The organism is Micromonospora fulviviridis (assembly GCF_014648395.1).
GTDB lineage: Bacteria > Actinomycetota > Actinomycetes > Mycobacteriales > Micromonosporaceae > Micromonospora > Micromonospora fulviviridis.
On the sequence record NZ_BMRA01000005.1, the window covers coordinates 314,011 to 369,007 of the forward strand.

Below are 54,997 nucleotides of genomic sequence, written 5' to 3' on the forward strand. Positions count from 1 at the left end.
GGGTCAGGGTTTGCAGGAGGGATTGGCGGGTGGTCGCTGCCTGGGGTGGGTTCTCCTCGTGGGCGTAGGCGAGGGTGGGGTCGAGCAGTTGGAGGGTGTGGACCAGGAGATCGCCCGTCACCAGGAGGCGGTCGGTGCCGTCGTCGACCAGCACGGACTGGTGGCCGGGGGTGTGGCCGGGCGTGCTCAGCACGCGTACCCCGGGGGTGAGGTCGGTGTCGCCGTCGACCACCCGGAGCTGGCCGGCGGCGCGCAACGGCCCCAGGAGCCGGGCCGGCAGCTCGGGGTGGAACAGCTCCAGCGCGGCCAGCTCGGCGCGCTGCACCAGGTGGTCCGCGTTCGGGAAGAGCGGGCCCGCCCAGCCGACGTGGTCGGTGTGCAGGTGGGTGAGCACCACGGTGCGGACGTCCGCCGGGTCGATGCCGGCGGCGGCGAGCTCGGCCGGCAGTCGGCCGGGCACCGGCGCCCAGCTCGCGGCGAGCGCGTCGGCCGGGCCGATCCCGGCGTCGACCAGGGTGACCGGCCCGTCCCCGGTACGCAGCGCGAACGCGCGGAACGGCAGCCACCAGCGGCCGTCCGGGGTGACGCTGTCCGGGTCCCGCCGGTCGGCCTCGCGCCACTGCTCGGCGGTGGCGTCCGGGAACGCCTCGACGCGCGGTTGAAAGAAGGGACCCATCCCGTCCAGCAGGGCGGTGACCGTGATAGACCCGACCGTGTGAGTCAGCGGCATCCGGGAAGGATGTCACCGCGGCCCGTCCCGGGCGACCCCGTTTTCCCGCGGGGTGAGGCCGGCTGGGGAGCCCCGGGCACTTTCCAGTACGCTCGTACTGCTTGAGCACGTGTCCCCCGAGAGGAGCGCCGGCCGATGGCGAAGATCAAGGTAAACAACCCGGTCGTGGAAATCGACGGCGACGAGATGACCCGGATCATCTGGAAGCAGATCCGGGAGCAGCTGATCCTGCCCTACCTCGACGTCGACCTGCACTACTACGACCTGTCGATCGAGAACCGCGACGCGACCGACGACCAGGTCACCGTCGACGCCGCCAACGCCATCAAGGAGCACGGCGTCGGCGTCAAGTGCGCGACCATCACCCCCGACGAGGCCCGGGTCGAGGAGTTCGGCCTGAAGAAGATGTGGCGGTCGCCGAACGGCACCATCCGCAACATCCTGGGCGGCGTCGTGTTCCGCGAGCCGATCATCATGTCCAACGTGCCGCGGCTGGTCCCCGGCTGGACCAAGCCGATCGTCATCGGTCGGCACGCGCACGGTGACCAGTACAAGGCCACCGACTTCGTCGTCCCCGGCCCGGGCAAGGTGACCATCACCTACACCCCGGCCGACGGCGGCGCCCCGATGGAGATGGAGGTCGCCAACTTCCCCGGCGGCGGCATCGCCATGGGCATGTACAACTACGACGAGTCGATCCGGGACTTCGCCCGCGCCTCGTTCCGGTACGGCCTGGACCGCAAGTACCCGGTCTACCTGTCGACCAAGAACACCATCCTCAAGGCGTACGACGGCCGGTTCAAGGACCTGTTCGCCGAGGTCTTCGAGAACGAGTTCAAGGCCGAGTTCGACGCCGCCGGCATCACCTACGAGCACCGGCTGATCGACGACATGGTCGCCGCCGCGCTCAAGTGGGAGGGCGGCTACGTCTGGGCCTGCAAGAACTACGACGGTGACGTGCAGTCCGACACCGTCGCGCAGGGCTTCGGCTCGCTCGGCCTGATGACCTCCGTCCTGCTCTCCCCGGACGGCCGTACCGTCGAGGCGGAGGCCGCGCACGGCACCGTCACCCGGCACTACCGGCAGTGGCAGAAGGGCGAGAAGACCTCGACCAACCCGATCGCCTCGATCTACGCCTGGACCCGGGGCCTGGCCCACCGGGGCAAGCTGGACAACACCCCGGCGGTCACCGAGTTCGCCAACACCCTGGAGCAGGTCATCGTGGAGACCGTCGAGGGCGGCCAGATGACCAAGGACCTCGCGCTGCTCATCTCGCGGGACGCCCCGTGGCTGACCACCGACGAGTTCATGAACGCGCTCGACGAGAACCTGGCCCGCAAGCTGTCGGCCTGACCGTCACCGTTCGCACCGGAGCCCGCCGGCATCGCCGGCGGGCTCCGTCGTGTCCGCGGGTGGCGTCACCCGGGACGGGCGCGCCTCGTTGAGCAGGGTGGACGTGATGCCAGTCCCGTCCAGGAAGGTTGACCACGGTCGCCTCGCGCCTTGAGCGCCGATCAACCAACCTTCCCCGGCTGTCGCGCACAGCCAGCCGTCCCTTCCCTCGCGGGGGGCCCTGTCCCGGGCCCCCCGCGCCCTGTTGTGGGGCGGGAGGTCAGGCGGCCCGCAGCAGCTCCGCGGCCCGCTCGGGGGCGATGTCGTTGATGAACACGCCCATCCCCGACTCGGAGCCGGCCAGGTACTTCAGCTTGTCCTTCGCCCGCCGGATGCTGAACAGCTGCAGGTGCAGGTGCCCCAACTCCCGGTCGACGTGCACCGGCGCCTGGTGCCAGGCGGCGATGTACGGCATCGGCATGTCGAACAGCCCGTCGAAGCGGCGCAGCACGTCCAGGTAGAGCGGCCCGAAGGCGTCCCGCTCGGCGTCGTCCAGGGCCGGGATGTCCGGCACCGGGCGGTGCGGCGCCACGTGCACCTCGAACGGCCAGCGGGCAGCCGCCGGCACGTACGCCGTCCAGTGCTCGTTGCTCGCCACCACCCGGTCGCCGGCGGCGCGTTCCGCGGCGAGCACGTCGGCGTAGAGGTTGCCCCCGGTCCGCTCGAAGTGCCGGCGGGCGGCGGCCAGCATGGTGCGGGTCCGCGGCGTGACGAACGGGTACGCGTAGATCTGGCCGTGCGGGTGGTGCAGGGTCACCCCGATCTCCACGCCCCGGTTCTCGAACGGGAAGACCTGCTCGACCCCGGGCAGCTCGCTGAGCGCGGTGGTGCGGTCGGCCAGCGCGTCGAGCACGGTCCGCACCCGCGCGGGGGGAAGGCTGGCGAACGAGGCGTTGTGGTCGTCGGTGAAGCAGACCACCTCGCACTTGCCGCGCCCGGGGCGTACCGGGGTGAACGGGGTGATCTCGGCGGGCTCCTCGGCGACCCGCTGGCTCAGCGACGGGAAGCGGTTCTCGAAGACGACCACGTCGTAGTCGGGGGCGGGGATCTCGCTGAGCCGGTCGCCCCGGGAGGGGCAGAGCGGGCACTGGTCGGCCGGGGGGAGGAAGGTCCGGGTCTGCCGGTGCACCGCGACCGCCACCCACTCGTCGGTCAGCGGGTCGTACCGGAGCTGCGAGGCATGTGGCGGCGGGGGCAGCTCCCGCCGGTCCGGCTGGTCGCGGACCGCGTCGTCCCGCTCGTCGAAGTAGATCAACTCGCGGCCGTCGGCCAGCTCGATCTGCGTACGCTTCACTCCGCACCCTCCGTGCCCGCCACGATCACCAGCTCGCCCACCCTGTCGTCGAGTACCCGTCGCGCATCCGCTGCCAACCGGTCGTCGGTGACCAGCACGTCCGCCGCCTCCAGGCCGACGATCGAGGAGATGCCGACCGTGCCCCACTTGGTGTGGTCGGCGAGCACCACGAGCCGGTCGGCGGCCGCCACCAGGGCCCGGTCCGTGTCCGCCTCCATCAGGTTGGGGGTGGTGAAGCCGGCGCGCTCACTGATCCCGTGCACGCCGAGGAAGAGCAGGTCCAGGTGGAGCGCGCCGATCGCGGCCACGGCCAGCGGGCCGACCAGCGCGTCCGAGGGGGTACGCACCCCGCCGGTGAGCACCACGGTCTGGTCCGGCCGGCCGCCGACGTGCAGGATCTCGGCCACCGGCAGGGAGTTCGTCACCACAGTCAGGCCCGGCACGTCGGTCAGGCGGCGGGCCAGCTCGGCGGTGGTGGTGCCGGCGGAGAGCGCGATGGCCGCGCCGGGGCGCACCAGCTGCGCGGCCCGCTCGGCGATGGCCGCCTTCTCCCCGGCCTGCCGGACCGACTTGGCCCGGAAGCCGGGCTCGTCGGTCGAGCCGGGCCCGGCCAGCGTCGCCCCGCCGTGCACCTTGGCGAGCAGGCCCTGCTCATGCAGCGTCTCCAGGTCGCGCCGGATCGTCATGTCCGAGACGCCGAACTCGGTGGCAAGCTCGGTGACCCGGACGCCTCCAGCGGCGCGGACCCGTTCCAGGATGACCGCCTGCCGCTGCCGTGCCAGCACCCGCCGTCACCTCCCGACTCCCGACCCCGTCTCCACGCGGTCGAACGCGTTCCAACAAAGGCGAACACTACCGCGCAGCAGAGGACAACGGAAGCGAACGCGGAACCGCCGCCGTCCCGGGAGCGGGGCGGCGGCGGCCGGTGGTCGGAGGTGCGGGATCAGGCGGGCTGGAGGCGGGGCTCCACCCAGCCGGTCTCGGTGAGGTGCTCCATCACCCGCTGGACCGCCTCCTCGACGGTCATGTCCGTGGTGTCCACCACCAGGTCGGCGTCGGTCGGCTCCTCGTACGGGTCGTCGATCCCGGTCATCCCCGTGATGAGGCCGGCCCGGGCACGCGCGTACAGGCCCTTGCGGTCGCGCTGCTCGCAGACCTCCAGCGGGGTGGCCACGTGGATCAGCAGGAAGCCGGCCCCGGCGGCGTGCGCCATCTCCCGGGCGGTGGCCCGGGCGGCCGCGTACGGTGCGATCGGGCAGCAGATGCCGACGCCCCGGTGCCGGGCGATCTCGGCGGCCACCCAGCCGATCCGGCGTACGTTGAGGTCCCGGTCGGCCTTGCTGAAGCCCAGCCCGGCCGAGAGCTCCCGGCGCACCACGTCGCCGTCGAGCAGCGTGATGGTGCGGTCGCCACCCTCGCGCAGCACATCGGCCAGGCCCCGGGCGATGGTCGACTTGCCGGAGCCGGACAGACCGGTCAGGAAGACCACGAGACCCCGGTGCCGGCGCGGCGGGCGGGCCCGGGCCAACTCCTTGGCCACCGCCGGCGGCGTGTGCCACTCGGGCAGCGGGAAGCCGCGGTCCAGCAGGTCGTCGATCTCCTCCTGGCTGAGCGCCAGCCGCCGGTTGCGCGGCGGGATGTCCTCCCGCCAGCGCCACTGCCCGTCCCGGTTGTCGTAGGCCAGCTCGCGGGGCACCAGCACCCGCAGGCCGGCACCGGAGAGCATGCCCTCGGTGGAGAGCAGGTGGGTCACCCCGTACGCGGCGGCGACCCGCGCCCGCAGCAGCGCGTCGCTGATCTCGTCGCGCCGCTTCGCCAGCGGCACCGCCACCAGCGTGGCCGGGGGCATCCGGTCGCGGGCGGCGAACACGCTGCGCACCAGCGCCTCGGCCGGCAGCCCGCCGATCGCCTCCTCGCCGGCCGGGATCAGCACCAGCAGGTGCGCGCCGAGCGTCCGGGCGGCGTGCGCGATCTGCGCGATCTGCGGCCGGTGCAGCGGGCGGTCGGCGAAGACACCCAGCACCCGCCCCGGGGGCAGCAGCCCCCGCACCTCGTCCGGGCTGCGCCGCAGCCGCTGGAACGGCGCGTGGCCGCCGTCGCCCAGCCGGCGTACCGCCCCGCCCACCCCGGCCGTGCCCTCACGGACCGGCCAGACGTCGGTCACGTCCATGGCGGCCACCGGGGCGCCCTCGCCGTCGGTGAGCACCAGTGCCCGCCGCAGCGGGTCGTCCAGCACCAGCCCGTCGGCGAGCGCGGCCGGCACCTGGAGCGTCACCGGCACCGGCCACGGCGTGCCGTCGGCCAGCCGGCCGCGCCGGCTCAGCGAGGCCAGGTCGGCCCGGGTCATGAAGCCCGTCAGCGGGGCGTACGCCCCGGTCAGCAGCAACTCCAGATCGGCCAGCTCAGCGGGCCTTGGCGCGTACGCCGGCGCGTCCCGCAAAACGTCCTCGGGCAGCACCCACCCGTTGCTCATGAAACCCCCAACTCACCGGCCGGCACACAGTTTCTCAGCCCACCGCCGATCGGTCGAGAGCGCCACTCCACCTCCCGGTCACCGGCCGGCAAACCGACCGTCGCGGGGCGGCCTCAGCCGGCGGCGGTGAGCGGGGCCGCGCCGAACGAGACGGCGAACCGCTCGCACCAGATCGCGACGCTGGTCAGCCCGCTGAAATCGGTCCCGGCCGGGATCTCGTACGCCTGGTCGCCACGGTTGCCCTTGAGCGGGCCGAGCGCCACGTGCCGGCCGTCGTCGAAGACGTGCCACCCGGACGGACCGGTCCGAACGGGCTGGTCGGTCAGCCAGACCTGAAGATCCGGACCGTTCGAGGTGTCCAGCCCGACCAGTTCCAGCCGGTGCCGGCCGTCGGCGGTGCGGACGATCCGGGCACCACCAACGGTCTCGTGCTCGTGGCTGACGAAGTCGCCCCGGCTGACCAGCACCGGCCCGGTGGACGCCGGGGCGGCGGCCGGAGTGGCGGTCGCGGACGGGGCCACCGACGCGCCGGAGACCGCCGTGAGCTCCTCGTGCACCTCGGTGTCGGTGACCAGCTTCCACGGCTGGAACCAGTACAGGCCGGCGGCCGCGCCGGCGGCGAGGACGGCCACCGCGACCCAGGTCAGCGGCGCGCGTAGCAGGCGGATCGACATGCGTCGAGTCTCCCGTCGCGGCGGCCCGCGGTCACCGGTCCGGCCGCTTACGGAAGCCTTACCGACCCGTCCGGGCGGAATCAGGGGCAACCCCGAGCGTTTCCCTATACCCGGAGGGGCCCGCCCTTCCTACGCTGGGCGTCGTGACACTGCTCGCGACCGAGTCGCTGACCAAGACGTACGGAGGCCGGGTCACCGCGTTGGCCGACCTCACGGTGTCGGTCGAGCCGGGGATCATCGGACTGGTGGGCGCGAACGGCGCCGGCAAGTCCACCCTGATCAAGATCCTCCTGGGCCTGCTCGCCCCGACCAGCGGTCGGGTCTCCGTGCTCGGCCTCGACCCCACCACCGAACCCGCGGCCGTCCGTGCCCGGGTCGGCTACATGCCCGAGCACGACGCCCTCCCGCCCGACCTGTCCGCCGCCGAACTGGTCACCCACCTCGGCCGGATCAGCGGGCTGCCCCGCACGGTGGCCCGGGAGCGGGCCTCCGAGGCGCTGCGCCACGTCGGCCTGCACGAGGAACGGCACCGGGCCGTCGGTGGCTACTCCACCGGCATGAAACAGCGGGTGAAGCTCGCCCAGGCTCTGGTGCACGACCCGGACCTGCTGCTGCTCGACGAGCCGACCAACGGCCTCGACCCGGCCGGCCGGGACGCCATGCTCGCCCTGATCAACCGGATCGGCACCGAGTTCGGCATCTCGGTGGTGGTCTGCTCGCACCTGCTCGGGGAGGTGGAGCGGATCTGCGACACCCTGGTCGCCATCGACGGCGGCCGGCTGCTGCGCGCCGACCGCATCTCCGCCATGACCACCGCCACCGACGTGCTCGCCGTCGAGGTGAGCGAGGGCACGGACGAACTGGCCGCCCGGCTCGCGGCGCTCGACCTGCCGGTGTCCCGGGAGGGGCGGCTGCTGCTCGTCCCGCTCGCCGACGACGCCACCTACGACCTGATCATCGGCGCGGTCGCCGAGCTGGACCTGCCGCTGCACCGGCTCGACCAGCGGCGGCACCGGGTGGCCGAACTCTTCGCCACGAGGGAGCCCAGCCATGTCTGAGCCGACCGGCGTCATCCACGACATCGGCTACCAGCGCTACACCGGCCCGCGGCTCGGCCGTCGGCACGTCTTCGGGGCGCTCTACCTGCACGGCCTGCGCACCGCGTTCGGCCTGGGCCGCTCCGCGAAGGCGAAGATCTTCCCCTGGCTGGTGATGGGCATCGTGCTGATCGTCGCCGCCGGGCTGACCGCGGTACGCACCCAGACCGGCCAGGTCGTCATGACGTACGCCCAGTTCGCCGACGCGATGAGCTGGCTCGTCATCTTCTTCGTCGCGGTGGTCGGGCCGGAGCTGGTCTCCCGCGACCTGCACAGCGGCGTGCTGCCGCTCTACTTCTCCCGCCCGCTGCCGCGCGGCGACTACGCGCTGGCCAAGCTCGGGTCGCTGGCCACCGCGCTCTGGCTGCTGCTCGGGGCACCGCAGCTGGTGATGTTCCTGGGCGCCGCGTTCACCACCAAGGACGGGCTGGGCGGGGTCTGGGACGAGCTGCTCGACCTGCTGCCCGGCCTGCTCTACGCGGCGCTCTGGGCGGTGGTCTTCGCCTCGGTCGGGCTGCTCATCGCCTCGCTCACCGGCAAGCGGGCCTTCGCGGCCGGCGGCATCGTGGCGGTGTTCCTGATGACCGCCCCGATCGTCGGCATCCTGTCGATCATGCCGTCCCGCACGGTCAACGAGCTGGCGATGCTCGGCTCGCCCACCGCCCTGATCCATGCCGTCGGCCAGTACACCCTCGGCGACCTGCTGGTACCCGGTGGGCAGACCGAAGATCAGATCGGCGGCTTCGGGCCGCTCTACGTGGCCGTCGCCGCGCTGCTGGTGGCCGGCTGCGTCGCCCTGCTGCTGCTGCGATACCGGAAGGTGGCCGCCCGATGACCACGATCAGCGCGGAGCCGGCGGCCCCGGCCACCCCCGCCTCCACCCTCGACCTCGCCGGCGTCTCCCGCTGGTACGGCAACGTGGTGGCGGTCAACGACGTCACCATGCGGCTCGGCCCCGGCGTGACCGGCCTGCTCGGCCCGAACGGCGCCGGCAAGACCACCCTGCTGCACATGATGGCCGGCTTCCTCGCCCCGTCCCGCGGCGTGGTCACCCTCGACGGCGCGCCGACCTGGCGCAACCCCGACGTCTACCGGCGACTCGGCTTGGTCAGCGAGCGGGAGGCGGTGCACAGCTTCCTCAGCGCGTACGAGTTCGTGCTGGCCAGCGCCAAGCTGCACCGGCTGCCCGACCCGGAGGCGGCGGCCCGTCGGGCCATCGCGCTGGTCGAGATGGAGTCCGCGCAGGACCGGAAGATCGGCACGTACTCCAAGGGCATGCGGCAGCGCACCCGGGTGGCCGCCGCCCTGGTGCACGACCCGCAGGTGCTGCTGCTCGACGAGCCGTTCAACGGGATGGACCCGCGGCAGCGGCTGCACATGATGGCGCTGCTGCACCGGCTCGGCGACGCCGGCCGGACCATCCTGTTCAGCTCGCACATCCTGGAGGAGGTCGAGCAGGTCTCCGGCACCGTGCAGGTGATGGTCGCCGGCCGGCTGGCCGCCTCCGGCGACTACCGCACCATCCGCCGGCTGATGACCAACCGGCCGCACGTCTTCCTGGTCCGCTCTACCGACGACCGGGCGCTCGCGGTCGCGTTGATGGCCGAGGAGTCGGTGACCGGCGTGGAACTGGGCCGGGACGGGCTGACCGTGCGGGCCGGCGACTACGGCGCCTTCACCCGGGCGCTGCCGAAGATCGCGCTGGCCCGGAGCCTCCGGGTCCGGTCGCTGACGCCCGAGGACGAATCGCTGGAGAGCGTCTTCTCCTACCTGGTGGGGAGCTGAACGATGTCGACCGTTTCCTGGATCACCGCGCGGGGCCTGTTCGGCCGGCGCCGGTTCCTGCTGCTCCTCCCGCTGCCCGGGCTGCTGCTGGCGCTGGCCATCCTCTCCCGCTCGCTCGGCGTCGACCCGGGCGAGTGGGGGCCCGCAGTGCTGGTCGGGCTCGGCCTGGCCGTGGTGCTGCCGGTCGTCGCGCTGATCGTCGGCACCGGCGTGCTCGGCGCGGAGATCGACGACGGCACCGTGGTGCACATCCTCACCAAGCCGCTGCCGCGCTGGCAGATCATCCTGCCGAAGCTGGCCGTGGCCGCCGGCGTCACGGCGGTCACCGTCGCCGTGCCGCTCTACGTCGCGGGCGTGCTCGCCCATTCGGTACGCCTCGGCCTGGCGCTCGCCGTCGCCGCGTCGATCGGGGCGCTGGCGTACTGCGCGTTCTTCGTCGCGCTCAGCCTGGTCACCCGGCGGCCGGTGCTGCTCGGCCTCGTCTACGTGCTGATCTGGGAGGGGCTGCTCGGCAACTTCGTCAGCGGCACGAAGGTGCTCTCCATCCAGCAGTACGTGATCGCGCTCGCCGACCGGATCGCGCCGACCGAGCTGCTCGCCACGGACGTGTCGGTGCCGGTCGCCGCGGTGATGAGCGCGCTGATCGCGGTGGGCTTCACCGTCCTCGCGATCGACCGTCTCCGCTCGTTCAGCGTGGCCGGCGAGACCAGCTGACCCACGGCACGGGGGCCCCGCCCGACGCGACCGGCCGCGGTTGGTCGAGCGGGGCCACCGCGTGGCCGCTCAGAAGGCGCAGGCCACGACGAGTTCGGTGGTGCGGTCGGGCAGCAGGTCGAGCTTGGCGATCCGGCCCGCCGCCCGGACGTCGTCGGCCACCAGGGTGAGCCGGTCGAGCAGGGCGGCCGGCCCGAGGGCCTCGGCCAGCGGCACCTCCGCTTTCATCGACAGCTTCCGCTCCGACTTGGCCCGGCGCACCTGGCCCAGGGCGTCGGCGGCCAGCTGCAGCAGCTCCGGGTCGCCCGGCCCCTGCACCGCCCGGCCCACCTCGTACGTGGTCGGCCAGGTCGCCCGGTGCACCGAGCCGTACCGCCACCACGACCAGACCTCCTCGGTGACGAAGGGCAGCACCGGGGCGAAGAGCCGCAACTGCACCGAGAGCGCGGTGGCCAGCGCCGCCCGGGCCGAGTCGGCCCCCGGCCCGGTGCCGTAGGCGCGTTCCTTCACCAGCTCGATGTAGTCGTCGCAGAACCGCCAGAAGAACGCCTCCGTGGCCATCAGCGCGGCCGTGTGGTCGTACCCGTCGAAGGCGGTGGTCGCGGTGGTGACCACGCCGGACAGTTCGGCGAGCATGGCGGCGTCCAGCGGCGCGGTCGCCGGGGCGCGCAGCGCGTCGGCCGCGCCCAGCCCGAGGGCGAACTTCGACGCGTTGAGCAGCTTCGTGGCGAGCCGGCGACCCACCTTGATCTGCGCCGGGTCGAAGGCCAGGTCCATGCCGGGCTTGCCGCTGGCGGCCCAGTAGCGGACCGCGTCCGAACCGTGCTGCTCCAGCAGGCCCATCGGGGTGACCACGTTCCCCTTGGACTTGGACATCTTCTTCCGGTCGGGATCGAGGATCCAGCCGGAGAGCACCGTGTCCCGCCAGGGGAGCACACCCTGCTCCAGGTGCGCCCGGACCACCGAGGCGAAGAGCCAGGTCCGGATGATCTCCTGCCCCTGGGGGCGCAGGTCCATGGGGAAGACCCGCCGGAACAGGTCCTCGTCGTTCTGCCAGCCGCCGGCGATCTGCGGGGTCAGCGACGAGGTGGCCCAGGTGTCCAGCACGTCCGGGTCGCCCACGAAGCCGCCCGGCACCCCGCGCTGGGCCTCCTCGTAGCCCGGCGGCGGCTCGCTCGACGGGTCGATCGGGAGCATCGACTCGTCCGGCGTGAGAGGCTGGGACCAGTCCGGCTCGCCAGCGTCGTCGAGCCGGTACCACACCGGCACCGGCACGCCGAAGAACCGCTGCCGACTGACCAGCCAGTCACCGGTCAGGCCGCCCACCCAGTGCTCGTAGCGGTGCCGCATGTGCTCCGGCACCCAGCGCAGCTCGCGTCCCCGGGCCAGCAGGTCCTCGCGCAGGTCGAGATCCCGGCCCCCGTTGCGCAGGTACCACTGGCGGGTGGACACGATCTCCAGCGGCCGGTCGCCGCGCTCGTAGAACTTCACCGGGTGGGTGATCGGGCGCGGCTCGCCGACCAGATCGCCCGCGTCGCCCAGCAGCTCGACGATCGTGCGCCGGGCGCCGTTCACGGTCTGCCCGGCCAGGGCCGCGTAGGGCTCGGCGGGCACGCCGGCCGGCGGCTCCGGCAGCAGCCGCCCGTCCCGGCCGATCACCACCCGGGTGTCCAGCCGCAGCTCCCGCCACCAGGTCACGTCGGTCAGGTCGCCGAAGGTGCAGACCATGGCGATGCCCGTGCCCTTGGCCGGATCCGCCAGCGGATGCGCCCGCACCGGCACCTCGACCCCGAAGACCGGGCTGCGCACCGACGCGCCGACCAGGTCCGCGTAGCGTTCGTCGTCCGGGTGGCAGACCAGCGCCACGCAGGCCGGCAGCAACTCCGGCCGGGTGGTGTCGATCAGCACCTCGCGCCCGTCCGGGCCGTGGAAGCGCAGCCGGTGGTAGGCGCCCGGCCGCTCCCGGTCCTCCAGCTCGGCCTGGGCCACCGCGGTGGCGAAGCCGACGTCCCAGAGCGTTGGCGCCTCGGCCTGGTACGCCTCGCCCCGGGCCAGGTTGCGCAGGAACGCCCGCTGGCTGGCCGCCCGGGCCACCCGCCCGATCGTCGTGTAGGTCAGCGACCAGTCCACCGACAGCCCGAGCCGTCGCCACAGCGCCTCGAAGACCTTCTCGTCCTCCGCGGTGAGCACCTCGCACAGCTCGATGAAGTTGCGCCGGGAGATCGCCACCGGGTCCTTCCGGGCGGCCTCGCTCACCGGCGCGGCCGGCGGCTGCCAGGACGGGTCGTAGGGCAGCGCCGGGTCGGGGCGCACCCCGTAGACGTTCTGCACCCGCCGCTCGGTGGGCAGGCCGTTGTCGTCCCAGCCCATCGGGTAGAAGACCGTGCGGCCGCGCATCCGCTGGAACCGGGCCACCGTGTCGGTGTGCGTGTAGGAGAAAACGTGCCCCATGTGCAGCTCGCCCGATACGGTCGGCGGCGGGGTGTCGATCGCGTATACGTCCTGCCGCTCCTTCGAGCGGTCGAACGCGTACGTCCCGTCCTCCTGCCAGCGGCGCGCCCAGGTCTCCTCGATGCCGTCCAGGGTCGGACGCTCGGGGACGCCGGCGCGGGCCGTCCTCGCCGTATTGGTCATCAGCCGATCGTAGGCAGCCGACCCGGGCGGCTCCATGACTTTCGGTCCCGTGGCGGCACCACCATCGACACGCGTCTCCCGGCGGCCGGGGCGGAGGTGGTTGCTCAGATGAGGGAGTCGCGCCACTGGCGGTGCAGGGCGGCGTACCGGCCGCCGGCGGCGGCCAGCTCGGCCGGAGACCCGTCCTCCACGATCCGGCCTGCGTCGAGGACCAGCACCCGGTCGGCGATCTCCACGGTGGAGAGGCGGTGCGCGATCACCAGGGCGGTGCGGTCCCGCAGGACGCTGTGCAGCGCCCGTTGCACCAGGCGCTCGGTCGGCACGTCCAGCGACGAGGTGGCCTCGTCGAGGACCAGCACCCGGGGGTCGGCCAGGAACGCCCGGGCGAACGCGACGAGCTGCCGCTGCCCGGCGGAGAGCCGGCCGCCGCGCCGGTGCACGTCGGTGGCGTACCCGTCGGGGAGCGCGGCGATGAAGTCGTGCGCGCCGATGGCCCGGGCGGCGGCCTCCACGGCGGCGTCGTCGGCGTCCGGTCGGCCGAACCGGATGTTCTCCGCGACCGAGCCGCTGAACAGGTGGTTCTCCTGGGTCACCAGCACCACGGCCCGGCGCAGCTCGGCGTCGGCCAGGTGCCGCAGGTCCACCCCGTCCAGGCTGATCGTGCCGGACGCCTGATCGTGGAACCGGGCCAGCAGCTTGGCGATGGTGGACTTGCCGGCGCCGGTCGGCCCGATCAACGCGACGGTCTGCCCGGCGGGCACGGTCAGCTCCAGCCCGGACAGGATCGGCGCCTCGGGCCGGTAGCCGAAGTGGACGTGGCGGAACACCAGCGCGCCCCGCCCCGGGCCGGCGGGCAGCGGCACGGGCCGCGCCGGCTCGGCCACCGCCGGCCGCTCGTCGAGCACCCCGGCCAGCTTCTCCAGGGCGGCGGTGGCCGACTGCAACGCGTTGTAGAACTGGCTCAGCTCCTCCATGGGCTCGAAGAACCGGCGCAGGTAGAGCAGGAACGCGGCGAGCACGCCGACCTCGGTCCGCCCACCCAGCACCCGCCAGCCGCCGTAGCCGAGCACCGCCGCGGCGGTCAGGTTGCCGATCAGCCGGATGCCCGGCGAGTAGACCGCGATGAGCCGGAACGCGCGCAGGCTGGCCTGCCGGTAGTCGTCGTTCACCGCCGCGAAGATGCGCTGGTTGCGGGGCTCCCGCCGGTACGCCTGCACCGCCCGGATCCCACGCAGCGACTCGACGAAGTGCACGATCACCAGCGCCACCGCCTCCCGGGTCCGCCGGTACGCCCCGGCGGAGGCGCGGGCGAACCAGCGGGACAGCCCGAACAGGAACGGGAAGGCGAGCAGGGTGACGGCGGCCAGCGGCAGGTCGAGCCAGAGCAGGATGCCCGCCACCGACAGCACCGACAGGGCGGCCATCACCAGCTTGTCGATGCCGCCGTCGACCAGCTCGGCGATCGAGTCCAGGTCGCTGGTCAGCCGGGACACCATCCGGCCCGAGGTGTAGCGCTCGTGGAAGCCGACGTCGAGGTGGAGGAAGTGGCCGTACACGCGGTTGCGGAGGTCGAGCAGGACGGCCTGGCCGATCCGGGCGGCGAGGGCGAGGAAGGCGCGTCGGGTGGCGTACTCGGTGCCGGTGGCGACGACGAACGCGGCGGCGACGGCGACCAGCGGGCCGGGGTCGCCGGCCCGCAGCGGGCCGATGCACTGGTCGATGCCGAGCATCACCAGGTACGGGCCGGCCATCGCGGCGGCGTTCTGGGCCAGCAGCAGCGACACCGCGAGCCCGAGCCGCGCGCGGTGCGGGCGGAGCAGCTCGCGGAGCAGGGCCCGGCTGCGGGTCCGGAGCCGGGCGACCGCCTCGGGCGACGAGTCCTCCGCCCGGCTGCGGTCGGCGTCGGGGTCGGTGGCCCGCCCGCGCCACCGGGACAGGTCGAGGTCGGGGCCGTCCCCCGGCCGGGCCGGGTCGGGGTCGTGACGCCGCCGGGACGGGTCGAGGCCGGGGTCGCCGCGCTGCCGGGGCACCCGGGGGGCGGCATCGCTCACGACCGCACCAGGCCGACGCCGTCCGCCCACCGCTCCGGCGCGGCGGAGAGCACCGCCCGGTAGGCCGGCACCCCGGCCAGCAGTTCGGAATGGGTGCCGACGGCGACGATCCGGCCGCCGTCGAGCAGCGCCACCCGGTCGGCGAGCGCCACCGTGGACGGCCGGTGCACCACCAGCAGCGCGGTGGTGTCCCGCAGCACCCGGCGCAGGGCCGCCTCGACCAGCGCCTCGGTGTGCACGTCCAGCGCGGAGAGCGGGTCGTCGAGCACGAGCAGCGCGGGCCGGCCGAGCACCGCGCGGGCCAGCGCCAGCCGCTGCCGCTGCCCGCCGGAGAGGGTGAGCCCCTGCTCACCGACCCGGGTGGCCAGCCCCCACGGCAGGTCGTACGCGAACTCCGCCTGGGCCAGCGCGAGCGCGGCCCGGACCTCCTCCTCGCCGGCGTCCGGCCGGCCCAGCGTCAGGTTCTCCCAGACCGACATGGAGAACAGGGTCGGTTCCTCGAAGGCCACCCCGACCAGCCGGCGCAGCGAGCCGAGCCGCAGGTCGCGCAGGTCGTGCCCGTCCAGGGTGATCCGGCCGCCGGTCACCTCGTGCAGCCGGGGGACCAGGGACAGCAGGGTGCTCTTGCCGCAGCCGGTCGCCCCGACCAGGGCCAGCGTCTCGCCCGGCTCGACGGTCAGCTCCACCTCGCGCAGCACCGGCGCCGGGCTGGCGGGGTAGCGGAAGCTCACCCGCTCGAAGCGGAGCCGGCCGCGCACCTCGGCCCGGTCCAGGGCGCGGGCGTGCGGAGCGTCCACGATGGTCGGCGGGGTGTCCAGCACCTCCTGGATCCGGTCGGCGGCGGTCGCCGCCTCCTGCCCGTTCGCGATGATCCAGCCGAGCGACTGCACCGGCCAGATCAGCATGAGCTGGAGGCTGACGAAGGCGACCAGCTCGCCGATGGTGAGCCCGCCCCCGGCCACCGCGGCGGCGCCGGCCACCAGCACCACCCCGAGGGTCAGGTTGGGCACCAGGTCGAACAGCGCGGAGGTGCGGGCCAGCAACCGGGCCTTGTCGATCCCGGTGTCGTGCAGCCGGCGGGCGCCCGTGGCGAAGCGGGCGGCCAGTTCCGGCCCCCGCCCGTACGCCCGCATGGTGCGCAGCCCCTGCGCGGTCTCCTCGACCAGCGTGGCCACGTCGCCCTGCTGGTCCTGCATCCGGCGTGACGCCGCGTGGTAGTGCCGGGCGAACCGCCGGCTGATCAGGAACAGCGGGACGGCGCTGGCCGCCACCAGCAGGCCGAGCCAGGGGTGCAGCCGGATCAGCAGCACCACCACGGCGGCGTAGGTGATGAGGTTGAGCACCAGGAACAGCAGGCCGAAGGAGAGGAACCGGCGGATCACCGAGAGGTCGCTGGTGATGCGGGAGAGCAGTTGGCCGGACTGCCACCGGTCGTGGAAGCCGGCCGGTAGGCGTTGCAGGTGGGCGTAGATGTCGGCCCGGATGGCCGCCTCCATGCCGACCGAGGAGCGGGACTGGGTCCACCGCCGGATGAAGATCAGCACCGCCTCGGCCAGGCCGAGCAGCAGGGCGAGGGCGCCGAGCCGGAGCAGCCCGCCCACGTCGTGCCGGGCCACCGGCCCGTCCACCACCCGCTGCACCACGAGGGGTACGGCCAGGCTCGCCGCCGTGGCGGCCAGCGCGGCGAGCAGCAGCCAGGCGAACTCCGGCGCGTACGGGCGAAGGTAGGGACGCAGTCGCCAGAGGTTGCGCAGCGGGTGGGGACGGGCGTCGTGACACGCCGCGGGGTTGCCGTCGCTCTGCGCAGGCACTACCCGACGGTAGCGGCAGGGGGCGACAGTAAGGCTGTCAGCTAGCCGTCACCCGTCCCTCATGCCCGAGAAGCCACTTCTTCACGTCCAGCCCCCAGCGGTAGCCGCCGAGCGTGCCGTCGGTGCGCAGCACCCGGTGGCAGGGCACGAAGAGCGCGGCGGCGTTGCGGGCGCAGGCCGCCGCGGCGGCGCGGACCGCGGCCGGCCGCCCGGCCAGCGCGGCGAAACCGGTGTACGTCACGGGGTCACCCGGCTTGACGTCGCGCAGCACCTGCCAGGCGTGCCCCATGAAGGCGCCGCCGGTCTGCTGCTCGACCGGGACCGTGTCGATCGCGGTCAGGTCCCCGGCCAGGTAGGCGCGCACGGCGGCGGTCACCGGGCCCAGGTCGGCCCGCTCGCGCAGCGCGCCGCGCAGCCCGGGGTGGACCAGGGGCACGAGGATCGCCGGGTCGGCGGTGAAGCCGGCCGCGCGTACCGCCCCGTCGGGTCCGGCCAGCACGCTCAGCGGGCCGGCGGGGGTGTCGATGACGGTGCTGTCCAGTGTGGTCATGCCGCTCTCCAGAGTCGGATCACCGCGTACGACCGCCAGGGGCGCCAGCGGTCCGCGTACGCGTTCAGGGTCTTCGGGTCGTCGGGCAGGCCGAGCGCGGCGGCGCCCCGGCGTACGCCCAGGTCGGTGGGGAGGAGGACGTCGGGGTCGCCGAGCGCGCGCATGGCCACGTAGCCCGCGGTCCACGGCCCGACGCCGGGCAGCGCGGTCAGCCGCCGCACCGCCTCCTCCCGGTCCCCGCCGGGAGCCAGGTCCAGCGAGCCGTCGGCCACGGCCCGGGCCACCGCCCGGATCGTCTCCCGCCGCGCCCCCGGCATCCGGAACGCCGTGTCGCCCACGGAGAGCACCTCCTCCGCGGTCGGGAACGCCCGCAACCCCCACGGTCGATCATGAGGTTGACCGCCGTTCTGGAGATCGACTTCGCCGTCAACCTCATGATCGACGGGCGGGGTGGTGGTGGCCGCCAGGAGGTGGGTCAGGGTGGTTCTGGCCGAGCGGAGGGAGATCTGCTGGGTCGTTATCGCGCGGACGGCCATCTCGAAGCCGTCCACGGCGTGCGGGAGGCGGACGCCGGGTTCGGCCTCCACCGCGGGCGCCAGGGTGGGGTCCGCCGCCAGCGTGGCGTCGACCGCGACCGGGTCGGCGTCCAGGTCGAGCAGGCGGCGGCAGCGGGCCACCGCCGGGGCCAGGTCGCGCATGTCGGCCAGGCGCAGGGTGGCGGCCACGTGCCCGTCGGCCGGCGTCAGCGACACCGTGCCGGGCCCGTGCGGCAACCGCAACCCCCGGTGGTACGCCCCGTCGCGCACCTCCTCGACGCCGGGCAGCGCGCGCAGCGCCAGGAAGTCCAGCAGCGCTCCCGCGTGCAACGGCGGCCGGTACGCCAGCCGCAGCGTGATCGTGCCCGCCCCGCCGACCGCCCGCCGCCCGCCCCGGCTGACCCGCAGCTCGGACGGGGTGGCCCCGTACACCTCGCGGACGGTGTCGTTGAACTGCCGGACGCTGCCGAACCCGGCGGCGAACGCCACCTCGGCCAGGCCGAGCCCGGTGGTCTCGATGAGGATCCGGGCGGTCTGCGCCCGCTGCGCCCGAGCCAGCGCCAGCGGCCCCGCGCCCAGCTCGGCCCGGAGCATCCGGTGCAGGTGCCGCTCGGTGTAGCCGAGCCGCGCCGCCAGCCCCGGTACGCCGTCCCGGTCCACCACGCCGTCGGCGATCAGTCGCATCGCCCGTCCGACCACGTCGGCCCGGACGTCCCACTGCGGGGAGCCCGGGGCGGCGTCGGGGCGGCACCGGCGGCAGGCCCGCAGGCCGGCCCCCTGCGCGGCGGCGGCCGACGGGAAGAACCGGACGTTCTGCCGCTTCGGCGTCGTCGCCGGGCAGGACGGCCGGCAGTAGATCCCGGTCGACGTCACGCCGGTGTAGAACCAGCCGTCGAACCGCTGGTCGCGGCTGTCGACGGCCCGGTAGCACCGCTCGAAGTCGAGTTCCATGACACCGATCCTGCCTCGCAGGTCGAGCCCTCGGCTGGCGGGATTCGGACGCGGCCGTGCGCGACCGCTCACCCCGCCCGCCCGGCGGCCGGGCGGGCGGGGTGAGGCGGGTCAGTCGCGGGGGGTCGGGTAGGGGGTGGGCAAGGGCTCGGGCTCGCCCGGGTCGCCGCTGGGGGAGGGGACCGGGGAGGGGGCGCCCGGCCGGCTGGGGCTGGGCAGGGGGCCGTCGGGCAGGCCCGGCGGCGAGGCGCTGGGGGAGGGGGCCGTCGGGTCGCCGGGCGGGCTCGGCACGGCGGTGGGCAGGTCGGTCGGCGACGGCACCGCCGTGGGTCCGGCGGGGGACGGTGGCGCGGTGGTGTCCGCGGGGGTCGGGGGCGCCGACGGGGCGGCCGGGCGTGGTGCTTCCCCACCGCCGGCCGCCAGCGCGATCGGCGCGCCGATCAGCACGGCGGCCACCACGCCCGCCGCGCCGAGCGTCACCGTGGTGCGCCGGCGGTTCCGGAACCGGCGTTCCGCCGGGGTCAACTGGTCCTGCACTCTGGGTGCCTCCTCGGCCAGGTCGGAGAGGGTGGCGCGGATGAGGTCCTCGAAGGGCGTGGTCACCGCCGTACCTCCAGGAGTTCGACGTCCGGCAGCAGTTGGCGCAGCCGGCTCACCGCCCGGTGGGTCCGGCTGCGTACCGTGCCGACCGTGCAGCCCAGCGCCTCGGCGACCTGGGTCTCGGTGAGGTCCTCGTAGTAGCGCAGGACCAGCACCGTGCGCTGGGCCGGCGGCAGCAGCCGCAGCGCCGCCCGCATCGCCAGCCGTACGTCGGTGCCACCGCTGGGGTCCGGCTGGACCGCCTCGTCGGCCCCGGTGAGCGCCGTCTCCCGGCGCCGCCCGAGCCGCCGCCACCAGCTCACCTGCTCCCGGTACATGACCGTGCGCAGGTAGCCCTCCGGGTCGGCGTGCCGCAGCGCCCGCCATCGCGGGATGGTTCTGGCCAGCGCCGACTGGAACAGGTCCTCGGCCGCGTGCCGGTCGCCGGTGAGCAGGTACGCCACCCGCATCAGCGCCGGCGTGCGGCTGGTCACGAAGTCCGCCAGTCGGGCCCGGTCGTCCTCGTCCACCCACCCTCCCGCTCGTTGTCGTCACAGATACAGACGCCCCAGCTCAGGCTAGCTATCCCTGGCGTGGCAAGGATTCCGCCGCAGAAAGTGTCGGTAGTGGCCGGTACGGTCCCGCCACCAACTCAAGAAAAGGGTGCGGGGCATGGCGAGCGTGGCCGGGCGGGGTGTCCGCTGATGCGATCGGGGCGGACACGACTGGACGGTGCGGTGATGCAGGGCTTCTACGACCGGATGCGGGTGGTGGCGCCGGCCGCCTACGGGGCGATCGAACGGGACCGGGCCGACGACCCGGGGCGCGCCTTCGCCGACACCGCCTGCGGCCGGCTGGTCGGCTCGCTCGACGCGGACGGGCTGCGCGCGCTCGGCATGTGGGCGCACCACTGGTGCATGCGCTTCTACGACGACGACACCCGGGTCGGCCTCCGGCTGGTCCGGGAGCTCGCCGGCCGGGCCGGGCTGGGGTGGACGGTCGACGAGGTGCGCTGGCTGCTCGACCAGTCCGCCGCGGCCGCGCCGTCCGCCGCGCACCGGTTCACCCTGCCGCTCGCCGCGGCGGCGGAACTGCCGCCCGGCGCCCTGCCCGAGGGCGTGGCCGCCGACGCTGCACCCGACGCCTGGCGCCGGCTGCGCGCCGGCTGACCAACCCACTGGCCCGGCGCCGGCTGACCGACCCACCGGCCGCGCGCCGGCTGACGGACCCGCCCGCCGGGCGCGGTCCGGTCCGGGAGCTGGCCGAGCACCATGGCGGCGACCGCCACCGCGAAGCCGGCGAGCTGGGTCGGGCTGAGCGCCTGCCCCAGCACGAGCCAGCCGAGGGTCGCGGCGGTCAGCGGGCTGAGCGCGCCGAGCACCGACACCCGGGTCACCGGCAGTCGGGCCGCGCCCCGGAACCAGAGCGCGTAGGCCAGCGCGGTGCCGACCAGCCCGAGCCAGGCGTACCCGAGCAGGGCCGGCCCGTCCGGCGCGGGCGGCGCGCCCTCGACGGCGGCGGCGACCGGCACGATCAGCAGGCCACCGGCGACGAGCTGCCAGCTGGTGGCGGCGAGGGTGCCCACCCCGGGCGGCCGACCCCAGCGGCGGGTGAGCACCAGCCCGGCGGCCATCGACGCGGTGCCGGCCAGGCCGGCGGCGACGCCGAGCGGGTCGAGGCCGGCACCCGGCCGCAGCACCACGAGGCCGACCCCGGCCGGGGCGGCGAGGGCGGCGAGCAGCGCCGGCCGGCCGGGCCGGTCGCGGAGCAGGGCGACGGTGAGCGCGGCGACCAGCAGCGGCTGGGCGGCCCCGAGGACGGCCGCGGTGCCGCCGGGCAGCCGGTACGCGGCGACGAAGAGCAGCGGGAAGAACGCGCCGATGTTGAGCGCGCCGAGCAGGGCGGCCCGCCCCCACCAGACGCCGTGCGGCCGTCGACGGGTCAGCGCGAGCAGCAGCAGGCCGGCCGGCAGGGCGCGGATCGTGCCGGACCAGAGCGGCCGGTCGGCGGGCAGCAGCTCGGCGGTGACCAGGTAGGTGGTGCCCCAGGTGGCGGGGGCGAGGGCGGTGAGCGCGATGTCCGTCCCGCGACGGGCCATGACGACCTGCTTTCCTCGATGCTAAGTAGCTTAGCCCTAAGATAATCACTCCCGAGTAAAAGGGGAAGTGCGAGGTGCGGCACAATCGACAGCCGTGGCAACGGACGACGTGGATCTGATCGTCGAGCAGTGGCGCCGGGAGCGGGCCGGCATGCGGCCCGAGCCGATGGCCGTCTTCGGCCGCATCTACCGGCTGGCCCGGCTGGTGGGCGACCGCCAGGAGCGGGTGTACGCCGGCTGGGGCATCGGCCGGGGCGAGTTCGACGTGCTCGCCGCGCTGCGCCGCTCCGGCGAGCCGTACACCCTCGCGCCGAAGGCGCTCGCCGCCTCGCTGATGCTCACCTCCGGCGGGATGACCGGCCGGCTCGACCGGCTGGAGCGGGCCGGTCTGGTCCGGCGCGCGCCCGACCCGGCCGACCGGCGGGCGCTGCGGGTCAGCCTCACCGACGCCGGCCGCCGGGTGGCCGAGGAGTCGGCCGAGGCCGGGCTGGAGGTGCAGCGGCGGATCCTCGACGCGCTGCCCCCGGCCGACCGGGACCGGCTGGCCGACCTGCTGCGCGACCTGCTCGCCGCCGCCGAGGCGGAGCCGCCGGATGGGGCAGGATGATCTCCATCGTCACCGACCGGAAGGACGGCCATGCCCGCCACCGAACCGACCATCGTCGCCACCAGCATGGGCTTCTTCAGCCGGCACCGCGGCCCCTGGGACGCCCGGCCCAGCCAGCTCTTCGACCTGATGGCCGACCTGGCGCAGGCCGGCGACGCGCCCCGCGTCTGCTACCTCAACCAGGCGGTCGGTGACCAGCCCACCTCGTTCACCGTCTTCTACGGCGCCTTCGCCGGCACCCGGTTCCGGCCGTCCCACCTGGCGCTGTACCCGATGCCCAACGTCGAGGACATCCGCGCCCACCTGCTCGCCCAGGACATCATCTGGGTCGGCGGCGGCAGCGTGGCCAACCTCTGCGCGGTGTGGCGGGTGCACGGCCTGCCGGACATCCTGCGCGAGTGCTGGCAGGCCGGCGTGGTGCTCGGCGGGGTCTCCGCCGGGTCGATCTGCTGGCACGTGGGCGGCGCCACCGACAGCTACGGCCCGACCCTGCGGCCGTTCACCGAGGGGCTGGGCTGGCTCCCGTACGGCAACGGCGTGCACTACGACAGCGAGGACCAGCGCCGGCCGCTCATGCACCGGCTGGTCGCCGACGGCACGCTGCCGACCAGCCACTGCACCGACGACGGCGTCGGGCTGGTCTACCGCGGCACCCGGCTGGCCGAGGCGGTCGCCGACCGGGAGGGGGTGGCCGCGTACGAGCTGACCCGCGCCGAGGACGGCACCGTGCGGGAGACCCGGATCGAGCCGCGCCTGCTGCCCGCCTGACCGGGGGCGCACCGGCAGGCGGTGACCGCCGTCCCTTTTCCGGCTCGGGCGGACCTGCCTGCCCGGTGCCGGCGGTGAAGCGCGTAAGCTGGCTCGTCGTGAGTCTCACCATCGGCATCGTCGGCCTGCCCAACGTGGGCAAGAGCACCCTGTTCAACGCGCTGACCAAGAACGACGTGCTCGCCGCGAACTACCCGTTCGCCACGATCGAGCCGAACGTCGGCGTGGTCGGGCTCCCCGACGAGCGGTTGGCCAAGCTCGCCGAGATCTTCTCCTCGCAGAAGGTGCTGCCCGCGCCGGTCTCCTTCGTCGACATCGCCGGGCTGGTCCGGGGCGCCTCCAAGGGGCAGGGCCGGGGCAACGCGTTCCTGGCCAACATCCGCGACGCCTCGGCGATCTGCCAGGTGGTGCGGGCGTTCTCCGACCCGAACGTGGTGCACGTCGACGGCAAGGTCTCCCCGGCCGACGACATCGAGACGATCAACACCGAGCTGATCCTGGCCGACATCCAGACCCTGGAGAAGGCGCTGCCCCGGCTGGAGAAGGAGGCCAAGCTCCGCAAGGACCGGGCCGCCGCCGTCGAGGCCGCCAAGAAGGCCGTCGAGGTCCTCGACGGCGGCACCACCCTGTACGCGGGCGGCGCCGCCGCCAAGATCGAGCTGGAGCACCTGCGCGAGCTGCACCTGCTCACCACCAAGCCGTTCCTCTACGTGTTCAACGTCGACGAGGCCGAGCTGGGCAACGCCGAGTTCCTCGACGAGCTGCGCGGCCTGGTGGCCCCCGCCGAGGCGGTCTTCATGGACGCCAAGATCGAGTCAGAGCTGGTGGACCTGCCCGAGGAGGAGGCCCGCGAGCTGCTGGAGTCGATCGGGCAGTCCGAGCCGGGGCTCGACCAGCTCGTCCGGGTCGGCTTCCGCACGCTCGGGCTCCAGACGTACCTGACGGCCGGCCCCAAGGAGGCGCGGGCCTGGACCGTCCCGGTCGGCGCGACCGCGCCGGAGGCCGCCGGGGTCATCCACAGCGACTTCCAGCGCGGCTTCATCAAGGCCGAGGTGGTCTCCTACCACGACCTGGTCGAGGCCGGATCGATGGCGGCGGCGAAGGCCGCCGGCAAGGTCCGGATCGAGGGCAAGGAGTACGTCATGCAGGACGGCGACGTGGTGGAGTTCCGCTTCAACGTCTGAGATCGGGCTCGTTCTCGCAGGTGCCCTAGCTCTGGGGCACACCGGGGGCACAACCCCACGCGTCGTCGACGGCACGGCGGGTGCGCTCCTCCGAGTCCGGCATCAGGTGACCGTACGTCGACAGGACCAGGTTCGCGTTATCGTGCCCCAACCGCTCGGCGACCACGATGACCGATTCACCCTGCATCAGCAGGACCGAGGCGTAGTGGGGGCGTAGGGCGCGGGTGGTGATGCTCTCCGGTAGGCCGGCCTTCCGGACGGCCGCACCGAAGATGAGTGTGCCGTAGTAGTCGTGCCGGTAGGGGTCGGCGAAGCGGGTCGTGAACAAGGTGCCGTCATCAGCAGGCGGAAACTCCGCCCGCGGAGCGCGTCAGCGACGACCTGGGGCAGCGGCATGGTCCGGCGCGAGCGGGGCGTCCTGGGGTCAGTCCCCACCTTGAACGGCGGCGCGAACTGCCACTTGATCCGCACCAGGCGCGAGGCGAAGTCGACGTCCTGGACGCGCAGCGCGAGCAGCTCGCCGAGACGCAGGCCCAAGCCGGCCTAGCGCCGCGTCAGGCAACGCTCTCTGTTCGCACCCTGAAGCAATCAGAACTGCCAGGATTGGCCGCATGTCTCCTGACCTTGAACCTCCTCCGGGCCTGCCGGCCGGGCAGCGGCAGTCTGCTCGCGCTCACGATCACGGTAGGCCGCGTGATCAGCAAGTTGCGGGGGAGGGGACGTGAACGTCGTAGTCGATGGGGAACGGTCGTCGGGTGCCGAGCCCGGGTTGCGGACGCCGGAGGCGCGGATGCTGCTGGCGGAGTTCCGGGGCGACGAGGAGCGGTGGCGGCGGCTCTCCACGGAGCTGGAGCGGGAGAAGTACGGGCTCGATGTCATGCAGGCCGCGTTCCATCTCGCCGTGCTCCGGCGTTTCGGTGGCGGGGTGGAGCTGCGCGACGTCACCAGGTTCGTCCGAGAGTTCAACGCCGCCGTTCCCGAGGAGGCGCGAGTGCCGCCGCGTGAGGCGGAGGCGGCGATTCGCGTCTCCCTCGGCGAGGAGCACCTTGCCGAGTCGATGGCCAGCGAGGTGCTGGGCAACATTCGGTACGCGCTGTTCTTCGCGCTGGCGGACGATCTGGGACTGGACGACGATGAGGTCGTCGGGCTGCTGAGGTCGGCGGAGGACGTGATCCTCACCGGCAGGCAGATCGGATTGTTCGGGTCGCTGGCGGCCGAGTGGTCGACGGTGCCGCGGACGGATGTAGACGGGATGCACTGGCGTTGGAGGCGGGGTGGCGGTGAAGGCAGGTAGGAAGCGTCGCCCAACTGTCGCCGCGCTGTCGCCGCGCGAATCGCATTCCGGGCCGGTCACCCTGATGGGCCAGATCCTGCGCGGGCTGGCGCTGCGCCTACCGGAGGAGCGCGAGCGGGCTCGACTGAAGATGCACGAGCCTGGCGGTTCGGTCGACTCGATGCCGGTCATCGATGCCGCGTTCGAGCTCGCGGTGCGGCGTCGGTTCGCGCCGGGTACCGATCTCCGGGAGATCGCCTCGTTCGTCGCGGACGTCCGGGTGGGTTTCGGGCCGACCATCGACGTACTCGCGATGGAGGCGTTGATCCGGCGGGCGCTCGGCGAGGAGACTCACATCGATGATCTGGGCGCCAAGACGGTGATCGAGTTGAAGTGCGCCACCCTCGTGGCGGTGCACGATGTCCTGTCGTGGAGCGACGCGGACACCGACCAGCTTCTGGCCGAGGCGGAGGCGCTGGTGAGGGCGAAGGGCTTCAGCCCCGCGGTCGGCTAGGCAAGCTACTGATTGCCCACTCTCGCAGGTCAGAAGGGTGCCCTCGCGGTTGGCGCGGTATGCCTCCTCGGCCGGTTGGTGCGCTCCTCCAGCCCCGTCGCCAGGTGCTGCGGGCCGTCAGGGCCAGTGCGACGTGAAGATCCAGTCGAGGCCGTCCTCTCCGGGGCTGTCGAGGTGTTCAGCGCGACGTAGGCCGGCTCGCACGGCGACCCGCTGGGAGCCGGTGTTCTCGGGGCGGACTCGGGCGATCACCGGGTGGTCGGGACGATGGGCGGTGGCCCATCCCACGACGGCGGTGGCCGCTTCGGTGGCTATCCCATTGCCCCAGGCGGACGGATCGAGGCGGTAGAACAGGTTGAGAACCTCGCGGCGCCGCAACGCCATGACCTTGATGCCGCAGAAGCCGAGGCGCCGGCGATCGGCATGGACGACCCAGTACCCGAAGCCGTGGCGCTGCCAGTGCCCATCCCACCGCTGGTAGCGGTCTTCCGCCTCGTCGCGGGTGCTCAGCATGTCGGCCGGGTTGTGGGCGCAGGCTCGCGGGTCACTGTGGACGTCGTAGATCAGGTCGATGTCGGCGGGAGTGGGGCGGCGCAGTGACAGCCGTGCGGTCACCAGCTCCTCGTTGCCGAAACCCCGATTGCCCATCACGGAACTGTACGAGTTCGCTCCGGCCGTTCCTCTCGGCGAGCTCGGCAGACCGCCGGGGGCAGGAGGAGTTGCCGGTGCGGAGTGTCGGGGGCCGTGGTTAGCCTGCTCGCGTGGCTGAATTCACCGCCGCCGATCTGCGCGGCTCCCGGTTCGAGCGCGTCGACCTCAGCGGCGCCCAGCTCCGCACCGTCGACCTGTCCGGCGCCCGGTTCCGTGGGGTCGACCTGAGCGGGGTCACCATGCGCGGCGTCGAGCTGGTCGGCGTGGACATCCACGGCGAGATCGAGAACCTGACGATCAACGGCGTCGACGTCGGGCCGCTGGTCGAGGCGGAGCTGGACCGGCGATACCCGGACCGGGCCAGGATGCGCCCGACTGACCCGGCCGGCTTCCGCGCGGCGTGGGACATTGTCGAGCGGCTCTGGGGCGAGACCGTCGAACGGGCCGGCCGGCTGCGACCCGAGCTGCTGCACGAGTCGGTCGACGGTGAGTGGTCGTTCATCGAGACGCTGCGGCACCTGGTCTTCGCCACCGACTCGTGGGTGAGGCGGGCGATCCTCGGCGACCCGTCGCCGTGGGGCCCTCTGGACCTTCCCTGGGACGAGATGCCGGACACTCCCGGTGTGCCGCGGGACCGGGACGCCCGACCCTCCCTCGACGCGGTGCTCGCGCTGCGCCACGACCGGATGTCCACCGTGCGCCAGGTCATCGAGGGCCTGACCGACGAGTCGCTGGCCGGCCACACCGAGCCGGTGGAGGGCCCCGGCTGGCCGGAGCCGCGCAGCTATCCGGTGCGGGAGTGCCTGCTGATCGTCCTCAACGAGGAGTGGCAGCACCGGCTCTACGCGGAGCGTGACCTGGCCGCGCTGGAGGCCCGCGGGGCGTAGCCGGAGCGCGGCGACGGCGCCTAGAGCGTGATCCAGTAGCGCCGGGCCCGGCCCAGTTCGGTGTCCCGGATGTCCTCGAGGACGCCGCCCTGGCGCTCGATGGTCCGCGCCGAGGCGACGTTCCCTTCGGCGCAGGTGACCAGCACCCGGTCCAGGCCGAGCCCGCGTGCCTCGTCCAGCATCCGGCCGAGCGCCCAGGTGGCCAGGCCCCGCCGCCGCGCCGACGGCCGGATGCCGTAGCCGATGTGGCCGCCGACCCGCAGCAGGAAGTCGTCGAGTTCGTGCCGCAACGCGATCCCGCCGAGCACCCGGTCGCCCTCGACGATCCACCGGTACGTGCACCGCACCCCGCCCGGATCCGGCTCCCGGTCCGCCTCGTCGGCCATCCGGGCCACCCAGGCGGCGAAGCCGGCGGGGGAGACCACCTCGTCGGCGGGACGCAGCCCGAACCCGTCCTCGTGGCGGCCGGGGCCCCACTCGTGGTGCGCCGCCAGCCAGGCGATGTGCAGCCGGACGGTGGGCGCGATCAGCTCGGGCATCCGGCGACGATAGCCCGGCGCCCGAGCCGTCGCTTCACACGGGAAGACCGTTGTCAGCCCTCGGTCGGGACGCCGATCCGCTCGTGCAGGGCATCCCGGCAGCGCAGCAGGCGCACGGTGATCTCGTCGAACAGTGCCGGGTCGGTGCGGCCGCCGCGCCACACCGCGCGCAGCGCGGCCTGGCCCACGGCCAGTTGGGTGGCCGCCCCCTCGACGAGGTTGGCGTACTCGTCGCGGAACGCCGGCCCGGCGGACCGCGCCGCCTCGCGGGCCGCGAGCAGCGGCGCCCCGGCTCGCGCGAAGATCTCGTCGGCGTCCGCGTCACCCGCGCCGATCCGGGACAGCACGTGCTCCAGCTCGGTCGCCGCGACGGTCATCCGGCCGACCGCCACCAACGTCTCCTCGGCCAGCTTCACCACGCCGCGACCCTACCGCCAGCGGGCCGCCGGACGTCACCCCGCGCGCAGGGCGTCGTCCACTCCGGTTTCCCGGCGGCCCAGATGGACGGGATCGCGACCGGAGAGCACGTCCACCGCGGCCTTCGCGCAGGCGCCGTACTCCCGGGTGGCGCTGATCCGCCACCGGTCGGCGTACCGGCGGGCGGTGTCGTCGCCCACGCCGTTGGCCGCCACGCCGAGGTGCCGGCAGAGCGCCACGGCGCGGGGCAGGTGGAACGACTGGGTCACCACGGTGGCCCGTTCCACCCCGAAGATTCGCCGGGCCCGTGCGCAGGAGTCGTAGGTGTCGAAGCCGGCGTGGTCCAGCACCACCTTCTCCGCCGGCACGCCCCGGTCGACCAGCCAGCGCCGCATCGCGTCGGGCTCGTCGTAGTCGTCGTTCATGTGGTCGCCGGAGACCAGGATGACCCGGACCTTGCCGTCGGCGAAGAGCCGCTGGGCGATCTCCAGCCGGGCGGCGAGGAACGGCGACGGGGTGCCGTCGGCCTCCACCTTGGTGCCCAGGACCAGGGCGACCGGGGCCTCCGGAACGTCGGCCTCGGTGAAGAGGTGTCCCTCGGCGCCGCCGCGGACCCACACCACGCTGGCCGCGGTGCCGGCGGCCAGCAGCGCCGCGCCGGCGACGACCACCATCAGGGCACGGCGGATCCGGCGTACGGTCGGTCTGCGGCTGGTGCGCCACGCCCTGACCCTTGCGAACAGCCCCCGCATGCGCGTGATTCTGTCAGGCGGCAGCGAGCACCGGGTTCCCAGCGGCAGGAGGAGGAAGAGGATGGGGAAGCGGCATCCCGCGCTCGCGCGGCTCGACGTGCTCGTCGGCCGGTGGAGCGTGCAGCCCGAGGTCGAGGGCCTCGGCGTCGGCTGGACGGAGTTCGCCTGGGTGGAGGACGGCCGGTTCCTCCGCCAGTTCAGCGACGCCGAGCCGGTGCCGGAGACGGCGCCGCGGGCCTGGCGGGAGAACAACCCGCTCCCCACCACCCAGCTGATCGGCCTGGACGACGCGGGGGAGGAGTTCAGCGTGCTCTACGCCGACGCCCGCGGCGTGCACCGGGTCTACCGGATGACGTTCGCCGACGGTCTCTGGCGGATGTGGCGGGAGGCGCCCGGCTTCCACCAGCGGTTCACCGGAACACTGCGCGAGGACGGCGCCGCGATCGACGCCCGCTGGGAGCGGTCCGCCGACGGTACGGACTGGGCGCTCGACTTCCGGTTGGCCTACCGGCGCTGACCCGTCCTCGCTGCCCGGGTCACCGCGACGCGCGGGCGAGCACGATCAGCTCTCCGTCGTCGCTCGCGCCGGCCGGCTCCCCGGCCCAGCCGCCGAGCACCCGGTCGACGGTGAAACCGGCCCCGGCCAGGGCGGCCCGCAGTTCCGTCTCGGTGCGGAAGCGCAGCGTGCCGGGGCTGCGCACCTCCGTGCCGTCGGGCAGCAGGTAGTGGTGCAGGAAGCAGACCAGGCCGTCGCGCACCTCGGTCAACTCGGTCCAACCGTCCACGGTCGTACCGTCGGGCAGGGTGAGCCGGCGGCGGGAGTCGGTGGGGTTCCAGCGTTCCCAGCGTCGCGCGGCCGGATCGCGTGAGTCGAACGCCAGCCGGCCGCCGTCGACCAGGGCTCGGCGCAGGTGCCGGAGGGTGTCCGCCCACGCCCCGTCGTCCCGGATCTCCTGCGCCACGTGGCTGGTCAGCACGGCCACGTCGTACGCCGCGTCGGGCAGGTCCGCGGCGGTGCCGCAGATCCAGGTGACCCGGTCGCCGCCGGGCTTGGCCCGGGCCGCGGCGAGCGAGCCCGGCTCCGGGTCGACGCCGGTGACCCGGTGACCGGCGGCGGCCAGGGCCAGGGTGAGCCGGCCGGTGCCGCAGCCGAGGTCGAGGACGCGGCTCGGCGCCGCCCCGACGAAGCGGAGGAAGAAGTCGTCGTCGCGCCCCCACGCGTTGTCCGCGTCGTAGAGCGCCGCCGGCAGGTCCACCGGCACGTCAGGAGATGTGGTGGAGGATGACGTTGTGCACGTGGTGGGCCTTCTGCGCGCCCCGGAACTCCACCTCGTAGGTGTGCGTGCCGACGTGGACGGCGATCGCCCCGGTGGAGAAGAACGAGCCGCCCCACGACTTGTTGCTGACCACGCTCACGCTGGTGATCTTCGCATACGGGATGCTGGTGATGGCGTAGCGCTTCCCCACGAAGGAGCGGTCCTGGATGATGACCCGGCGGTCGGTCAGGCCGATGAACCCGGTGCCCGTGCCGATCGCGTCGTAGACGGCGATGATCTGCTCGCCGGGCAGGAGCCCGCTCTGGATCTGCTGGAACTGTTCCCTGCGGTCGTACGTCGGATCGGCCATGTCCCCGACGGTAGGCGGGGCCCGCCAGTCGGCCGGGGCCCGGCTGAACGACGGCAGCCCCGTCCTCGTGGGGACGGGGCTGCCGGAGGCGTGGGTCAGTGGTCGACGCGCGGGTCGTGGTCGCGGCTGCGGCTGCCGGCCTTGGCCAGGCCGCGGCTGATCAGGTAACCGACGGTCAGCAGGGTGATGTACCACCAGGCCTTGTCGGCGGCGAAGTAGTCGCCACCGTTGTTCGCGGCGCCGTCACCGACGGCGTTCGAGGCGATCAGGACGCCGATGACAGAGAGCACGTAGACGGCCAGCTCCGTGGTCTTCCAGGCGGGCTTGGTCTCCTCGCCGTGCCGGTGCAGGGGCCGGACCTCGCGGTCGACGTGACCCGCGTGAGTGTGGTCGGTGGCCCGGTTCGTGGCCGCGGTGGGCGTCGTCATGGTCAGCTCCTCGATTGGGTACTGCGTAAGTTCGTCCTCAGTGGGCACTCAGGCCCGGTGCCGAACTACTACCCAACGGAATACTTGCTAACCGGAAACTTTTAGCTACCTGTCAATAAATACTCAGGAAGCGGTTACCGCGCGGACCGCGTCCTCGATGCGGGCGGCCAGCAGCACCTCACCCTCGGTGAGCGGCTCACCGTCCCCGTGGCCCACCTTGATGTGGGTGCGGTCGGCCCGGCGGCTGATCTCCGGGCGCAGGCGCAGCGCGTCGGCCACCACCGCCACCCGCTCGGTGAGCGCGGCGTGCTGGGTGTCGTCCAGGACGAGCGTGCGTCGGATCTGCTCGCCCTCGCGGGTCCAACCGGACAGCAGGGCGAGCGCGTCGCTGAGGTAGTCGTGCTTCGCCCGGCCGTTGAACAGCACGCGCATCACCGCACCTCCCAGGCGTCGTTGCCGGCTTGTGGCCAAATCGTCGCCATCCCGTGTCCCAGTCGACGCCCTCTAGTCTGTCGTCGCACAGATGGTGTGTCCACGCCCACACTTCCGTGTTCTGCTGACCTGACGGTCGACTCAGCTACCCAAACCGCCGATTGATCTGGCACGCTGGACGCCCGTGCGGACCGAACGGGTTAGCGGGAACGGGCAGGACCGACGGGAGCCGAGAGTGGTCGTCGGTGCGGCGATCATCATGGACGGCAGGGTCCTCGCCTGCGCGCGCTCCGCGCCACCCGAGGTGGCCGGTCGCTGGGAGTTCCCCGGCGGCAAGGTGGAGCCGGGAGAGATCGAGACCGACGCGCTGGTCCGCGAGTGCGCCGAGGAACTCGGCGTCCGGGTGGAGATCGGCGCCCGGCTCGGCCGCGACGTGCGGATGGCCCACGGCCGTTCCGTCCTGCGGGTGTACCTGGCCCGCCTGCTCCACGGTGACGAGCCCAAGGCCCTGGAGCACTCCGAGCTGCGCTGGCTTCCCGCCACCGAACTCGACACCGTCCCCTGGCTGCCGGCCGACGTGCCGATCGTCGCCGCCCTGCGCCCGCTGCTCGCCGGCGCCTGAGCGCCGGAAGCGGACGCTCGGGCGGAAACGGGACGGGGGCCGGGCGGCATGTGCCGCGGCCCCCGTCATCGTTGTCGGCGTGCTGCTCAGTGCTTCGGCTCGTCCTGCTGCGGGTGGGCGAAGTTCAGGTGCTCCGCCGGCAGCGGGAAGGTCACGTCGTCGCCGAACGGCGACGGCGCGGCGGCCCGGTCGAAGGTCAGTTCGGTCAGCGGCAGCTTGCCGTTGACGTCGACCGCGGGGGCGGTCGGGTGCGGCACCTCGCGGTGCCAGTTGACGCCCTGCTGCGCCTGCTGCTCGGCCCGCGCGTCGTGCGAGCCGCCGGCGTGCGAGTGCACCCCGCCGTGGGCGGCGCTGGCGGTCACGGCGCCACTCGAATGCCCGCTGGTCACGCTGGTCTGAGGCACCTGACCCCTCCGGAAGATCTTGCTACCAAGCCACACAAGGGGATCGTACCTGCGGTCGACGACCCGCTCCTTCATGGGGATGATCCCGTTGTCAGTGATCTTGATGTGCTCGGGGCAGACCTCCGTGCAGCACTTGGTGATGTTGCAGAAGCCGAGCCCCATCTCGGACTGCGCGTACTCCTTGCGGTCGGTCTTCGCGTCGAGCGGGTGCATGTCCAGCTCGGCGGCCCGGATGAAGAACCGCGGCCCGGAGAACGCCTGCTTGTTCTCCTCGTGGTCCCGGATCACGTGGCAGACGTTCTGGCAGAGGAAGCACTCGATGCACTTGCGGAACTCCTGCGAGCGCTCGACGTCCACCTGCTGCATCCGGTAGTCGCCCGGCGCCACGTCGGCCGGCGGCGCGAACGCCGGGGTCTCCCGTGCCTTCTCGTAGTTGAACGAGACGTCGGTGACCAGGTCCCGGATGACCGGGAAGGTGCGCAGCGGCGTGACCGTGACGGTCTCGCCCTCCTCGAACGTCGACATCCGGGTCATGCAGCTCAGCCGGGGCTTGCCGTTGATCTCCATGGAGCAGGAGCCGCACTTGCCGGCCTTGCAGTTCCACCGGCACGCCAGGTCCGGCGCGTCGGTGGCCTGGAGCCGGTGGATCACGTCGAGGACGACCTCGCCCTCGTTCACCTCGACGGTGTAGTCGCGCAGGTCGCCACCGTTCTCGTCACCCCGCCAGATGCGGAACGGCCTCTTGGTTCCCATCAGTTGCCCGCCTCCTCGGTGAGGGCGTCGAACTCGGCGAGTTCCGCGTCGGTCAGGTACTTGGCCAGCTCGGCCCGGTCGAACAGGGAAATCAGCTCCGTGCGCATCTTCGGCAGCGGCTTCTGGGCCAGCCGGACCGCGTCGCCGTCCAGCGAGCAGACCAGGTTGACCCGCCGCCACTTCGGGTCCATGGCCGGGTAGTCCTCCCGGGTGTGCCCGCCGCGCGACTCCTGCCGCTCCAGCGCGGCCTTCGCGGTGCACTCCGAGACCACCAGCATGTTGCGCAGGTCCAGGGCGAGGTGCCAGCCTGGGTTGTAGCGCCGCCCGCCGGCCGCGCTCACCTTGGCCACCCGCTCGCGCAGCTCGGCCAGCCGGGCGAGCGCGTCGACCAGCTCGCCCTCCCGCCGGATGATGCCGACGAGATCCCCCATCACCGCCTGGAGGTCCTGCTGGAGGGCGTACGGGCTCTCGCCGGTGTCCCGCTGGAGCGGGGCCAGCGCCGTCTCCACCGCGGCCTCCACCGCCCGCACCGACACCGCCGGGCGCGCGGTGAGCTGGTCGGCGTACGAGGCGGCGTGGCCGCCCGCGCGCTTGCCGAAGACCAGCAGGTCGGACAGCGAGTTGCCGCCGAGCCGGTTGGAGCCGTGCATGCCGCCGGAGACCTCACCGGCGGCGAAGAGCCCGCGCACCGTGCCGTACGCCGCGCCGGAGTCCGGGTCCACCTCGACGCCGCCCATCACGTAGTGGCAGGTCGGGCCGACCTCCATCGGCTCCTTGGTGATGTCGACGTCGGCCAGCTCCTTGAACTGGTGGTACATCGAGGGCAGCCGCCGGCGGATCTCCTCGGCCGGCAGCCGGGAGGCGATGTCCAGGTAGACGCCGCCGGCCGGCGTACCCCGACCGGCCTTGACCTCGCTGTTGATGGCGCGGGCGACCTCGTCGCGGGGGAGCAGCTCCGGCGGGCGCCGGTTGTTGTCCGGGTCCTTGTACCAGCGGTCCGCCTCGGCCTCGTTGTCCGCGTACTGCTTGCGGAACACGTCGGGGACGTAGTCGAACATGAACCGCTTGCCCTCGGAGTTCTTCAGCACCCCGCCGTCGCCGCGAACCGACTCGGTGACCAGGATGCCCTTCACCGAGGGCGGCCAGACCATGCCGGTCGGGTGGAACTGGAGGAACTCCATGTTGATGAGGGTCGCCCCGGCACGCAGCGCGAGGGCGTGACCGTCCCCGGTGTACTCCCAGGAGTTCGAGGTGACCTTGTAGGAGCGGCCGACGCCGCCCGTCGCGAGGACCACGGCCGGGGCCTCGAAGAGGACGAACTCGCCGGACTCGCGGTAGTAGCCGAACGCGCCGGCGACGCGGTCTCCGTCGAGCAGCAGCTCCGTGATGGTGGTCTCGGAGAAGACCCGGATCCGGGCCTCGTAGTCGCCGAGGTCCCGCTTGTCCTCCTGCTGGAGCGAGACGATCTTCTGCTGGAGGGTGCGGATCAGCTCCAGGCCGGTCCGGTCGCCGACGTGCGCCAGCCGCGGGTACTCGTGGCCGCCGAAGTTGCGCTGGGAGATCTTCCCGTCCTTGGTGCGGTCGAAGAGCGCCCCGTACGTCTCCAGCTCCCAGATCCGCTGCGGCGACTCCTTCGCGTGCAGCTCGGCCATCCGGAAGTTGTTGAGGAACTTGCCGCCGCGCATGGTGTCCCGGAAGTGCACCTGCCAGTTGTCCCGGGAGTTCACGTTGCCCATGGCGGCCGCCGCGCCGCCCTCGGCCATCACCGTGTGCGCCTTGCCGAACAGCGACTTCGAGATGATCGCCGTCTTCTTGCCGGCCAGCCGGGCTTCGATCGCCGCGCGCAGGCCGGCGCCGCCGGCCCCGATCACGACGACGTCGTAGTGGTGTCGTTCGATTCGCGTCTCAGTCATGTCAGGGGCCCTCAGTTGATGAACCGCAGATCGGGGAACCACTCGGCCGCCACCGCCATGACGTAGAAGTCGGTCAGCGCCAGCGTGCCGAGGGTGATCCAGGCGAGCTGCATGTGCCGGACGTTCAGCCAGGACACCCCGGTCCACGCCCGGTAGCGCAGCGGGTGCTTGGAGAAGTGCTTGAGCCGCCCGCCGATGATGTGCCGGCAGGAGTGGCAGGAGATCGTGTACGCCCAGAGCATCACCACGTTGAGCAGCAGGATGACGTTGCCCAGCCCGAAGCCGAAGCCCTTGGGCGAGTGGAACGCGTAGATGGCGTCGTAGGTGTTGATCAGCGAGATGATCGCGGCGGCGTAGAAGAAGTAGCGGTGCAGGTTCTGGCCGAGCAGCGGGAACCGGGTCTCCCCGCCGTACGCCTGGTGCCCGTCGGGAACCGCGCACGCCGGCGGCGACAGCCAGAACGACCGGTAGTAGGCCTTGCGGTAGTAGTAGCAGGTGAGCCGGAACAGCAGCAGGAACGGCAGGGTCAGCGCCGCGTCCGGGATGATCCACCAGCCCGGCAGGAAGCTGCCGAAGTGCGAGGAGCCCTCGACGCACCGGTCGGTGACGCAGGGGGAGTAGAACGGCGTCAGGTAGTGGTAGGCGTCCACCCAGTACCACTTGTGCATGAAGACCCGGACCGTCGCGTAGATGACCCAGGCGCTGAGCCCGACGACGGTGATCAGTGGCGCGAACCACCAGCGGTCGGTCCGCAACGTCTTCGCCGCGATGGCGGCGCGCCCCCGCGCTCCCCGCGGCGTCGTTGCCGTTGATGTCATTCGAGTCGTCTCCCTGACGGCGCCCTCGCGGGGGCGGCGGATCACACCTTCCGTACCGGCCAGCGGACCGGCGAGACCGCGTCCACTGCCACGTCTTGCGCACGCACAGGCCGCACCGGCGAACCGGCGCAGCTAAGTGACACACGTTACGCCGATCTTCGCGGCGCGGCCGCGCAACGCAGTGTCCCGTGTGTCCCGGACGTTGGAAAGACCCGGACCATGATCAATATCGACGGACGGTCGGCGTGTTCAGCCCGACGCGCCGCCGGTGAAGTTCCAGGACGCCAGCCGCAGCGCCGGGGCCTCCCACCAGAAGCCGTCCACCCGGTCCGGTTGGCGGACCGGCGCCCGGCCGAGGCCGAGCACCCGGCCCGGACCCAACGCCCGCGGGTACGACTCGGTGAACCGGAAGTCCCGCACCGCCCGGGTGGGCACCCCGTCCTCCACCAGCCAGACGCCGTTGCGGGTCAGCCCGGTGACGACGAGCTGCTTCGGATCCAGCACGCGGGTGTACCAGAAGTCGCTGACCAGCAGCCCCCGGGCCATCCCGGCGACCAGCGCGGCGGTGTCCGGGTCGGCCACCGCGCCGGTCACCCCGGCACTGAGCGGTCCGGTGGCCACCTCCGCCGTGCCGCCGGTCGGCAGCAGGCGCAGGTTGCGCGGGAGCGGGCCGAAGGTCGACGCGCCGACCATCCCGTGCCCGGTGGACCCGGTGCCCGCCTCGGCGCCGCTGCGCCGGTCGTGCGCCACCGCCCGGGTGGTGCCCGCCTCGACCAGCGGCAGCGCCCGCCGGGGCGTGCCCTCCAGGTCGTACGGCAGCCCGGAGGCGTGCAGCGGGTCGTCCACCAGGGTCACCGCCGGGTCGAACTGGGCGGCGCCCGGCTCGGCGAAGGACTGCCGCTCGGCGTACCGCTTGCCGTTGAAGCCGTACCAGGCGAGGTTCTGCAGGAGGTCGGCCACGGCGGCGGGTTCGAGCACCACCTCGTAGCGGCCCGGGGGCAGCTCCACCGGGTCGGCCGCGGCCCGTGCCTTCGCCGCCGCCCGGGCGCCCAGGGCCCCGCCGTCGAGGTCGGCGAGACGGTCGGCGCACTGCCGGGCCACCCCGTCGGCGCCGCCGGTCCGGGCGATGCCGTCCATGGCCGCTTCGGCCGCCCGCCCCACCGCCGAGTGCCCGGCCGAGTTGGCGAACGCCCCGGACCGGTACGCCGTCCGGCAGTAGCCGGCCGCCTCCAGCCCCTCGACCGCGTCCACGAAGGCGCGTACCCGGGTGGCCCGCTCATCGGGCGAGGCGTCCGCGGTGGCCTCGTCGACGGCCGCGCCGGACGGGACCGGCGCCGGCGGGGTGAGACCCGGCCAGGCCGGGTCGGGCGGGCAGAGCCGCGCCGCGGCCAGGGTCCGCTCCACCAGCGCGGTCAGCCCGTCGGGGTCGACCAGGCTGCCGCCGCCCGCGGCCGTCCGGCCGTCGACGTGCAGCCGGAGCCGGACCGTGGTGCCCGACTCGGCCACGTTCTGGTGGATGAAGGAGTTGGCGAACCGGGTCAGCGCCAGGTCGGCCCGGGTCACCACCACCTCGGCCTCGGCGCCCGGCCCGGCCAGCTGCCGGACCAGATCCACCACCCGGCCGGCGAGGTCCAGCTCGGTCATGCCCGCACCCCCACCCGGACGTTGCGGAAGCGGGCCGGGGCGGCCGGGTGGCCGGTGTGCCCGGTCTGGCCGGGCTGCCCCTTGCCGCAGTTCGGCGTGCCCCACGGCACGATCTCCGACGAGAGCATGTCCATCGAGCGCCAGAACACTGGCCCGATCCCCGTGTAGGTGGGGTTGCGCAGCATCCGCCCCCGGCGGCCCTTCTTCACCTCCCAGCCGACCTCGCAGCCGAACTGGAAGTTGAGCCGCTTGTCGTCGATGGACCAGGAGCGGTTGAGGTCCATGAACACCCCGTCGTCGGTGGCGTCGATGATCTCGTCGAGCGTGTGCGGGCCCGGTTCCAGGCCCACGTTGGTCATCCGCACCATGGGCAGCCGGGCCCAGCCGTCCGCCCGTACGCTGCCGCCGTAGTCGAGGCCCGCGACGGCGGCCGAGTCGCGGCCGGCGAGCACCCCCACCCAGCGCCCCTCGCGGACCGCGTCCCGCCTGACCGCCGGGGAGCCCTCGTCGTCGAAGCCGAAGCTACCCAGCGCGCCGGGGATCGTCGGGTCGATGGTGACGTTCATCAGCTCCGAGCCGTACCGCAGCGTGCCGAGCCGGCTCAGGTCCAGCCAGGACGTGCCGGCGAAGGCCGCCTCCCAGCCGAGGATCCGGTCCAGTTCGATGGCGTGCCCGACCGACTCGTGGATCTGGAGGGCGAGCTGCTCGCCGCCGAGGATCAGGTCGGTCTCGCCGGACGGGCACTCCGGAGCGGTGAGCAGCTCGCGGGACTCCTCGGCGATCCGGGCGGCGTGTGCCGCCATGTCGAGCGAGGTGACCAGCTCCCAGCCGGTGGTGCCGTACTGCCCGCGGTAGCTCGGATAGGAGCGGCGCTGGGTCTCGCCGTCGCCGATCGAGGTGGCCGAGATGCCGCCCCCGCACTCCCGGATCCGCTGGTCGATGCGGTGCCCCTCGCTGGAGACGAACCACTTGGTGGTGTCCCAGATCTGGTAGAGCCCCTCGGCGAGGTCGGCGCCGTGCTCGCGCATCGTCGCGGTGGCGCGGACCAGCAGGTCACCCTTGTCGGTGAGCGGCACGCCGAGCGGGTCGACGTCGCACGCCGAGGCCCAGCTCGCCACCGTCGCCTCGACCGCGACCAGGTCGATCGGCGGGCCGGGGACCCGCGCGCTCGCGGTGGCGATCGCCGCGGCGCGCCGCCCGGCGTCACGGGCCGCGGCGTCCGACAGCTCGGGTACGGCGTGGAAGCCCCAACTCGAACCGACCAGGGCGCGGACGCCCAGCCCGATGCTCTCGTCCTGGGTCAGCTCCTCGATGTCCCCGTTGCGGGCCGACATCGACTCGTAGCGGCGGTGCATCACCCGGGCGTCCGCGTACCGGGCTCCCGCGTCGAGGGCGGCCTGGACGGCGGCGGTCGCCGCGTCGAATCCCGTCATGCGCCCGACCCTAGGCGAGCCGACCGGCATGCGTCAGCCGAGCAGCTCCTCGGGGTGGATCGTCGCGCGAACGGGATCGGTCAACTCCAGCACCTCGCCCGCCTTCGTGACGGACCGCTCGACGTAGTGCGCACCCTGCCGCTGGTAGAGGTGCATGGTCAGGGTTTCCTGCTCGATCAGCAGGTACCAATCGATCAGCGCGGCGGCGTAGTAGTGCATCTTGAGCACCTTGTCGGTGGCCGCGTTACTGGGGGAGACGATCTCGCAAACCAGGTGCACATCGCTGGCTTCGATCACGAGCACGCTCAGATCGATGTCGTTGGTGATGACCAGATCGGGGATCGGGATCCGGCCCGCCCTCAGGCGGACGTTCACGGCCTCGAGCACTCGCAGGCCGACGTCCCGCACCGGTCGGCGGAGCGCGGCGCGAAGTTCGCCGGAAATGTTCTGGTGCAGAGGAGTGGGCCCAGGGGTCACGTAGAGGCTCCAGTCGAAGAGTTCGACGCGTTGCTGCGTCTCGCCGAGGGCGAGGTACTCCTCTTCGGTCCACGGGCCGTCGTGGTCAAACACCGACGCGGTCACAGTCACCTCCACCTCGTGCCGGCGTGAAATCTTCCCTTGGTCGCCAGGGCCATGGTCGCATCTCACGTGCGACGACGAGGCGTCGATGTCCAGTCGCATCCGTAGATGTCCCAGGTGAGGGCTGTTCAGGTCGGAAACCCAGTCGTTACGCTCAGGCCGCTGACAGGCCGCCATTTGTAGCTTATTTTCGCCTCCAGGAGTTTGCTGTAGGTTCTCTTCACCACTGAGGGAGGCGGTCATGGGCAGGTCGGATTCGGTGCCGTCCGGGGAGCCGGACCGTCCCGAGGTGCCGGAGCAGCGCTCCGGCGAGGGCCCCTATCTCCAGGTCACGGACCTGCGGGTGCGGTTCGAGACCGAGGACGGCGTGGTGAAGGCCGTCGACGGGGTCTCCTTCGCCGTCGAGCGCGGTCGGACCCTGGGGATCGTGGGGGAGTCGGGTTCGGGGAAGAGCGTGACGTCGCTGGCGATCCTGGGCCTGCACAACCCGAAGCGAGCGGCCATCTCGGGGGAGATCTCCGTGGGTGGCCGTCAGCTGGTCGGCATGGCGGAGGAGGAGGTGCGGCGGCTGCGGGGCCGGGACATGGCGATGATCTTCCAGGATCCGCTGTCCGCGTTGCACCCGTACTACACGGTCGGTAAGCAGATCGCCGAGGCGTACCGCGTGCATCACCCGCGGGCCGGGAAGCGGGAGGCGCGCACTCGGGCGGTGGACATGCTGGGCCGGGTCGGCATCCCGCAGCCGGCGAAGCGGTTCGATCAGTATCCGCACGAGTTCTCCGGGGGCATGCGGCAGCGGGCGATGATCGCGATGGCCCTGGTGAACGACCCGGACCTGCTCATCGCCGACGAGCCGACCACCGCCCTGGATGTGACGGTACAGGCGCAGATCCTGGACCTGCTCAGTGATCTGCAGGAGGAGTTCCGGTCGGCGATCATCCTGATCACCCACGACCTGGGCGTGGTCAGTCAGGTGGCTGATGACGTGCTCGTCATGTACGGGGGTCGGGCGGTGGAGCGCGGGAGTGTGGAGCAGGTGTTGCGGCGGCCGCAGCATCCGTACACGTGGGGGTTGTTGTCGAGTGTGCCGTCGTTGCACGGCGACGCCGACGCGGACCTGGTGCCCATCAAGGGCAACCCCCCGTCGTTGATCAACCTGCCGTCGGGGTGCGCGTTCCACCCCCGGTGCCGTTACGCCGGCCGCAACGGCGACCGCTCCCGCACCGAGGTGCCCGAGCTGCGGGCGGCCGGGGAGGCGGGGCACCTGGTGGCCTGCCACCTGCCGGCCGAGGAGCGCACCCGGCTCTACCAGCAGGACATCGCCCAGGTGGGAGTGGCCCGATGAGTACCGAGACCGAGCCGCTGCTGCGCGTGCGGGGGCTGACCAAGCACTTCCCGGTGCGGGAGGGCTTCCGCGCCAAGGGCGCCGTCCGGGCCGTGGACGGCGTGGACTTCGACGTCCGCCCCGGCGAGACGCTGGGCCTGGTCGGTGAGTCCGGGTGTGGGAAGACCACCACGGGGCGAATGCTGGTGCGGCTGCTGGAGCCGACCGCCGGCACCATCGAGTTCGCCGGTCGGGACATCACCCATGCCCGGCGGGCGCAGTTGCGGCCGCTGCGGCAGGACCTGCAGATCATCTTCCAGGACCCCTACGCCTCGCTGAACCCCCGGCACACCGTCGGCCGGATCGTGGCCATGCCGCTACAGGTCAACGGCATCAACCCGCCCGGCGGCATCAAGAAACGCGTCCAGGAACTGCTGGAACTGGTCGGGTTGAACCCGGAGCACTACAACCGCTACCCGCACGAGTTCTCCGGCGGCCAACGCCAGCGCATCGGCATCGCCCGCGCCCTCGCCCTACGCCCCAAGCTCATCGTCGCCGACGAACCCGTGAGCGCCCTCGACGTCTCCATCCAGGCCCAGGTCATCAACCTGCTACGCGACCTGCAACGCGACCTCGACCTGGCCTTCGTGTTCATCGCCCACGACCTCGCCGTCGTGCGGCACTTCTGCCACCGCGTCGCCGTCATGTACCTGGGCACCATCGTCGAGATCGGCGACCGCGACGACATCTACACCCGCCCCCAACACCCCTACACCCGGGCCCTGCTGTCGGCCATCCCCGACGTCACCACCCTCGGGCCCGCCGGACGCATCCGCCTCACCGGCGACGTACCCACCCCGCTCAACCCACCGTCGGGCTGCCGCTTCCGCACCCGCTGCTGGAAAGCCCAGGAACGCTGCGCCACCGAGGAACCCGCCCTCGTCACCCGCGACGGCGGCAACCAGGCCACCGCCTGCCACTTCCCGGAGAGCGGGCCGATCGGCGTCGTCACCAGCGAGCCCGTGGAGGTGCCGTGAGCGCGAGGAGTGAGCCGGTGTTGCGAGCCCCGCAGTCGCGAACCGAGGAGTTGCCGCAATGAGCCTGTCCCCCGTCGAGGGCGCGGCGCGGGCCGAGATGGAGCCGGCCGCCGACCCCGTGAAGCCCGACGAGCAGGGCATCGTCGGCCGGTCGCCCGGCCAGCTCGCCTGGGCCCGGCTCCGCCGGGACCGCACGGCCATGGTCAGCGGCGTCGTGCTGGTCCTCTTCGTCGTGCTGGCGCTCGCCGCGCCGCTGATCTCCAAGCTCTACGGCGTCGGCCCGAACGAGCAGTTCCAGCAGCTCCTGGACGGCAACGGCATGCCGCTGGGCTACGTCGGCGGCATCACCGGCGACCACTGGTTCGGGCTGGAGCCGCGGCTCGGCCGGGACATCTTCATCCGCATGATCTACGGCATGCGGACGTCGCTGTTCATCGCGTTCGCGGCCGCCCTGGTGACCACCGCGATCGGGGTGGCGGCCGGCATCCTCGCCGGCTTCCTCGGCGGGATCGTCGACACGGTGATCAGCTGGATCACCGACGTGGCGCTGGCCCTGCCCTTCCTCATCTTCGCCCTCGCCGTGGTGCCCACCGTGGGGCTGCGCTTCTACGGCCCGCGGGAGGAGGTGCCGCCGGCGTTCCAGGTGACCGTGCTCATCGGCATCTTCGCCGCGTTCGGCTGGACGAGCACCGCCCGGCTGGTCCGGGGGCAGGTGATCTCGCTGCGCGAGCGGGAGTTCGTGGAGGCGGCCAGGGCCAGCGGCGCCGGACTGGGCCACATGCTGTTCCGGCAGCTCCTGCCCAACCTGTGGGCGCCGATCCTGGTCGCGTTCTCGCTCGCCGTGCCGTCGTACATCACCGGTGAGGCGGCGCTGTCCTTCCTCGGCATCGGCATCCTCGAACCCACCGCCGACTTCGGTCGGATGATCTTCCAGAGCATCCCGTACCTGCAGACCGACCCGGCGTACGTGTTCTTCCCCGGCGTCACGATCTTCATCCTCGTGCTCGCCTTCAACCTGCTCGGCGACGCGCTACGTGACGCGCTCGACCCGAAGTCGTCCCGGTAGGGGTGGAGCCTCATGACCCGATTCCTGGTACGCCGGCTGCTCACCGCGGTCCTCACCCTCTTCGCGGTGAGCGTGCTCAGCTTCCTGATGTTCTTCGGCCTGCCCCGCGACCCGGTCAGCGGCATGTGCCCGAAGAACTGCAACGCCGAACGGTTGGAGCGGGTCCGCGAGGAACTGGGCCTGCGTGACCCGCTGCCCGAGCAGTACGCGAACTACATGAAGGGCATCGTCACCGGGCGGGACCTGGGCAGCTCCCAGGGCGGCCGGTGCGACGCCCCCTGCCTCGGCTACTCCTACGTCAACAGCGAGGCGGTCACCGACACCCTGACCCGGGTGCTCCCGGTGACCCTGAGCATCGTCATCCCGGCGGCGGTGCTCTGGCTGGTGCTGGGCGTCGGGCTCGGCATGGTCTCGGCGCTACGACGGGGCACCCTGCTGGACCGGCTGGCCATCGGCTTCTCGCTGGCCGGCGCCTCGATGCAGCTCTACTTCGTCGGCGCCGTGCTGCTCCTGATCTTCACCTACAACCTGCGGATCACCCCGACACCGGGCTACACCTCCATCTTCGACAATCCGGTGAAGTGGGCCAGCGGTCTCGTCCTCGCCTGGGTCTGCCTGGCCTTCCTCTTCTCCGCGATCTACGCCCGGCTGTCCCGGGCCCAGATGCTGGAGACGCTCTCCGAGGACTTCGTCCGCACCGCGCGGGCCAAGGGCGTGCCGAAACGGAAGGTGTACGGCCGGCACGCGCTGCGCGCGGCGATCACCCCGATCGTCACCATCGCCGGCCTGGACGTCGGCAGCGCGCTGGGCGGCACGGTGATCACCGAGACCACCTTCGGCATCCAGGGGCTCGGCCGCACCGCCGTGGACGCGGTCCGCTCCGGGGACCTGCCGACCATCATGGCCACCGTGCTGATCTCGGCGGTCTTCATCGTGGTCGCCAACATCGTGGTCGACCTGCTCTATGCGGCCATCGACCCCCGGGTCCGGTTGCGATAGCGCAACGGCGCCCGGCAGGGCGTGGAGAAATCCACCGCTCTCTGTTACACAAACCGTAGTTTTCCTACGTCGTCTGACGAGGCTCCGTGATAGGGAGGAGGCGCACATGCGCCTGAAGAGGGCAGCCGCCACGGGCGGCGCGCTCGCACTGCTCGTGGTGATGGGGGCGTGCAGCGAGAACAAGGGCACCGACGGCGGCTCCGGTGAGAACCGGGTGCAGAGCGGCTCGATCGCCACCGACCCCAAGGATTCGATGGGGCCGGCCGCCGAGGTGCCCGGCGCCGCCAAGGGCGGGACCTTCCGGGTGATCCGGGAGACCAAGATCTCGCACCTCGACCCGCAGCGGGTCTACTCGTTCGCCGGTCTGATGAACGCCCCGCTCTACAGCCGCTTCCTGACCACGTTCAAGGACGACGGCTCGGGCAAGGTGACCCTGGTCGGCGACCTCGCCGAGACCCCGGGCACCGACGTCAACAAGGACTGCAAGGTCTGGGAATTCAAGATCAAGGACGGGGTGAAGTTCGAGGACGGCAGCGCGATCACCTCCAAGGAGATCGCGTACGGCATCGCCCGTTCCTTCGACCCGGACCTGACCGGCGGCCCGACCTACCTGCAGGAGTGGCTCGCCAACGACCCGCAGTACGACACCAAGTGGAACTTCAAGGCGAACAAGACCTCGCTGCCGCCGGGCCTGACCGCGCCGGACGCGAAGACGCTCAAGTTCGAGTTCGCCAAGCCGCACTGTGACCTGCCGTTCGCGGCGTCGCTGCCGTACACCGCGCCGCTGAAGGCGGACAAGGACACCGGCGTCAACCTGGACAACCAGCCGTTCTCCTCCGGGCCCTACAAGATCACCAAGAACACCGCCGGTGTCGAGCTGGTGATGGAGCGGAACGAGAACTGGGACCCGAAGACGGACCCGGTGCGGCACGCGTACCCGGACAAGATCGTCTGGAACTACGGCCCGGACGCCGAGGCGGGCGCCAACCGGGTGATCTCCGACAATGGCGACGACCAGACGGCGCTGGCCTGGAACGGCGTGCCGTCGGCGCTGGTCGCCCGGGTCACCGGCGACGCGACGCTGAAGGACCGCTCGGTGCGCGGCCAGACCCCCAGCCTGTGGCGGCTGACCATCAACACCCAGCGGGTCACCGACCTGTCGGTGCGCCAGGCGCTCAACTACGCGATCGACCGGGACGGCTTCATCAAGGCGTACGGCGGTGAGGCGTCCGCCAAGGCCGTCACCACGCTGATGCCGCCGTCGACCATCGGCTGGGAGAGCTACGACGCCTACCCGGCCGGCCCGAGCGGCAACGTCGAGAAGGCCAAGGAGCTGCTCGCCGGCAAGACCCCGGAGCTGGTGCTCGGCATCAGCGACGACTCGCCGGAGCTGGCCACCCAGCTCAAGGCCAACCTGGAGAAGGCCGGCTTCAAGATCACGGTCAAGACCATCCCGACCGACGCCAAGCTCGACGAGACCAGCAAGAAGAACAACCCGTACGACCTCTGGACCGACCAGTGGGCCGCGGACTGGCCGAGCGGTGCGGCGATCCTGCCCGTGCTCTTCGACGGCCGCACCATCAAGGCCGAGAGCAACAGCAACACCTCGTACGTGAACAGCGACGAGATCAACAAGGAGTTCGACCGGATCCTCGCCATGCCGGCCGGTGAGCAGGGCAAGGAGTGGGCCAAGCTCGACAAGCGCATCATGACCGAGCTGGCCCCGGCCGTGCCGCTCTTCGTCGAGCAGGGCTACTACCTGCACGGCTCCAAGGTGGGCGGGATCTACCTGTCCAGCATCTTCGGCTACCCCGCCTTCACGAACGTCTACGTGAAGCAGTGACGGCCTGACAGCGGGGCCCCGGTCCGATCGGGCCGGGGCCCCCGCGCGTCACAGGTGGCGGCGGAGGAAGTCGAGCTCCAGGCGGAGCAGGCGTTCGGCCAACCCGCCGGCCGCCATGTGGGTGGCGCCGGTGAGGGGCAGCACGGCGTGCGGGCGGCCCGCGGCCAGCAGCGCCCCCGACAGCCGCAGCGTGTGCGCGGCCAGCACGTTGTCGTCCATCAGGCCGTGCACCAGCAGCATCGGCCGGGCCTGCGCCGGGTCGCCGACCGGCTCGGCGGCCAGCTCGACCAGCGAGTGGTGGGCGTAGACGTCCATCCCGTCGTCCGGCATCCCCAGATAGCGCTCGGTGTACGCGGTGTCGTACAGCGTCCAGTCGGTGACCGGCGCGCCGACGATCGCGCACCGGAACAGCTCCGGGTGGCGCAGCACCGCCAACCCGGCCAGCCAGCCACCGAACGACCAGCCGCGCACCGCCACCCGCTCCAGGTCCAGGTCCGGGTGCTTGCCGGCGAGCGCGGTCAGCGCGTCCACCTGGTCGGTCAGGATCACGTCGGCCACCCGCCGGTGGATCGCCTTCTCGAACGAGGGGGCGATGCCGGGGGTGCCCCGGTTGTCGATGGTCACCACGGCGAAGCCCTGCTCGGCCCACCACTGCCGTTCCAGCCAGGCCCCCCGCGCCGCGATCACCTCCTGGTGGCCCGGGCCGCCGTAGACGTCCAGCAGCACCGGCAGCTTCGTGCCCTTCACGTGCTCACCCGGGTAGAGCACCGCGCTCGGCAGCCGCCGGTCGGTCACCCGGACCAGCGTGGGCCGCGGCGCGTACGGCGGGGTCGCGGCGCGCGAGCCCAGCTCACCCACCTCGCGGTCGCCGTGCCAGACCCGCCACCGGGTGCCCGGGTGCTCCAGTGAGGCCACCCCCACGGCCAGCGTGCTGCCGCCGATCGCGGCGGTGTGCCAGCCGGGGTCGCTGCCCATCCGGCGGGCGTCCACCCCGCCGCCGATCGCCGTTCGCACCCGGTAGAGGTGGCGCTGGCTCGGTTCGCCCTCGCTCGCCTCGACCAGCAGGTCCGCCGCCGCGTTCGGGCCGGCCGGCAGCCTGCCCACCACCCGCCGCACGTAGAGCGAGGGCGGGGTGAGCAGGGTGCCGTCGGCGAACAGGCAGCGGGCGTCGTACCCGTCGTGGGCCAGCTCGCCGCCGACCAGCACCCGGCCGTCGGGCAGGTGCGCCGGGGTGCCGGGGATGGGCTCCACCCAGCGCGGGTCGGCCAGCTCGGCGTGCACCTGCGTCTCCCCGGTGCGCGGATCCACGGCCAGCACCAGCCCGTGCTGCTGCGACCGGCGCAGCACGGTGATCAGCGGGCCGCCGTCGGCCCAGTCCACCGAGGTGAGGTACGGGTAGGTCTCCCGGTCCCAGTGCACGTCGACCCAACCGCCGTCGAGGTCGAGCAGGTGCAGGCTGACCTCCGCGTTCGGCCCACCCGCCCGGGGGTACGCCACGGACGTCGGCGGGCTCGCCGGGTCGGACGGGTCGTGCAGGTGCCAGCGGTCCAGCCGGGACTCGTCCACCCGGGCGGCCAGCACCGAGCGCCCGTCCGGGGACCACCAGTAGCCGCGGAACCGGCCGAACTCCTCCGCCGCGATGTGCTCGGCCAGCCCCCAGGTCACCCCGCTGTCCTCGCCGGCGAGCAGGTTGTCCGTGCCGTCCGGTTCGACCACGCGCAGCTGGCCCCGGCGTACCCCCTCGGCGGCGTCGGTCACGTAGGCCAGCCGTTCGCCGGTCGGGTCGGGACGCGGGTCGATCACCGGACCGACGGCGGCCACCTCGACCACGTCGCCGTGCACCAGGTCGGCCCGGAACAGGCGGCCGGCGAGCGCGAACGCGGCCACCCGGCCGGCGCCGTCCAGGGCGTACGAGCCGATGCCGGCGGCGCTGAGCCGCAGCCGCTCGCGCAGCGCCCGCTCACCCGGCGCCAGCTCGACCGGTTCGCCGTCGGTGCCGAGCAGCACCGCCGGGTCGGCGACGAGGCGCTCCTCGCCGGAGGCGACGTCGAGCAGCCAGAGCGCGTCGGCCGGGTCCTCCGGTCCCGACGAGCGCAGGAAGATGACCCGGGAGCCGTCGTCGGTGACGGAGACGGAGCGCGGCGCCCCGTGGCTGAACCGACGGGTGCGGGCGGCCAGCTCGGGAAAGTCCACGCCTGTAGAGAGTAGGCGCGCGCCGGGCGTGATGTGGCCGACCTGGGCGGACGCGTAAGCATCGAGCGGGCAGGACCGCCGGTTAGAGTGACGGGCGTGACGAGCCTGCCCGACCGACGCCTGCTGCTGGTCCACGCGCACCCCGACGACGAGTCCATCGGCACCGGCGCGACGATGGCGCACTACGCCGCCACCGGCGCCCACGTCACCCTGGTCACCTGCACGCTGGGCGAGGAGGGCGAGATCCACGTGCCGGCGCTGGCCCAGCTCGCCGCGGCCGAGGCCGACCAGCTCGGCGGCTACCGGATCGGCGAGCTGGCGGCCGCCTGCGCGGCGCTCGGCGTCACCGACCACCGCTTCCTCGGCGGCGCGGGCCGCTACCGCGACTCCGGGATGATGGGGCTGGCCACCAACGAACACCCGCGGGCGTTCTGGCAGGCCGACCTCGACGAGGCCGCCGGCCACCTGCTGGAGGTCATCCGCGAGGTCCGCCCGCAGGTGATGATCACGTACGACCCGAACGGCTTCTACGGCCACCCCGACCACATCCAGGCACACCGGGTCGCCATGCGCGGCGTGGAACTCGCCGCCGCCGAGGGGATCGCCCCGGCGAAGGTCTACTGGACGGCGATGCCGCGCGGCGTGCTGGAGGCCGGCCTGGACGCGTTCACCGAGTCGTCGGACAACCCCTTCGCCGGCATCGAGAGCGCGGACGAGCTGCCCTTCGGCACCCCGGACGAGGGGATCGCCGCGTGCATCGACGCCACCGACCAGCACGTCGCCAAGGAGGCGGCGATGCGGGCGCACGCCACCCAGATCCCGGCCAACTCCTGGCTCTACTCGATCGCCGGCAACTTCGGCGCCGAATTCATGGGGGTGGAGTACTTCACCCTCGCGGTCGGCGAGAAGGGCCCGGGCAGCGGCCCGTACGGCTGGGAGGACGACCTCTTCGCCGGGTTGGCGCTGGACCGGCCGGACCGGTCCCCGGTCACGGCGGCCGGCCTCCGGTGACGCTGCCCGCCGCACCCATGTCGGTCGCCCCCGAGCAGGAGCCCCCCGCGCCCGAGCCGCCGGCCCGGGCGGTCGACCTCGTGCTGCGCGTCGCCGGCGGGGTGGTGGCGGTCTGGGCCGGCGTCCTCGCCGCGGTGCTCGCCCTGCTCTTCGCCACCTGGGCCTGGGAGGTGGTCGAGGGCCTGTCCGGCGGCGCCGGCAAGGCCCTGGTCGGCATCTCGCTGGCGGTGGGCGGGATCGCCGCGGTGGTGGTGCTGACGGTGCTGGTGAGCTGGTTCGCCCACCTGGCGGTCGGCACCCGCTGGGCGGCGGCGCTGGCGGCCCTGCCCTGGTTCGTGGTGATCGTCGCGGGCGGCTTCCGCACCGTCGAGGGCGACCTCGCGCTCAGCGGCGACAACGTGCTCGGCCTCGGGCTCATCGTGGCGGGCGCGATCACCTTCGCGGTGATGGGTTTCCGGCAGATCGTGGTGCCGCCCGCCGTCCGCTGAGGGTGCAGACGCCGCACAGGTTGCGGTGGTAGATATCTCTGCCAGGAGCCCACCGAGGGGGCGGGCGGTACGGCGGGAGGCGTGCGATGTTCCAGCGGTGGCGTGCGGTCGGCGTGCTGGCGGCCGCGCTGTTCGTGGTCAACGTGGTGGCGCGGCTGGTCATCAAGTTCGCCTACCCTGACGACGACACCGCCGCCGGCCGGGTGTCGCTCGTGATGTTCCTGGTCATCGGGCTGATCCTGGCCGTCACGGCGTTCCGCTGGGGCGCGGAGCGGCCGGCCGGCCACTGGACCGGCGACCTGGCCGTCGCGGTGGTCGCGGCGCTGGCGCTGACCGTCTTCGTCGGCCCGCTGCTGGTCGGCGAGAACCCGTTCGAGGGTGGCGCCGGCCTCTTCTTCGCCCAGATCTGGCTCTACCTGGCGGCCACGGTGGCCGGCGTGCTGGTCGGTTACCTGACCCTCACCGCGCTGGGGCGCGACTTCCGCTCGCGGCAGCTCAAGCGCTACGCCGAGCTGAAGGCGACCAAGCCCCGCAAGGTCGTCCGCCGCTGAGGCGGCCCGCGACCCCGCGGCGTGCCGGCGCCGGGTGATCCCGCCCGGCGCCGCCCCCTCCGGGTACGGCGTCCGGGCGGAACCGGCCCGGCGTCGCGGCCTCGCCCGCGGTGGGCGCGGCCGTCCCGCTCAGTCCCGCCCGGTGGCGGGCAGGGGCGGCGTGTCGACCGACTCGGCGGCCGGACCGGAGCCTCCGGTGATCATGGTGCCCTCCGGGGTGACCACCTCATCCACCGCGTCCACCTCCGGCGGCACCATGGACGCCACGACCCGGTCCGCCGTGTCCATGCTCAGCGTCGGGCCCGAGCGGGATCCGTCGGCCACCCGGACGGGCTGCCGGCCGCCGGTGTCCGCGCCGCCGGACCGCTGCCGCGGGACCGTTCCGCCGTCCGCCTCGGCCCGCGGCTTGGGGGCGGCCGTCGCGCTCGCGGCCGGCAGGGCCGGCAACTCGGTCGCCTCCGTACCCGGCGCCTCCAGCTCCGCGGCGCGGCGCTCGACCTCCTCGACCTCCGGGGCCTGCGGCGCGACGTCCGCCAGATCCGCCGCCCGCTGTTCCAGCTCCGCGAGCTCCGTCGCGTCCGGTGCCGCGCCGGTCGGCGTATCCCGGCGGGAGCCCGACCGGGATCCGCGCGAGCCGGAGCCGTCCCGCGGGCTGGAGCCGCCTCGCGATCCGGTGGTCTTGCGGCCCTCGCGCAGGGCCTGGACGAGCGCGTCGACCAGCTCCGGCTTGCGCATGTCGGCGGTGCCGGTGACGCCGCGCCGGCGGAGGCGGTCGCGGAGCTGGTCGACCTTCAGGCGGGCGATCTCGCTCTCGTTGACCTCGGGGGTGTTCGGCGTCTGGTTGCCCGGCTGTTCACCGCCGTTGCCGCGACGGCGGGGCGCGGAACCGGCGCCCGAGCGGCCGCCCGTGCCGCGCCGGCCGGGTCCGGAGGCGGACGAGGCCCGGTCACGACCGGAACCCGAGCCGCCGCGGGAACGGGTGGTCTTGCGGCCCTCGCGCAGGGCCTGGACGAGCGCGTCGACCAGCTCCGGCTTGCGCATGTCGGCGGTGCCGGTGACGCCGCGCCGGCGCAGCCGGTCGCGGAGCTGGTCGACCTTCAGGCGGGCGATCTCGCTCTCGTTGATGTCGGGGGTGTCCGGCGTCTGGTTGCCGGGCTGGTTCTTCGTCGCCGCCGCGCCGCTGCCGCGCCGCGCCGTGTGCTGCTTGGCCATCGCGCAGGTCCTTCCTCACCGGGGTACGGACCTCTCCGTACCCCGGACGACCTGCCGGAACCCTTCGATCAGTCCGGGGCGACCCGGGTCAGGTAGGTGTGGTGGGTGGTGAAGCCGAGCCGCTGGTAGAGGGCCACGGCGCCGGTGTTGCGCTGCTCCACCTGGAGGAACGCCTGCGTGGCGCCCTCCGCCCGGCCCCAGTCGGCCAGCGCCCGGATGACCGCGCCCGCGTACCCGCGCCGGCGGGCCTCCGGCAGCACCTCGATGAGCGTGAGGCCGAGCCAGCGCCCCTCGCCGGTGACCGTGCCCCGGCCCACCGCGAGCAGCCGGCCGTCGACGTGCAGGTGGGCGAAGCGGACCCGGTCCACGGCGGTCAGCACGTGCCGTGCGGCGTCGGGCAGCCCGCCCTTGCGGCCGGCCGCCACCGACAGCCACTCCGCCGAGGGCGTCGGGGACAGCCCGACCGGCGGCAGGTCGGGGCGCCCCGGCGGCAGCGCGGCGAGCGGCGCGGTCTGCACCAGCACCGGCGGCCGGGCGGCCCAGCCCCGCGCGTCCAGCTCGGCGCCGACCGGCGCGGCCAGTGGCAGCGGGGTGTTCACCAGGGCGGGCTGGCCTCGGTCGGCGTACCAGCGCTGCACCGCGTCCAGCGCGGCGGGCAGCGGGCGGTCCGGGTCGCCGACCGGCAGCGCGCTGTTCGCCCGGCCGGTCCAGCCCGCGGCGCTGCGCAGCAGCCAGCCGCCGAGCCGCCCGCGTACCGGGGCGGGCCACGCCTCGTCGGCGGCCAGCTCGAGGGCGATCACGGCGGCGGCCGTCGGCCGGCGGGCCGCCGGTACCCGTTTCGCGCGGTGCACCTCGTCCACCGGGACCCGCAGCCGGCCCCGGTCGGTGGCCAGCGTGATGTGGGTCTCGCTCAGCTCGACCAGTTCGCCGAGCGCGTCCGAGAACAGCGGCCGGCCTTCGCGAATCCCCACAATCCGGCGGACCACGATCCGGTGTCCCACGTCCTGCTGTCGGAGCACGATCGACCCCCTCCCCGGCGAGATACTAGGCTCTAACCGTCGCGGATGATCGCGACGAGTCTTGCGGAGGAGAAGACCGGTGACCTACATCATCGCCGAGCCGTGCGTGGACGTGCTCGACAAGGCATGCATCGAGGAGTGCCCGGTCGACTGCATCTACGAGGGCAACCGGATGCTCTACATCCACCCCGACGAGTGCGTCGACTGTGGTGCCTGTGAGCCGGTCTGCCCGGTCGAAGCGATCTTCTACGAGGACGACGTCCCGGAGCAGTGGAAGGACTACACCGGGGCGAACTACGAGTTCTTCGAGGACCTGGGCTCGCCGGGCGGCGCCTCCAAGATCGGCAAGGTGGAGAAGGACGCGACCTTCGTGGCCGCGCAGCCGCCGCGCGGAGAGGGCCACTGAACCGGCCCGCGCCGGTCTCGTCGCGGCTGCCCGACTTCACCTGGGACACCCTGGACGCCGCGGCCGCGACGGCCGCGGCGCACCCGGACGGTCTCATCAACCTCTCGATGGGCACGCCGGTCGACCCGGTGCCGGCGCTGATCCGGCAGGCGCTGGCCGACGCGTCGAACGCGCCGGGCTACCCGCTGACCGCGGGCACTCCCGCGCTGCGGGACGCCATCGCGGCCTGGGTGGCGCGCGCCTGCGGCGCGGGCGTCGACGGGCTCGGGGTGCTGCCCACGATCGGCTCGAAGGAGCTGGTCGCCTGGCTGCCCACGCTGCTCGGCGTCGGCCCCGGCGACGTGGTCGTGGTGCCGTCGATCGCCTACCCGACGTACGAGGACGGGGCCCGGCTGGCCGGCGCCACCACGGTGCGCAGCGACTCGCTGACCGCCCTGGGCCCCGACCCGCGGGTCCGGCTGGTCTGGGTGAACTCGCCCGGCAACCCCACGGGGCGGGTGCTGCCCGCCCGCCATCTGCGCAAGGTCGTCGACTGGGCGCGCGAGCGCGGCGCGGTGGTCGCCAGCGACGAGTGCTACCTGCCCCTGGGCTGGGACGCCGAGCCCGTGTCGGTCCTCTCGCCGGAGGTCTGCGGCGGGTCGTACGCGGGCGTGCTGGCGGTGCACTCGCTCTCCAAGCGCTCCAACCTGGCCGGCTACCGGGCCGGCTTCGTGGCCGGTGACCCGGCGCTGGTGGCCGAGCTGCTCAAGATCCGCAAGCACGCCGGCATGATCGTGCCGGCCCCGGTGCAGGCGGCCATGGTGGCCGCGCTGGGCGACCAGGCGCACGCCGACGCGCAGCGGGAGCGCTACCGGGCCCGGCGGGAGAAGCTGTACGCCGCGTTCACCGGCGCCGGCTTCACCGTCGAGCACTCCGAGGCGGGGCTCTACCTCTGGATGACCCGGGACGAGGACTGCTGGGACACCGTCGACTGGCTGGCCCGCCGGGGCATCCTGGTCGCCGCCGGCGTCTTCTACGGCCCGGCCGGCGCCCGGCACGTCCGGGTGGCGCTCACCGAGTCGGACGAGCACGTCGACGCGGTCGCCGGCCGGCTCGCCCAGCTCTGACCGACGTGCGCGGCGGCCGGCCCCGAGAGGTCGGCCGCCGCGCACGCGTCAGTCGTTGATCCGCTGGAACACCCGCAGCAGGGTGTCCCGGCTGCGCTTCTCCAGGAACTCGCTGGCCATCAGCTCCTGCAGCGACACGGTCCGGCCGTCGAAGAGGGTCAGGGTGGCCTTCAGCGGCACCTCGCGCTTCACCTCGACCGAGGTGATCTCCTCGTAGGGCAGGTACGGGTGCCGGGCGGCCAGGTCGGCGACCGGCACCGCGCCGACGAGCGACGTGAGCCGCTTCTCGCCCTCGCTGGACTTGCCCGGGTCGGGGATCAGGACCAGGCCGTTGTCGAGCACGAGGATGTCGTGCTCCCGGCCGTCGACCTTGATGTTGGCGAGCCCGCCGATCAGGTCGGCGTTGCGGGCCGAGGCCCGGGCTTGCACCACGGTGGCGTGGGCGGCGTCGATCCTCAGCTCGGCGAGGCGGGTGAGCGCCTCGTTCAGGGTCTCCGGTGCGACCGCCAGCTTGGCGATGCCGGCCAGGTCGAGTGGCTCGCCCGCCGGGCCGACCAGCGGGGCCGGCCCCGACCAGGAGAGCTGCCAGCGGGCCCGCCCGGAGCGGACCGCGGCGTTGTCCAGCAGGGTCTCCATCGGGCCGGCGAAGGCCGCGGCGGCCTCCTTGCGGGTGGCGCCGCTGAAGAACTGCTCGGCGAACTGGCCGAGCCGGCCGGCACGGACCAGGTCCAGCAGGGTGGGCAGGCCCGGGGTGGGGGTGCCGATGAACCGGCCGGCCGCCCGGTAGATGCCGTCCGCCTGCCGCTGCACGGTGGCGGCCACCGACTCCGCGACGAACTCCGCCCAGGGCAGCACCCGCCGCGAGCCGTGCTCGACCACGAGGCCCTGGAGGTGCCGCCCGGCCCCGGCCACGTCGGCGAGCAGGGCCCAGGCCGGCCGGTCGTCCGGCGCCACCGGCGCGGCGGGCGTGGCCGTCATGGCGGCGACGCGTACGCCGATCGGGGGGTGGGTGTCCCAGCGCGACGGCTCGCGCTCCGGGGCGTTCTCCCGCAGCTCGTCGATCTCGTCCCGGCGGGCATGGAGCAGCATGGCGAAGCCGCCGAAGAGGTCGTCCGGCGCGAGCCCGGCC

General features: G+C 73.1%; 55 protein-coding genes and 1 pseudogene (1 of these 56 cut by a window edge). 24 read left to right on the top strand and 32 right to left on the bottom strand.

Annotated elements, in window-relative coordinates:
- Positions 1–730: MBL fold metallo-hydrolase (locus tag IEY96_RS15630; RefSeq protein ID WP_189195523.1), on the bottom strand; the 730-nt coding region annotated here is incomplete at its 3' end.
- A 135-nt stretch (positions 731–865) separates the two neighbouring features.
- Between IEY96_RS15630 and IEY96_RS15635 the strand changes: the two genes are divergently transcribed.
- Positions 866–2,083 carry an NADP-dependent isocitrate dehydrogenase gene (locus IEY96_RS15635; RefSeq protein WP_189195524.1) on the top strand — a complete coding sequence of 406 codons (1,218 nt, stop codon included), beginning with the start codon at positions 866–868 and terminating at the stop codon, positions 2,081–2,083.
- 259 nt (positions 2,084–2,342) lie between these two features.
- Here the strand turns inward: IEY96_RS15635 and galT are convergent, their stop codons facing one another.
- The 4 genes from galT to IEY96_RS15655 form a co-directional block, all read right to left on the bottom strand.
- A complete protein-coding gene (gene galT / locus IEY96_RS15640; RefSeq protein ID WP_189195525.1) occupies positions 2,343–3,416 on the bottom strand; it encodes a galactose-1-phosphate uridylyltransferase in 1,074 nt (357 codons plus the stop codon).
- Positions 3,413–4,201: a DeoR/GlpR family DNA-binding transcription regulator gene (locus IEY96_RS15645; protein ID WP_189195526.1), complete on the bottom strand. Its 789-nt coding sequence runs from the start codon at positions 4,199–4,201 to the stop codon at positions 3,413–3,415. Before IEY96_RS15645 ends, galT begins: the two co-directional genes overlap by 4 nt.
- Positions 4,202–4,359: 158 nt before the next feature.
- Positions 4,360–5,889, bottom strand: coding sequence for an adenylyl-sulfate kinase (gene cysC, locus IEY96_RS15650; protein WP_189195527.1), 1,530 nt, complete (start codon positions 5,887–5,889; stop codon positions 4,360–4,362).
- Between the two features lie 113 nt (positions 5,890–6,002).
- On the bottom strand, positions 6,003–6,563 hold the full coding sequence (locus tag IEY96_RS15655; RefSeq protein ID WP_189195528.1) for a DM13 domain-containing protein: 561 nt from the start codon (positions 6,561–6,563) through the stop codon (positions 6,003–6,005).
- Between the two features lie 143 nt (positions 6,564–6,706).
- On the opposite strand from IEY96_RS15655, the gene IEY96_RS15660 reads away from it, so the two are divergent.
- The 4 genes from IEY96_RS15660 to IEY96_RS15675 are packed head-to-tail and all read left to right on the top strand — an operon-like array spanning position 6,707 to position 10,159.
- Positions 6,707–7,621 carry an ABC transporter ATP-binding protein gene (locus IEY96_RS15660; protein ID WP_189195529.1) on the top strand — a complete coding sequence of 305 codons (915 nt, stop codon included), beginning with the start codon at positions 6,707–6,709 and terminating at the stop codon, positions 7,619–7,621.
- Entirely contained in the window at positions 7,614–8,495 is an 882-nt protein-coding gene (locus tag IEY96_RS15665) for an ABC transporter permease (RefSeq protein WP_189195530.1), read from the top strand. The genes IEY96_RS15660 and IEY96_RS15665 overlap by 8 nt, the downstream gene beginning before the upstream one ends.
- Positions 8,492–9,445, top strand: a complete 954-nt coding sequence (locus tag IEY96_RS15670) for an ABC transporter ATP-binding protein (protein WP_189195531.1) — start codon at positions 8,492–8,494, stop codon at positions 9,443–9,445. Before IEY96_RS15665 ends, IEY96_RS15670 begins: the two co-directional genes overlap by 4 nt.
- Positions 9,446–9,448: 3 nt before the next feature.
- Positions 9,449–10,159 (top strand): ABC transporter permease, encoded by a 711-nt coding sequence (locus tag IEY96_RS15675; RefSeq protein ID WP_189195532.1) that lies wholly within the window; start codon positions 9,449–9,451, stop codon positions 10,157–10,159.
- A 69-nt stretch (positions 10,160–10,228) separates the two neighbouring features.
- Here IEY96_RS15675 and valS read toward each other — a convergent pair whose 3' ends face one another.
- From valS to IEY96_RS15710, 7 genes are all read right to left on the bottom strand, one after another.
- On the bottom strand, positions 10,229–12,793 hold the full coding sequence (valS, locus tag IEY96_RS15680; protein WP_189195533.1) for a valine--tRNA ligase: 2,565 nt from the start codon (positions 12,791–12,793) through the stop codon (positions 10,229–10,231).
- A 104-nt stretch (positions 12,794–12,897) separates the two neighbouring features.
- Positions 12,898–14,730, bottom strand: a complete 1,833-nt coding sequence (locus IEY96_RS15685; protein ID WP_189195740.1) for an ABC transporter ATP-binding protein — start codon at positions 14,728–14,730, stop codon at positions 12,898–12,900.
- A gap of 110 nt (positions 14,731–14,840) precedes the next feature.
- Positions 14,841–16,655: an ABC transporter ATP-binding protein gene (locus IEY96_RS15690; protein ID WP_189195534.1), complete on the bottom strand. Its 1,815-nt coding sequence runs from the start codon at positions 16,653–16,655 to the stop codon at positions 14,841–14,843.
- A gap of 37 nt (positions 16,656–16,692) precedes the next feature.
- On the bottom strand, positions 16,693–17,205 hold the full coding sequence (locus tag IEY96_RS15695) for a methylated-DNA--[protein]-cysteine S-methyltransferase (RefSeq protein WP_189195535.1): 513 nt from the start codon (positions 17,203–17,205) through the stop codon (positions 16,693–16,695).
- Positions 17,202–18,692, bottom strand: a complete 1,491-nt coding sequence (locus tag IEY96_RS15700) for a DNA-3-methyladenine glycosylase 2 family protein (protein WP_189195536.1) — start codon at positions 18,690–18,692, stop codon at positions 17,202–17,204. Before IEY96_RS15700 ends, IEY96_RS15695 begins: the two co-directional genes overlap by 4 nt.
- A 111-nt stretch (positions 18,693–18,803) precedes the next feature.
- On the bottom strand, positions 18,804–19,295 hold the full coding sequence (locus IEY96_RS15705) for a hypothetical protein (RefSeq protein WP_189195537.1): 492 nt from the start codon (positions 19,293–19,295) through the stop codon (positions 18,804–18,806).
- Positions 19,292–19,801, bottom strand: a complete 510-nt coding sequence (locus tag IEY96_RS15710; protein ID WP_189195538.1) for a SigE family RNA polymerase sigma factor — start codon at positions 19,799–19,801, stop codon at positions 19,292–19,294. The genes IEY96_RS15705 and IEY96_RS15710 overlap by 4 nt, the downstream gene beginning before the upstream one ends.
- 174 nt (positions 19,802–19,975) lie before the next feature.
- Between IEY96_RS15710 and IEY96_RS32665 the strand changes: the two genes are divergently transcribed.
- Positions 19,976–20,440: a hypothetical protein gene (locus IEY96_RS32665; protein WP_229791612.1), complete on the top strand. Its 465-nt coding sequence runs from the start codon at positions 19,976–19,978 to the stop codon at positions 20,438–20,440.
- 155 nt (positions 20,441–20,595) lie between these two features.
- Here the strand turns inward: IEY96_RS32665 and IEY96_RS15715 are convergent.
- Positions 20,596–21,369 (bottom strand): annotated as a pseudogene (locus tag IEY96_RS15715) (EamA family transporter); the annotation flags it as partial.
- Positions 21,370–21,463: 94 nt separating this feature from the next.
- On the opposite strand from IEY96_RS15715, the gene IEY96_RS15720 reads away from it, so the two are divergent.
- The 3 genes from IEY96_RS15720 to ychF all read left to right on the top strand — a co-directional run bounded on the left by IEY96_RS15720 (position 21,464) and on the right by ychF (position 23,928).
- Complete coding sequence (locus tag IEY96_RS15720) at positions 21,464–21,976, top strand: MarR family winged helix-turn-helix transcriptional regulator (RefSeq protein ID WP_189195540.1); 513 nt, start codon at positions 21,464–21,466, stop codon at positions 21,974–21,976.
- A 30-nt stretch (positions 21,977–22,006) separates the two neighbouring features.
- A complete protein-coding gene (locus IEY96_RS15725; RefSeq protein ID WP_189195541.1) occupies positions 22,007–22,744 on the top strand; it encodes a Type 1 glutamine amidotransferase-like domain-containing protein in 738 nt (245 codons plus the stop codon).
- A gap of 98 nt (positions 22,745–22,842) precedes the next feature.
- A complete protein-coding gene (ychF, locus tag IEY96_RS15730) occupies positions 22,843–23,928 on the top strand; it encodes a redox-regulated ATPase YchF (RefSeq protein WP_189195542.1) in 1,086 nt (361 codons plus the stop codon).
- 25 nt (positions 23,929–23,953) lie between these two features.
- On the opposite strand, the gene IEY96_RS15735 is transcribed toward ychF, so the two are convergent.
- Positions 23,954–24,256, bottom strand: coding sequence for a site-specific integrase (locus IEY96_RS15735; RefSeq protein ID WP_189195543.1), 303 nt, complete (start codon positions 24,254–24,256; stop codon positions 23,954–23,956).
- 393 nt (positions 24,257–24,649) lie between these two features.
- On the opposite strand from IEY96_RS15735, the gene IEY96_RS15740 reads away from it, so the two are divergent.
- Both IEY96_RS15740 and IEY96_RS15745 read left to right on the top strand, forming a co-directional pair.
- A complete protein-coding gene (locus IEY96_RS15740) occupies positions 24,650–25,222 on the top strand; it encodes a hypothetical protein (RefSeq protein WP_189195544.1) in 573 nt (190 codons plus the stop codon).
- Entirely contained in the window at positions 25,203–25,715 is a 513-nt protein-coding gene (locus IEY96_RS15745) for a hypothetical protein (RefSeq protein WP_189195545.1), read from the top strand. Before IEY96_RS15740 ends, IEY96_RS15745 begins: the two co-directional genes overlap by 20 nt.
- Before the next feature lie 117 nt (positions 25,716–25,832).
- Here the strand turns inward: IEY96_RS15745 and IEY96_RS15750 are convergent, their stop codons facing one another.
- Positions 25,833–26,363, bottom strand: a complete 531-nt coding sequence (locus IEY96_RS15750) for a GNAT family N-acetyltransferase (protein WP_189195546.1) — start codon at positions 26,361–26,363, stop codon at positions 25,833–25,835.
- Positions 26,364–26,476: 113 nt separating this feature from the next.
- Here IEY96_RS15750 and IEY96_RS15755 point away from each other — a divergent pair, with 113 nt between their 5' ends.
- On the top strand, positions 26,477–27,253 hold the full coding sequence (locus IEY96_RS15755) for a DinB family protein (RefSeq protein ID WP_189195547.1): 777 nt from the start codon (positions 26,477–26,479) through the stop codon (positions 27,251–27,253).
- Between the two features lie 20 nt (positions 27,254–27,273).
- On the opposite strand, the gene IEY96_RS15760 is transcribed toward IEY96_RS15755, so the two are convergent.
- Genes IEY96_RS15760 through IEY96_RS15770 form a run of 3 tightly spaced genes read right to left on the bottom strand, consistent with a single transcriptional unit; the run spans position 27,274 to position 28,961 of the window.
- On the bottom strand, positions 27,274–27,792 hold the full coding sequence (locus tag IEY96_RS15760) for a GNAT family N-acetyltransferase (protein WP_189195548.1): 519 nt from the start codon (positions 27,790–27,792) through the stop codon (positions 27,274–27,276).
- A 53-nt stretch (positions 27,793–27,845) separates the two neighbouring features.
- Positions 27,846–28,211, bottom strand: a complete 366-nt coding sequence (locus IEY96_RS15765; protein WP_189195549.1) for a hypothetical protein — start codon at positions 28,209–28,211, stop codon at positions 27,846–27,848.
- 33 nt (positions 28,212–28,244) lie between these two features.
- Positions 28,245–28,961 carry a SanA/YdcF family protein gene (locus IEY96_RS15770; RefSeq protein ID WP_189195550.1) on the bottom strand — a complete coding sequence of 239 codons (717 nt, stop codon included), beginning with the start codon at positions 28,959–28,961 and terminating at the stop codon, positions 28,245–28,247.
- 61 nt (positions 28,962–29,022) lie between these two features.
- On the opposite strand from IEY96_RS15770, the gene IEY96_RS15775 reads away from it, so the two are divergent.
- Positions 29,023–29,478 (top strand): hypothetical protein, encoded by a 456-nt coding sequence (locus IEY96_RS15775; RefSeq protein ID WP_189195551.1) that lies wholly within the window; start codon positions 29,023–29,025, stop codon positions 29,476–29,478.
- 19 nt (positions 29,479–29,497) lie between these two features.
- Here the strand turns inward: IEY96_RS15775 and IEY96_RS15780 are convergent, their stop codons facing one another.
- The 4 genes from IEY96_RS15780 to IEY96_RS15795 all read right to left on the bottom strand — a co-directional run bounded on the left by IEY96_RS15780 (position 29,498) and on the right by IEY96_RS15795 (position 31,447).
- Entirely contained in the window at positions 29,498–30,223 is a 726-nt protein-coding gene (locus IEY96_RS15780) for a class I SAM-dependent methyltransferase (protein WP_189195552.1), read from the bottom strand.
- Position 30,224: 1 nt separating this feature from the next.
- A complete protein-coding gene (locus tag IEY96_RS15785) occupies positions 30,225–30,587 on the bottom strand; it encodes a PH domain-containing protein (protein ID WP_091318309.1) in 363 nt (120 codons plus the stop codon).
- 95 nt (positions 30,588–30,682) lie between these two features.
- Entirely contained in the window at positions 30,683–31,015 is a 333-nt protein-coding gene (locus tag IEY96_RS15790; protein ID WP_189195553.1) for a hypothetical protein, read from the bottom strand.
- 123 nt (positions 31,016–31,138) lie between these two features.
- Positions 31,139–31,447, bottom strand: a complete 309-nt coding sequence (locus IEY96_RS15795; protein WP_189195554.1) for a 4a-hydroxytetrahydrobiopterin dehydratase — start codon at positions 31,445–31,447, stop codon at positions 31,139–31,141.
- Positions 31,448–31,631: 184 nt separating this feature from the next.
- On the opposite strand from IEY96_RS15795, the gene IEY96_RS15800 reads away from it, so the two are divergent.
- A complete protein-coding gene (locus IEY96_RS15800) occupies positions 31,632–32,069 on the top strand; it encodes a (deoxy)nucleoside triphosphate pyrophosphohydrolase (protein WP_189195555.1) in 438 nt (145 codons plus the stop codon).
- 86 nt (positions 32,070–32,155) lie between these two features.
- Here IEY96_RS15800 and IEY96_RS15805 read toward each other — a convergent pair whose 3' ends face one another.
- The 6 genes from IEY96_RS15805 to IEY96_RS15830 form a co-directional block, all read right to left on the bottom strand.
- Positions 32,156–33,226 carry a succinate dehydrogenase/fumarate reductase iron-sulfur subunit gene (locus IEY96_RS15805; RefSeq protein WP_189195556.1) on the bottom strand — a complete coding sequence of 357 codons (1,071 nt, stop codon included), beginning with the start codon at positions 33,224–33,226 and terminating at the stop codon, positions 32,156–32,158.
- Positions 33,226–35,139, bottom strand: coding sequence for a fumarate reductase/succinate dehydrogenase flavoprotein subunit (locus IEY96_RS15810; protein ID WP_189195557.1), 1,914 nt, complete (start codon positions 35,137–35,139; stop codon positions 33,226–33,228). The genes IEY96_RS15805 and IEY96_RS15810 overlap by 1 nt, the downstream gene beginning before the upstream one ends.
- An 11-nt stretch (positions 35,140–35,150) precedes the next feature.
- Positions 35,151–35,957, bottom strand: a complete 807-nt coding sequence (gene sdhC / locus IEY96_RS15815; protein WP_189195558.1) for a succinate dehydrogenase subunit SdhC — start codon at positions 35,955–35,957, stop codon at positions 35,151–35,153.
- A gap of 249 nt (positions 35,958–36,206) precedes the next feature.
- Complete coding sequence (locus IEY96_RS15820; protein WP_189195559.1) at positions 36,207–37,601, bottom strand: TldD/PmbA family protein; 1,395 nt, start codon at positions 37,599–37,601, stop codon at positions 36,207–36,209.
- Complete coding sequence (locus IEY96_RS15825) at positions 37,598–39,034, bottom strand: TldD/PmbA family protein (RefSeq protein ID WP_189195560.1); 1,437 nt, start codon at positions 39,032–39,034, stop codon at positions 37,598–37,600. The genes IEY96_RS15820 and IEY96_RS15825 overlap by 4 nt, the downstream gene beginning before the upstream one ends.
- A 33-nt stretch (positions 39,035–39,067) precedes the next feature.
- Entirely contained in the window at positions 39,068–39,616 is a 549-nt protein-coding gene (locus IEY96_RS15830; protein WP_189195741.1) for a Uma2 family endonuclease, read from the bottom strand.
- 238 nt (positions 39,617–39,854) lie between these two features.
- On the opposite strand from IEY96_RS15830, the gene IEY96_RS15835 reads away from it, so the two are divergent.
- From IEY96_RS15835 to IEY96_RS15855, 5 genes are all read left to right on the top strand, one after another.
- On the top strand, positions 39,855–40,958 hold the full coding sequence (locus IEY96_RS15835) for an ABC transporter ATP-binding protein (RefSeq protein WP_189195561.1): 1,104 nt from the start codon (positions 39,855–39,857) through the stop codon (positions 40,956–40,958).
- Positions 40,955–41,974: an ABC transporter ATP-binding protein gene (locus IEY96_RS15840; protein ID WP_189195562.1), complete on the top strand. Its 1,020-nt coding sequence runs from the start codon at positions 40,955–40,957 to the stop codon at positions 41,972–41,974. Before IEY96_RS15835 ends, IEY96_RS15840 begins: the two co-directional genes overlap by 4 nt.
- Positions 41,975–42,032: 58 nt before the next feature.
- On the top strand, positions 42,033–43,040 hold the full coding sequence (locus IEY96_RS15845; protein WP_189195563.1) for an ABC transporter permease: 1,008 nt from the start codon (positions 42,033–42,035) through the stop codon (positions 43,038–43,040).
- A gap of 12 nt (positions 43,041–43,052) precedes the next feature.
- Positions 43,053–44,039, top strand: coding sequence for an ABC transporter permease (locus IEY96_RS15850; RefSeq protein ID WP_189195564.1), 987 nt, complete (start codon positions 43,053–43,055; stop codon positions 44,037–44,039).
- 106 nt (positions 44,040–44,145) lie between these two features.
- Positions 44,146–45,882 (top strand): ABC transporter substrate-binding protein, encoded by a 1,737-nt coding sequence (locus IEY96_RS15855; RefSeq protein ID WP_189195565.1) that lies wholly within the window; start codon positions 44,146–44,148, stop codon positions 45,880–45,882.
- Between the two features lie 48 nt (positions 45,883–45,930).
- On the opposite strand, the gene IEY96_RS15860 is transcribed toward IEY96_RS15855, so the two are convergent.
- Positions 45,931–48,075 (bottom strand): S9 family peptidase, encoded by a 2,145-nt coding sequence (locus tag IEY96_RS15860; RefSeq protein WP_189195566.1) that lies wholly within the window; start codon positions 48,073–48,075, stop codon positions 45,931–45,933.
- An 87-nt stretch (positions 48,076–48,162) separates the two neighbouring features.
- Between IEY96_RS15860 and mshB the strand changes: the two genes are divergently transcribed.
- The 3 genes from mshB to IEY96_RS15875 all read left to right on the top strand — a co-directional run bounded on the left by mshB (position 48,163) and on the right by IEY96_RS15875 (position 50,125).
- Positions 48,163–49,086: an N-acetyl-1-D-myo-inositol-2-amino-2-deoxy-alpha-D-glucopyranoside deacetylase gene (gene mshB / locus IEY96_RS15865; RefSeq protein ID WP_189195567.1), complete on the top strand. Its 924-nt coding sequence runs from the start codon at positions 48,163–48,165 to the stop codon at positions 49,084–49,086.
- Positions 49,087–49,103: 17 nt separating this feature from the next.
- Positions 49,104–49,574: a hypothetical protein gene (locus IEY96_RS15870; protein ID WP_189195568.1), complete on the top strand. Its 471-nt coding sequence runs from the start codon at positions 49,104–49,106 to the stop codon at positions 49,572–49,574.
- 86 nt (positions 49,575–49,660) lie between these two features.
- Complete coding sequence (locus tag IEY96_RS15875; RefSeq protein ID WP_189195569.1) at positions 49,661–50,125, top strand: hypothetical protein; 465 nt, start codon at positions 49,661–49,663, stop codon at positions 50,123–50,125.
- A 129-nt stretch (positions 50,126–50,254) separates the two neighbouring features.
- Here IEY96_RS15875 and IEY96_RS15880 read toward each other — a convergent pair whose 3' ends face one another.
- Entirely contained in the window at positions 50,255–51,337 is a 1,083-nt protein-coding gene (locus tag IEY96_RS15880; protein WP_189195570.1) for a hypothetical protein, read from the bottom strand.
- Between the two features lie 68 nt (positions 51,338–51,405).
- A complete protein-coding gene (locus IEY96_RS15885) occupies positions 51,406–52,356 on the bottom strand; it encodes a GNAT family N-acetyltransferase (RefSeq protein ID WP_189195571.1) in 951 nt (316 codons plus the stop codon).
- Between the two features lie 79 nt (positions 52,357–52,435).
- On the opposite strand from IEY96_RS15885, the gene fdxA reads away from it, so the two are divergent.
- Entirely contained in the window at positions 52,436–52,762 is a 327-nt protein-coding gene (fdxA, locus tag IEY96_RS15890) for a ferredoxin (protein WP_007464872.1), read from the top strand.
- A complete protein-coding gene (gene dapC / locus IEY96_RS15895) occupies positions 52,759–53,868 on the top strand; it encodes a succinyldiaminopimelate transaminase (protein WP_308429922.1) in 1,110 nt (369 codons plus the stop codon). Before fdxA ends, dapC begins: the two co-directional genes overlap by 4 nt.
- A 48-nt stretch (positions 53,869–53,916) precedes the next feature.
- Here dapC and IEY96_RS15900 read toward each other — a convergent pair whose 3' ends face one another.
- Positions 53,917–54,997: the 3' portion of a M48 family metallopeptidase gene (locus tag IEY96_RS15900; protein ID WP_189195572.1), read on the bottom strand. Its footprint extends 761 nt past the window's final position; the window shows 1,081 of its 1,842 coding nt (coding positions 762–1,842); its start codon lies off the right edge, out of view; it ends in the stop codon at positions 53,917–53,919.

Excerpts from the sequence above, each read along its gene's own strand:
- IEY96_RS15635 (WP_189195524.1), top strand. The coding sequence starts at position 866 with ATGGCGAAGATCAAGGTAAACAACCCGGTCGTGGAAATCGACGGCGAC.
- cysC (WP_189195527.1), bottom strand. The coding sequence starts at position 5,889 with ATGAGCAACGGGTGGGTGCTGCCCGAGGACGTTTTGCGGGACGCGCCG.
- IEY96_RS15655 (WP_189195528.1), bottom strand. The coding sequence starts at position 6,563 with ATGTCGATCCGCCTGCTACGCGCGCCGCTGACCTGGGTCGCGGTGGCC.
- IEY96_RS15665 (WP_189195530.1), top strand. The coding sequence starts at position 7,614 with ATGTCTGAGCCGACCGGCGTCATCCACGACATCGGCTACCAGCGCTAC.
- IEY96_RS15670 (WP_189195531.1), top strand. The coding sequence starts at position 8,492 with ATGACCACGATCAGCGCGGAGCCGGCGGCCCCGGCCACCCCCGCCTCC.
- IEY96_RS15675 (WP_189195532.1), top strand. The coding sequence starts at position 9,449 with ATGTCGACCGTTTCCTGGATCACCGCGCGGGGCCTGTTCGGCCGGCGC.
- valS (WP_189195533.1), bottom strand. The coding sequence starts at position 12,793 with ATGACCAATACGGCGAGGACGGCCCGCGCCGGCGTCCCCGAGCGTCCG.
- IEY96_RS15695 (WP_189195535.1), bottom strand. The coding sequence starts at position 17,205 with ATGACCACACTGGACAGCACCGTCATCGACACCCCCGCCGGCCCGCTG.
- IEY96_RS15700 (WP_189195536.1), bottom strand. The coding sequence starts at position 18,692 with ATGGAACTCGACTTCGAGCGGTGCTACCGGGCCGTCGACAGCCGCGAC.
- IEY96_RS32665 (WP_229791612.1), top strand. The coding sequence starts at position 19,976 with ATGCGATCGGGGCGGACACGACTGGACGGTGCGGTGATGCAGGGCTTC.
- IEY96_RS15725 (WP_189195541.1), top strand. The coding sequence starts at position 22,007 with ATGCCCGCCACCGAACCGACCATCGTCGCCACCAGCATGGGCTTCTTC.
- IEY96_RS15750 (WP_189195546.1), bottom strand. The coding sequence starts at position 26,363 with ATGGGCAATCGGGGTTTCGGCAACGAGGAGCTGGTGACCGCACGGCTG.
- IEY96_RS15760 (WP_189195548.1), bottom strand. The coding sequence starts at position 27,792 with ATGCCCGAGCTGATCGCGCCCACCGTCCGGCTGCACATCGCCTGGCTG.
- IEY96_RS15770 (WP_189195550.1), bottom strand. The coding sequence starts at position 28,961 with ATGCGGGGGCTGTTCGCAAGGGTCAGGGCGTGGCGCACCAGCCGCAGA.
- IEY96_RS15775 (WP_189195551.1), top strand. The coding sequence starts at position 29,023 with ATGGGGAAGCGGCATCCCGCGCTCGCGCGGCTCGACGTGCTCGTCGGC.
- IEY96_RS15785 (WP_091318309.1), bottom strand. The coding sequence starts at position 30,587 with ATGGCCGATCCGACGTACGACCGCAGGGAACAGTTCCAGCAGATCCAG.
- IEY96_RS15790 (WP_189195553.1), bottom strand. The coding sequence starts at position 31,015 with ATGACGACGCCCACCGCGGCCACGAACCGGGCCACCGACCACACTCAC.
- IEY96_RS15795 (WP_189195554.1), bottom strand. The coding sequence starts at position 31,447 with ATGCGCGTGCTGTTCAACGGCCGGGCGAAGCACGACTACCTCAGCGAC.
- IEY96_RS15805 (WP_189195556.1), bottom strand. The coding sequence starts at position 33,226 with ATGGGAACCAAGAGGCCGTTCCGCATCTGGCGGGGTGACGAGAACGGT.
- IEY96_RS15810 (WP_189195557.1), bottom strand. The coding sequence starts at position 35,139 with ATGACTGAGACGCGAATCGAACGACACCACTACGACGTCGTCGTGATC.
- sdhC (WP_189195558.1), bottom strand. The coding sequence starts at position 35,957 with ATGACATCAACGGCAACGACGCCGCGGGGAGCGCGGGGGCGCGCCGCC.
- IEY96_RS15820 (WP_189195559.1), bottom strand. The coding sequence starts at position 37,601 with ATGACCGAGCTGGACCTCGCCGGCCGGGTGGTGGATCTGGTCCGGCAG.
- IEY96_RS15825 (WP_189195560.1), bottom strand. The coding sequence starts at position 39,034 with ATGACGGGATTCGACGCGGCGACCGCCGCCGTCCAGGCCGCCCTCGAC.
- IEY96_RS15835 (WP_189195561.1), top strand. The coding sequence starts at position 39,855 with ATGGGCAGGTCGGATTCGGTGCCGTCCGGGGAGCCGGACCGTCCCGAG.
- IEY96_RS15840 (WP_189195562.1), top strand. The coding sequence starts at position 40,955 with ATGAGTACCGAGACCGAGCCGCTGCTGCGCGTGCGGGGGCTGACCAAG.
- IEY96_RS15845 (WP_189195563.1), top strand. The coding sequence starts at position 42,033 with ATGAGCCTGTCCCCCGTCGAGGGCGCGGCGCGGGCCGAGATGGAGCCG.
- IEY96_RS15850 (WP_189195564.1), top strand. The coding sequence starts at position 43,053 with ATGACCCGATTCCTGGTACGCCGGCTGCTCACCGCGGTCCTCACCCTC.
- IEY96_RS15855 (WP_189195565.1), top strand. The coding sequence starts at position 44,146 with ATGCGCCTGAAGAGGGCAGCCGCCACGGGCGGCGCGCTCGCACTGCTC.
- IEY96_RS15870 (WP_189195568.1), top strand. The coding sequence starts at position 49,104 with ATGTCGGTCGCCCCCGAGCAGGAGCCCCCCGCGCCCGAGCCGCCGGCC.
- IEY96_RS15875 (WP_189195569.1), top strand. The coding sequence starts at position 49,661 with ATGTTCCAGCGGTGGCGTGCGGTCGGCGTGCTGGCGGCCGCGCTGTTC.
- IEY96_RS15880 (WP_189195570.1), bottom strand. The coding sequence starts at position 51,337 with ATGGCCAAGCAGCACACGGCGCGGCGCGGCAGCGGCGCGGCGGCGACG.